General features: G+C 67.2%; 51 protein-coding genes and 1 pseudogene (2 of these 52 cut by a window edge). 30 read left to right on the top strand and 22 right to left on the bottom strand.

The window, feature by feature from the left end; translation table 11 throughout:
• The 7 genes in view from BN4252_RS09405 to BN4252_RS09375 are tightly spaced (at most 53 nt apart) and all read left to right on the top strand, a layout consistent with a single transcriptional unit that may run on beyond the window.
• Window positions 1–122, top strand: partial view of a DUF3253 domain-containing protein gene (locus tag BN4252_RS09405; protein ID WP_222859816.1) — the 3' end only. The gene continues 154 nt to the left of window position 1, outside the view; the window shows 122 of its 276 coding nt (coding positions 155–276); its start codon lies off the left edge, out of view; its stop codon occupies window positions 120–122.
• A gap of 53 nt (window positions 123–175) precedes the next feature.
• The gene (locus BN4252_RS09400; protein WP_066529908.1) at window positions 176–3,097 is read left to right on the top strand and encodes a PD-(D/E)XK nuclease family protein; all 2,922 of its coding nucleotides are present in this window, start codon (window positions 176–178) and stop codon (window positions 3,095–3,097) included.
• The gene (locus BN4252_RS09395; RefSeq protein ID WP_066529905.1) at window positions 3,094–6,687 is read left to right on the top strand and encodes a UvrD-helicase domain-containing protein; all 3,594 of its coding nucleotides are present in this window, start codon (window positions 3,094–3,096) and stop codon (window positions 6,685–6,687) included. Before BN4252_RS09400 ends, BN4252_RS09395 begins: the two co-directional genes overlap by 4 nt.
• A gap of 28 nt (window positions 6,688–6,715) precedes the next feature.
• Entirely contained in the window at window positions 6,716–8,197 is a 1,482-nt protein-coding gene (locus BN4252_RS09390; RefSeq protein WP_066529902.1) for an acyl-CoA carboxylase subunit beta, read from the top strand.
• Window positions 8,198–8,211: 14 nt separating this feature from the next.
• The gene (locus BN4252_RS09385; protein ID WP_230208622.1) at window positions 8,212–8,436 is read left to right on the top strand and encodes an acyl-CoA carboxylase subunit epsilon; all 225 of its coding nucleotides are present in this window, start codon (window positions 8,212–8,214) and stop codon (window positions 8,434–8,436) included.
• A gap of 3 nt (window positions 8,437–8,439) precedes the next feature.
• Window positions 8,440–9,033, top strand: coding sequence for a Maf family protein (locus BN4252_RS09380; RefSeq protein ID WP_066529901.1), 594 nt, complete (start codon window positions 8,440–8,442; stop codon window positions 9,031–9,033).
• Between the two features lie 44 nt (window positions 9,034–9,077).
• Window positions 9,078–9,488, top strand: a complete 411-nt coding sequence (locus BN4252_RS09375) for a DUF3151 domain-containing protein (RefSeq protein ID WP_066529900.1) — start codon at window positions 9,078–9,080, stop codon at window positions 9,486–9,488.
• Between the two features lie 34 nt (window positions 9,489–9,522).
• On the opposite strand, the gene BN4252_RS11560 is transcribed toward BN4252_RS09375, so the two are convergent.
• Both BN4252_RS11560 and BN4252_RS09365 read right to left on the bottom strand, forming a co-directional pair.
• Entirely contained in the window at window positions 9,523–10,317 is a 795-nt protein-coding gene (locus BN4252_RS11560; RefSeq protein ID WP_066529899.1) for a DUF4282 domain-containing protein, read from the bottom strand.
• A gap of 335 nt (window positions 10,318–10,652) precedes the next feature.
• Entirely contained in the window at window positions 10,653–11,714 is a 1,062-nt protein-coding gene (locus BN4252_RS09365; protein ID WP_066529898.1) for a Cj0069 family protein, read from the bottom strand.
• A gap of 253 nt (window positions 11,715–11,967) precedes the next feature.
• On the opposite strand from BN4252_RS09365, the gene BN4252_RS09360 reads away from it, so the two are divergent.
• Window positions 11,968–12,855, top strand: coding sequence for a sulfurtransferase (locus tag BN4252_RS09360; protein WP_066529893.1), 888 nt, complete (start codon window positions 11,968–11,970; stop codon window positions 12,853–12,855).
• A 101-nt stretch (window positions 12,856–12,956) separates the two neighbouring features.
• On the top strand, window positions 12,957–14,762 hold the full coding sequence (locus BN4252_RS09355) for an acetyl/propionyl/methylcrotonyl-CoA carboxylase subunit alpha (RefSeq protein ID WP_230208621.1): 1,806 nt from the start codon (window positions 12,957–12,959) through the stop codon (window positions 14,760–14,762).
• Window positions 14,763–14,765: 3 nt separating this feature from the next.
• Here BN4252_RS09355 and BN4252_RS09350 read toward each other — a convergent pair whose 3' ends face one another.
• Window positions 14,766–15,680: a chymotrypsin family serine protease gene (locus BN4252_RS09350; RefSeq protein WP_066529884.1), complete on the bottom strand. Its 915-nt coding sequence runs from the start codon at window positions 15,678–15,680 to the stop codon at window positions 14,766–14,768.
• A gap of 34 nt (window positions 15,681–15,714) precedes the next feature.
• Between BN4252_RS09350 and BN4252_RS09345 the strand changes: the two genes are divergently transcribed.
• A complete protein-coding gene (locus BN4252_RS09345) occupies window positions 15,715–16,200 on the top strand; it encodes a GNAT family N-acetyltransferase (RefSeq protein ID WP_066529875.1) in 486 nt (161 codons plus the stop codon).
• Window positions 16,201–16,206: 6 nt separating this feature from the next.
• On the opposite strand, the gene BN4252_RS09340 is transcribed toward BN4252_RS09345, so the two are convergent.
• From BN4252_RS09340 to prpD, 4 genes are all read right to left on the bottom strand, one after another.
• The gene (locus BN4252_RS09340; protein ID WP_230208620.1) at window positions 16,207–19,629 is read right to left on the bottom strand and encodes a pyruvate carboxylase; all 3,423 of its coding nucleotides are present in this window, start codon (window positions 19,627–19,629) and stop codon (window positions 16,207–16,209) included.
• A gap of 325 nt (window positions 19,630–19,954) precedes the next feature.
• A complete protein-coding gene (locus BN4252_RS09330; RefSeq protein WP_066529866.1) occupies window positions 19,955–21,100 on the bottom strand; it encodes a bifunctional 2-methylcitrate synthase/citrate synthase in 1,146 nt (381 codons plus the stop codon).
• A 47-nt stretch (window positions 21,101–21,147) separates the two neighbouring features.
• Window positions 21,148–22,080 (bottom strand): methylisocitrate lyase, encoded by a 933-nt coding sequence (prpB, locus tag BN4252_RS09325; RefSeq protein ID WP_066529858.1) that lies wholly within the window; start codon window positions 22,078–22,080, stop codon window positions 21,148–21,150.
• The gene (gene prpD / locus BN4252_RS09320; RefSeq protein ID WP_066529854.1) at window positions 22,080–23,591 is read right to left on the bottom strand and encodes a 2-methylcitrate dehydratase PrpD; all 1,512 of its coding nucleotides are present in this window, start codon (window positions 23,589–23,591) and stop codon (window positions 22,080–22,082) included. Before prpD ends, prpB begins: the two co-directional genes overlap by 1 nt.
• Window positions 23,592–23,770: 179 nt before the next feature.
• Between prpD and BN4252_RS09315 the strand changes: the two genes are divergently transcribed.
• Entirely contained in the window at window positions 23,771–25,060 is a 1,290-nt protein-coding gene (locus tag BN4252_RS09315; protein ID WP_066529850.1) for a helix-turn-helix domain-containing protein, read from the top strand.
• A gap of 15 nt (window positions 25,061–25,075) precedes the next feature.
• Here the strand turns inward: BN4252_RS09315 and BN4252_RS09310 are convergent, their stop codons facing one another.
• From BN4252_RS09310 to upp, 4 genes are all read right to left on the bottom strand, one after another.
• Window positions 25,076–26,482, bottom strand: a complete 1,407-nt coding sequence (locus BN4252_RS09310; protein ID WP_066529847.1) for an NAD(P)H-quinone dehydrogenase — start codon at window positions 26,480–26,482, stop codon at window positions 25,076–25,078.
• Between the two features lie 101 nt (window positions 26,483–26,583).
• Window positions 26,584–27,777: an amidohydrolase gene (locus tag BN4252_RS09305; protein WP_066529844.1), complete on the bottom strand. Its 1,194-nt coding sequence runs from the start codon at window positions 27,775–27,777 to the stop codon at window positions 26,584–26,586.
• Window positions 27,778–27,889: 112 nt separating this feature from the next.
• Complete coding sequence (locus BN4252_RS09300) at window positions 27,890–28,360, bottom strand: helix-turn-helix transcriptional regulator (RefSeq protein ID WP_066529835.1); 471 nt, start codon at window positions 28,358–28,360, stop codon at window positions 27,890–27,892.
• Between the two features lie 64 nt (window positions 28,361–28,424).
• Window positions 28,425–29,060 carry a uracil phosphoribosyltransferase gene (gene upp / locus BN4252_RS09295; RefSeq protein ID WP_066530859.1) on the bottom strand — a complete coding sequence of 212 codons (636 nt, stop codon included), beginning with the start codon at window positions 29,058–29,060 and terminating at the stop codon, window positions 28,425–28,427.
• Between the two features lie 79 nt (window positions 29,061–29,139).
• Here upp and BN4252_RS09290 point away from each other — a divergent pair, with 79 nt between their 5' ends.
• The 5 genes from BN4252_RS09290 (at window position 29,140) to BN4252_RS09270 (ending at window position 34,023) form a co-directional block, all read left to right on the top strand.
• Complete coding sequence (locus BN4252_RS09290) at window positions 29,140–29,421, top strand: hypothetical protein (RefSeq protein ID WP_066529828.1); 282 nt, start codon at window positions 29,140–29,142, stop codon at window positions 29,419–29,421.
• Window positions 29,418–30,479, top strand: a complete 1,062-nt coding sequence (locus BN4252_RS11350; protein ID WP_230208619.1) for a C40 family peptidase — start codon at window positions 29,418–29,420, stop codon at window positions 30,477–30,479. Before BN4252_RS09290 ends, BN4252_RS11350 begins: the two co-directional genes overlap by 4 nt.
• 37 nt (window positions 30,480–30,516) lie before the next feature.
• Window positions 30,517–31,755, top strand: coding sequence for a hypothetical protein (locus BN4252_RS09280; protein ID WP_066529826.1), 1,239 nt, complete (start codon window positions 30,517–30,519; stop codon window positions 31,753–31,755).
• 67 nt (window positions 31,756–31,822) lie between these two features.
• Window positions 31,823–32,791 carry a trimeric intracellular cation channel family protein gene (locus tag BN4252_RS09275; protein ID WP_066529825.1) on the top strand — a complete coding sequence of 323 codons (969 nt, stop codon included), beginning with the start codon at window positions 31,823–31,825 and terminating at the stop codon, window positions 32,789–32,791.
• Window positions 32,788–34,023 carry a D-alanyl-D-alanine carboxypeptidase family protein gene (locus BN4252_RS09270; RefSeq protein WP_096877796.1) on the top strand — a complete coding sequence of 412 codons (1,236 nt, stop codon included), beginning with the start codon at window positions 32,788–32,790 and terminating at the stop codon, window positions 34,021–34,023. Before BN4252_RS09275 ends, BN4252_RS09270 begins: the two co-directional genes overlap by 4 nt.
• Here BN4252_RS09270 and BN4252_RS09265 read toward each other — a convergent pair.
• On the bottom strand, window positions 33,983–35,068 hold the full coding sequence (locus BN4252_RS09265) for a YhjD/YihY/BrkB family envelope integrity protein (RefSeq protein ID WP_066529824.1): 1,086 nt from the start codon (window positions 35,066–35,068) through the stop codon (window positions 33,983–33,985). The two genes, BN4252_RS09270 and BN4252_RS09265, sit on opposite strands and share 41 nt — an antisense overlap.
• Before the next feature lie 112 nt (window positions 35,069–35,180).
• Entirely contained in the window at window positions 35,181–36,215 is a 1,035-nt protein-coding gene (gene trpS / locus BN4252_RS09260; RefSeq protein WP_066529820.1) for a tryptophan--tRNA ligase, read from the bottom strand.
• A gap of 64 nt (window positions 36,216–36,279) precedes the next feature.
• On the opposite strand from trpS, the gene BN4252_RS09255 reads away from it, so the two are divergent.
• From BN4252_RS09255 to BN4252_RS09240, 4 genes are read left to right on the top strand one after another with little or no spacing between them, the layout of a single operon-like run.
• Window positions 36,280–36,849 carry a CAP domain-containing protein gene (locus tag BN4252_RS09255; RefSeq protein WP_187370947.1) on the top strand — a complete coding sequence of 190 codons (570 nt, stop codon included), beginning with the start codon at window positions 36,280–36,282 and terminating at the stop codon, window positions 36,847–36,849.
• 59 nt (window positions 36,850–36,908) lie between these two features.
• Window positions 36,909–37,262 (top strand): GntR family transcriptional regulator, encoded by a 354-nt coding sequence (locus BN4252_RS09250; protein WP_066529814.1) that lies wholly within the window; start codon window positions 36,909–36,911, stop codon window positions 37,260–37,262.
• On the top strand, window positions 37,259–37,948 hold the full coding sequence (locus tag BN4252_RS09245; protein ID WP_066529812.1) for an ATP-binding cassette domain-containing protein: 690 nt from the start codon (window positions 37,259–37,261) through the stop codon (window positions 37,946–37,948). The genes BN4252_RS09250 and BN4252_RS09245 overlap by 4 nt, the downstream gene beginning before the upstream one ends.
• Window positions 37,945–38,631 carry a hypothetical protein gene (locus BN4252_RS09240; protein WP_066529811.1) on the top strand — a complete coding sequence of 229 codons (687 nt, stop codon included), beginning with the start codon at window positions 37,945–37,947 and terminating at the stop codon, window positions 38,629–38,631. The genes BN4252_RS09245 and BN4252_RS09240 overlap by 4 nt, the downstream gene beginning before the upstream one ends.
• Here BN4252_RS09240 and bsaP read toward each other — a convergent pair whose 3' ends face one another.
• The 3 genes from bsaP to BN4252_RS09225 all read right to left on the bottom strand — a co-directional run bounded on the left by bsaP (window position 38,632) and on the right by BN4252_RS09225 (window position 40,868).
• Window positions 38,632–38,835, bottom strand: coding sequence for a biotin synthase auxiliary protein BsaP (gene bsaP, locus BN4252_RS09235; RefSeq protein ID WP_066529810.1), 204 nt, complete (start codon window positions 38,833–38,835; stop codon window positions 38,632–38,634).
• On the bottom strand, window positions 38,835–39,884 hold the full coding sequence (bioB, locus tag BN4252_RS09230) for a biotin synthase BioB (protein ID WP_078056921.1): 1,050 nt from the start codon (window positions 39,882–39,884) through the stop codon (window positions 38,835–38,837). The genes bsaP and bioB overlap by 1 nt, the downstream gene beginning before the upstream one ends.
• Window positions 39,885–39,953: 69 nt before the next feature.
• On the bottom strand, window positions 39,954–40,868 hold the full coding sequence (locus BN4252_RS09225) for an exodeoxyribonuclease III (protein WP_066529798.1): 915 nt from the start codon (window positions 40,866–40,868) through the stop codon (window positions 39,954–39,956).
• 97 nt (window positions 40,869–40,965) lie between these two features.
• Here BN4252_RS09225 and BN4252_RS09220 point away from each other — a divergent pair, with 97 nt between their 5' ends.
• Complete coding sequence (locus tag BN4252_RS09220; protein WP_066529796.1) at window positions 40,966–43,152, top strand: NADP-dependent isocitrate dehydrogenase; 2,187 nt, start codon at window positions 40,966–40,968, stop codon at window positions 43,150–43,152.
• Between the two features lie 184 nt (window positions 43,153–43,336).
• Here the strand turns inward: BN4252_RS09220 and ccmA are convergent, their stop codons facing one another.
• The 3 genes from ccmA to BN4252_RS09210 all read right to left on the bottom strand — a co-directional run bounded on the left by ccmA (window position 43,337) and on the right by BN4252_RS09210 (window position 46,245).
• Window positions 43,337–43,951, bottom strand: coding sequence for a heme ABC exporter ATP-binding protein CcmA (gene ccmA / locus BN4252_RS09215; RefSeq protein ID WP_078056880.1), 615 nt, complete (start codon window positions 43,949–43,951; stop codon window positions 43,337–43,339).
• Window positions 43,948–45,882, bottom strand: a complete 1,935-nt coding sequence (locus tag BN4252_RS11120) for a hypothetical protein (RefSeq protein WP_143341196.1) — start codon at window positions 45,880–45,882, stop codon at window positions 43,948–43,950. The genes ccmA and BN4252_RS11120 overlap by 4 nt, the downstream gene beginning before the upstream one ends.
• A 69-nt stretch (window positions 45,883–45,951) precedes the next feature.
• Window positions 45,952–46,245, bottom strand: a complete 294-nt coding sequence (locus BN4252_RS09210) for a lactococcin 972 family bacteriocin (protein WP_078056879.1) — start codon at window positions 46,243–46,245, stop codon at window positions 45,952–45,954.
• Between the two features lie 221 nt (window positions 46,246–46,466).
• Between BN4252_RS09210 and BN4252_RS09205 the strand changes: the two are divergent.
• A pseudogene (locus BN4252_RS09205) lies at window positions 46,467–46,817 on the top strand (NADP-dependent isocitrate dehydrogenase); the annotation flags it as partial.
• An 86-nt stretch (window positions 46,818–46,903) separates the two neighbouring features.
• On the opposite strand, the gene BN4252_RS09200 reads toward BN4252_RS09205, so the two are convergent.
• The gene (locus BN4252_RS09200; protein ID WP_066529783.1) at window positions 46,904–47,563 is read right to left on the bottom strand and encodes an HAD family hydrolase; all 660 of its coding nucleotides are present in this window, start codon (window positions 47,561–47,563) and stop codon (window positions 46,904–46,906) included.
• A gap of 187 nt (window positions 47,564–47,750) precedes the next feature.
• Here BN4252_RS09200 and BN4252_RS09195 point away from each other — a divergent pair, with 187 nt between their 5' ends.
• The 6 genes from BN4252_RS09195 to metX all read left to right on the top strand — a co-directional run bounded on the left by BN4252_RS09195 (window position 47,751) and on the right by metX (window position 54,000).
• Window positions 47,751–48,884 (top strand): extracellular solute-binding protein, encoded by a 1,134-nt coding sequence (locus tag BN4252_RS09195; RefSeq protein ID WP_078056877.1) that lies wholly within the window; start codon window positions 47,751–47,753, stop codon window positions 48,882–48,884.
• Window positions 48,884–49,834, top strand: a complete 951-nt coding sequence (locus BN4252_RS09190; protein ID WP_222859815.1) for an ABC transporter permease — start codon at window positions 48,884–48,886, stop codon at window positions 49,832–49,834. The genes BN4252_RS09195 and BN4252_RS09190 overlap by 1 nt, the downstream gene beginning before the upstream one ends.
• A complete protein-coding gene (locus BN4252_RS09185; protein WP_143341195.1) occupies window positions 49,819–50,673 on the top strand; it encodes an ABC transporter permease in 855 nt (284 codons plus the stop codon). The genes BN4252_RS09190 and BN4252_RS09185 overlap by 16 nt, the downstream gene beginning before the upstream one ends.
• Before the next feature lie 2 nt (window positions 50,674–50,675).
• Window positions 50,676–51,827, top strand: a complete 1,152-nt coding sequence (locus BN4252_RS09180; protein WP_066529776.1) for an ABC transporter ATP-binding protein — start codon at window positions 50,676–50,678, stop codon at window positions 51,825–51,827.
• A 28-nt stretch (window positions 51,828–51,855) separates the two neighbouring features.
• A complete protein-coding gene (locus BN4252_RS09175; RefSeq protein WP_078056876.1) occupies window positions 51,856–52,722 on the top strand; it encodes an alkaline phosphatase family protein in 867 nt (288 codons plus the stop codon).
• Window positions 52,723–52,842: 120 nt separating this feature from the next.
• The gene (metX, locus tag BN4252_RS09170; protein ID WP_066529774.1) at window positions 52,843–54,000 is read left to right on the top strand and encodes a homoserine O-acetyltransferase MetX; all 1,158 of its coding nucleotides are present in this window, start codon (window positions 52,843–52,845) and stop codon (window positions 53,998–54,000) included.
• Between the two features lie 146 nt (window positions 54,001–54,146).
• On the opposite strand, the gene BN4252_RS09165 is transcribed toward metX, so the two are convergent.
• Both BN4252_RS09165 and BN4252_RS09160 read right to left on the bottom strand, forming a co-directional pair.
• The gene (locus tag BN4252_RS09165; protein WP_066530847.1) at window positions 54,147–54,461 is read right to left on the bottom strand and encodes a DUF3017 domain-containing protein; all 315 of its coding nucleotides are present in this window, start codon (window positions 54,459–54,461) and stop codon (window positions 54,147–54,149) included.
• 82 nt (window positions 54,462–54,543) lie between these two features.
• The gene (locus BN4252_RS09160; RefSeq protein ID WP_187370946.1) at window positions 54,544–55,401 is read right to left on the bottom strand and encodes a bifunctional methylenetetrahydrofolate dehydrogenase/methenyltetrahydrofolate cyclohydrolase; all 858 of its coding nucleotides are present in this window, start codon (window positions 55,399–55,401) and stop codon (window positions 54,544–54,546) included.
• Between the two features lie 31 nt (window positions 55,402–55,432).
• Here BN4252_RS09160 and BN4252_RS09155 point away from each other — a divergent pair, with 31 nt between their 5' ends.
• The gene (locus BN4252_RS09155; protein ID WP_066529770.1) at window positions 55,433–56,746 is read left to right on the top strand and encodes a M20 metallopeptidase family protein; all 1,314 of its coding nucleotides are present in this window, start codon (window positions 55,433–55,435) and stop codon (window positions 56,744–56,746) included.
• A gap of 11 nt (window positions 56,747–56,757) precedes the next feature.
• Window positions 56,758–56,984 carry the start of a tRNA (cytidine(34)-2'-O)-methyltransferase gene (locus BN4252_RS09150; RefSeq protein WP_096877795.1) on the top strand. Its footprint extends 238 nt past the window's final position, so the window shows 227 of its 465 coding nt (coding positions 1–227); the start codon lies at window positions 56,758–56,760; the stop codon falls past the right edge of the window.

Genomic DNA, 56,984 nt, shown 5'->3' with positions numbered 1-56,984 from the left:
CGGCGGCCGCCGGGCTCGCCCGGCGGGGCGAGGTGCGCATCACGCAGGGCGACAGCGAGGTGGACATCGAGACGGTGAGGGGCCCGGTCCGCATCCGCCGCGGGCCGGGGTTCACCTCCTAACTCCCCCGTTTTCGCCCCGCGCCGGCCCCGCCACCCAGGTACCTTTGGTCAGCATGACCACTGCAGCAGGCACATCGCGCGGCGAGGACGGCTATGGCGAGCGGATCCGGGAGGCCGTGCGCCAGGCGCAGGCAGGAAACCCGCTGGCCCCGGTGACGGTGCTGTGCGGCACCGGCGCGATGGACGACGTGCTCGTCGCGCTCACGGAGCCGGGCGAGCCCCTGCTCAACGTCGAGGTGGCCACGCTGCCGCTGTTCGTCACCACCGCCGCGCGCACGCTGGGGCGCAAGCCGCTGCAGCGCGCCGACGTGTCCCGGGAGGTGGGGCTTTTGCTTGCCGACGCCGCCTCCCCAACCGTCTTCCACACCAAGCACCTCAACACCTCGCCGGCGACGCACCGCGGCCTGACCGACGCGATCCTCGCCCTCTCCGCGCTGCCCCCGCAGTGGCGCGGGCTTCATGGGGGTGAGGAGCTGCCGGAGGTCGTCGAGAAGCTGGCGCGGACCGTGCTCGAGCGCACGGCCGCAACTTGCTACACCTACCCCGAGGCGGTGGAGGCCGCCGTGCAGGCCGCGGCCCGGCGCGCGGTGGTTGTGGTGGGCGACATCGCGCTGGACGCCCTGTCTGAGTGGACGATTGGGCAGCTGGGGGATATCGCGCGCGTGGACGGCGGGCAGTTCACGGCCGAGATCGAGCGCGCGACGTTCGTGGCGGAGCGCGACGAAGCGAAGTACGTGGCCTCCGCCATCGCCGACGCCGTGGGCGCCGGCGCGCGGCTGGCGGAGCTGGCCGTGGGGTGCTGCGACGAGACGCAGATCGCCGCAGTATCGCGGGCGCTCGAGGAGGCCGGCATCCCGCACCGCGCGCCGAGCTCGGCCACGTGGGCGCAGAACGCCTACTTCCGGGCGCTGGCCGGCCTGGTCAGGCTCGACCCGGAGGAGATGAACCGCCGCGACCTCGCGGGATTGCTGGGCACGGGTGCGGTCGACGGCGCCCCGTGGCTGAACGCGTTCGACCAGATCACGCGCGACGACCGCCTGCAGTTGTACGCCGGCGCGGACTGGGACCGTCAGCCGCAGGGCTTGAGCCCGGACCGGGCGGCCCAGGCCGCGGAGGTGCTCGCCTGGGTGCGCGGGCTGCGCGCGGAGCTGCGCCAGCTGTGGTCCAGCCCGTCCTGGCCGGCCGCCGCGGCTCAGCTGCGCCAGCTCGCGGCAGGCCGCCTGCGGGAGCCCTGGGGCATCGAGGCCGCTTACCTGGACGCGGTGTGCGAGGCGCTCGCCGGCCTCCACGGCGCGGTGGAGCGCGGCCGCGCCGTGGACGCGCTGCTGCCGCTCTACGACAACCCGCAGCCGGCCGCTGCCGGCGGGCTGGTGGCCGTGGGCCCGCTCGAATCGCTGGCGGGCCGCAACCTGCACACCGCCTTCATCGTCGGCGCGCTGGATGACACGCTGCCGGGCTCCATCACGCCGAGCCCGACCATCACCGCCGCCCAGTCCCACACCTCCGCGGAGGAGTTCCTCGGCCGCCGCCGGCGCGCCGTGCAGGCGGCGCTGCGCTCGGCGCCGCGGGTGGTGATCACCAATCCCCGTTCCCACCAGAACGGCTCCGGCACCACCCAGCCCTCGCAGTGGGTCTCCGCGCGCGGGCTGCGCGCCCTCGGCGCGGACGTGGAGGAGCTCGGAGTGCAGGACTTCCCGCAGGCGGAGGTCATGCTCGCCAACGGCACCCTCGCCGCGCTCAGCGACGCAGACCAGCTCATCGTCGACGCCGCGGCCGGCAACCCCGGCGAGGACGCGCTTCGCTACCGCTCTATCATGCGCTACCGCGACGCGGGCGCTAGCGGCGGCGAGGAGGGCGCGGAATTCAACGGTTTCGCAGGCGCCGCCGGCGGCGACGTGGGTCGGGCGTTCTTTGGCAACGACATTTCCAATTCCGCGCTGGAGTCCTTTACCACCTCGCCCCTGCTGTTCTTCATCGACCACATCCTGAAGTCCTACGCGCTGCCGGACGACGTGCACACGCTCGCCGTGGACCCGCGCGAGGGCGGCTCGCTCTTCCACGCAATCATCGAGGCCTGGACCAACGAGGTGCTGCTGGACCCGGCGAGCCCGCCGAACTACGGCAGCGATGACTGGTGGGCCGGCGCGAAGCTGCGCCTGGACGCGATTGTGGCGCGCGAGCTCGAGCGGGCGGGCAGCGGCCGGGTGAACGAGGCCGTGTGGTTCAGCTTCGAGGACGCCACGCGCCGCGACGTGGAGCGCTGGTTCGCTGTGGAGAAGGCAGAACTCGAGTTCGGTTGGCGCCCGATCGCCGCCGAGTTGGCGTTCGGCACCAACCGCTTCGACGGCACCGAGTTCCCGTCCCCCTACATCGACGTGCCGGGCGCCGGCGGCGCGACGGAGCGCATCACCTTTAACGGCAAGATCGACCGCGTCGACTACCTGAGCCTCCCCGGCCAGCCCACCACGCTGCGGATCACCGATTACAAGACCGGCAAGCAGTACAGCACGGTGAAGGCCCTGCTCGCCGCGGGACCGACCGGCGAGGCCGAGAAGAACGACTACCGCTTCCAGCTCGCGCTCTACGGCGGGTTGGTGCACCGCCGGTTCGTCGAGGACGCGTCGGGGGACGTGCTGGCGTGGTTCCCGGAGATCGCCGACGCCCTCGCGGGCCTGCCCCCGGTGGGTGCCGTGGAGGCGCGCTACTGGTACGTGCAGGAAAAGGCGGGCCCGGAGGACGCCGATCCCGCCGGCGTGGTGTCCATCACCATCGACGACGCCGTCCTCGCCGCGCTGGAGACCAACCTTGAGCGCATCCACGGCTACATCACCGCGGGCGTCTTCCCGCCCCACGCACTGAACGCCAGCTGGGTTGAGCAGCGCGAGGTGCGCGTGGGTCGGGCCCAGTACGAGGCCGTCACCGACGCGCTCGCCGAGCGCTCCCTGATCCCGCTTTCCATCGAGGAGCCACGATGACCGAGACCACCCCCTACCTCACCGCCGCGGACATCGTCGCCGACGGGGACGCGCTGCAGACCGACCTGAACGGCCGCAATTACATCCAGTGGACCACGGACACGAACGTCTTTGTGCAGGCCGGCGCCGGCTCGGGCAAGACCACTACTCTGATCCAGCGCCTGCTCACCCTCATCATCGACGACGGCCTGCGCATCGACCAGATCGCCGCCATCACGTTCACGGAGGCGGCCGCCGCCAAGCTCGTGGCCGATTTGCGCAGTGCGCTTGCCGACGTCTCCGTAGCCGGCACCCACACCCCGTTCCCGGACGCGGAAACGACGGTGTTCCGCAAAGTGTCGGCGGACGAGGCGAAGCGGCGCGCGGCGCGGGCTTTGGAGGGCCTGCCGGGGGCGTCGATAGGCACACTGCACTCGTTCTGCCTGAGGCTGCTGAAGCTCTACCCCCTAGAGGCGGGGCTGCCGCCGCAGGTGGACAAGGTGGACGAGCTGCGCCAGCAGATGGATGCGCAGCTGCGCGCGGACTCCGTGGTGGACACCCTGACCCGCCTCGTGGCGGCGGACGAGGGAGCCCTGCGCGAGCTCGCCGAGCTGGCGGAGAAGTACCGGCTCCAGGTGGATCCGGCCGCGGCGGCGGATGACCTGCGCTTCCTGCTCACCAACGGCGCCTCGATGCGCGACTTCGGCGAGCGCGCGCGCTGGATGGACGCCCACTGGGGCGAGCTCGGCCCCACCCTCACCGGGCCGCGCTGGCGCCCCGCCACGGAGGACGAGTTCAAGCGCGAGTGGCTGGACGTCCTCGGTGCGCTGAAGGCCGGCTATGACGCCTCGGGGGCGAAGCCGAGCGACGGCCTGCGCTCGAAGATCGACGTCCTCATGGCGGACGTCGAGGCGCACACCGACCCCACGCGGACCACCACCGGGCGCGAGCCGAAGGCGTACACGAAGCCCGGTAACTCGGGCGGCGCGAAGGACTGGGCCATGGCCGACGTCTCCGCCGCCGAGCGGATGCTCACAAGCCGGGGTGTGGACCACAGCGCGTGGAACAACAAGAAGACCGCTGCGGAGCTGTGCAAGCTGTGCATCGCGGAGATGGAAGGCCGCGAGACAATCCACCTCACGCGGGCGGTGGACACCGTCACGCCGGTGCTCGCGGCGCTGGTGGTGCGGGACAAGGACCGCCGCGTGCGCCGGGGCACCCTGGAGTACCACGACATGGTCTACCTGGCCCAGGAGCTGGTGGAGAATCCGGAGAACGGCGGCATCCTGGCGCGCCTGCACGAGCAGTTCCGCGTCATCGTCGTCGACGAGTTCCAGGACACCGACCCGGCGCAGTACACCATCGTGCGCGCTATCGCGGCCGGCTCGCTCACCGGGGTGCCCACCCCGGGCAGCCTGTTTGTGGTGGGCGACCCGAAGCAGTCCATCTACCGGTTCCGCAACGCGGACATTGACAACTACAACCTGGTGCGCCAGTCCTACAGCCTCGACGGCGCGGGCGAGGGTGTGCTGTTGAACCTGTCGCAGAATTTCCGCTCCTCCAGCAACGTCATCGCTGCGGTGAACGCGATCTTCGGCGAGGTGTTCTCGGACGAGGCACCCGCCGGCGCCGGGCCCGCCCAGGCGGCGTACACCGACATGCTGGCGCAGGCGGTGCAGGAGGGCATCGGCCCGGACGGCGCCGCCACCCCGCTGCCCGGCACGGTGATCCTGCTGCGCGACGAGGCGGGCGCGGCCGAGAACCCGCACGCAGCCGAGGAGGCGGACATCGTCGCCCTGATCCGCGCCGCCACCCGCGGGGACGACCCGGCGTTCTACTACCACCAAACCGAGGCGCGCAAGGACGCGGACGGCAACCGGATCGAGGGCCCGGGTACGGCGCGCCCGCTGACGTACTCGGACATCGCCGTGCTGGTGCCCACCAACCGGGATTCGCGGCGCATCCTGGCCGCCCTGGCCAAGGCCGGGATCCCGTACGTCTCCGAGGGCTCGACCCGCCTGTTCCGGGTGCCGGAACTGGGCGACCTGCTCACCGTGCTGCGCGCGGTGGGGGACCCGGCGGACCCGTACGCGCAGGTCGCCGCGCTGCGCACCGCCCTTCTGGGCTGCTCGGACGCGGAACTGGCGGCGGAGCGGGCGGGCCAGCCGGCGCCGCGCGTGGAGAAGGCGCGCAAGTGGCTGCGGGACACCGCGAAGCGAGCACGCGGCGAGGACGCGGGTGCCGTGGTGCGCGGCATTGTCCAGGACAAGCACCTACGCCAGGCGTTCATGAGTGCCTCGCGCGCGGGCGCGGTGGGCAGCTTGGACCACTTCGAGGCGCTGGCGGAGCAGTTCGGCCAGGCCACGGGCCTGGGTATCCGCGAGTTCGTGCGCTGGGCCGATGAGCAGAGCGAGGACAACAACGGTGCCTCCGACCCGGTGCTGGACAACCGCGCGGAGGGGGTGCGCGTGATGACCATCCACAAATCCAAGGGCCTCGAGTTTCCCATGGTCATCGCCGCCGGCCTGAGCGCGAAGGGCGGCAACCGCAGGTTCTCCGGCGGGATCTCGCGCACCGAGCCGAAGGTGGCCCACATCAAGCTCGGCGCCGCCCAGAGCCCCGGCTACGCAGCCCTGAACACCTTCGACGCCGAGGCGGACAAGAACGAGCTGAAGCGCCGCCTCTACGTGGCGCTCACCCGCGCCGAGTCGGTGCTCGCCGTGCCGCTGCAGATCCCGCTGACCAAGCAGGGCACCTACTCCTCCCGGCCGGGCACCCCGCTGCTCAACGCCCTGGACGGGGTGCCCGAGGACGCGGGCCTCGCCCTGCGCACCCGCGAGAGCCTCGGCGCCCCCGAGGAGCCGCTCGCGCCGCTCGGTTCGGGCCTGCCCGTCCCCGATCTGGGGGCCATTGCTTCTCGACGCTCCCGCCTGCGCTCCTCCCTCGCCAAAGCCGCGGCGGTCGCGCCGCGCATCGGCGTGACCGCCATCGCCCACGCGTCCGAGCGCGGCGCGGTCGGGGATGGCGCTGGGGAGTATGCGTCGATAAGCACAGGCTCCAACGTGCGCGACCACCTCACCGAGGCAGGCTGGGTGCCCCAAGGCGAGTTCGGCAACGTGGACGCGAACACCGAGCGCGCGGCCCTGGGCACGGGCTTCGGCTCCGCGGTGCACGAGGTGATGGAGCGGTTGCCGGATGCCGGCGACGCCACGATTGCCCAGCTGGCGCGCATCGCCGCCGCGGTCAACGACGTGCCCGAGGACCGGGTGGCCGACGTGGAGCAGGTCGCCGCCGCCTTCGCCGCGTCGGAGCCGTACCGCAACGCGGTCGCCGCGGAGCAGCACTTCCGCGAGCTGCCGGTGGCGGGCAAGGTGGGCGCTACCGCCGTGAACGGCTACATCGACCTGTTGTACAAGGAGGGCGAGCACTGGGTCATCGCGGACTACAAGACGGACGTCTACGCGCACCGCAGCCGCGTGGAGAGCTACTTCACGCAGCTCGAGCTCTACGCGCGCCTGCTCGGCGACGCCCTGGGCGGCCCCGTAGCCAGGCTGGAGCTCATCTTTTCCGACGGCGACGGCGCCCAGGTGGTCACGCACCTGCGTGGTTAATCTGGCCCGGGCGTTAAACTTGGGCGCTATGACTTCCAAACCCGACTTGACCACCACGGCCGGACGCATCGAGGACCTGCGCGGCCGCCTCGCGGAGGCGCAGGCGCCGGCCGGTCAGGCCGAGATCGACGCCGTCCACGCGCGGGGCGAGGCAACCGCCCGCGAACGCATCGAGCAACTGCTGGACGCGGGCACGTTCGTGGAGACGGACGCGCTGGCCCGCCACCGCGTCGAGGCGTACAAGATGTACCGCACCAAGCCGGCCACCGACGGCGTGGTAACGGGCTACGGGCTTGTCGACGGCCGCCGGGTCTGCGTTTTCTCCCAGGACGGCTCGCTGTTCGACGGCGCCGTGGGCGAGGTCTACGCCGAGAAGGTGCTGAAGATCTACGACCTGGCCACCAAGACCGGCGTGCCGGTGGTGGGCATCTACGACTCGGCCGGGCCGCGCTGGCAGGAGGGCATCGTCACCGCCCACATGCAGGCGCAGATCCTGCACGCGGCGACCCGCGCCTCCGGGCTGGTGCCGCAGATCGCCGTGGTGGCGGGCGAGACCGCCTCGCTCGCGGCCACCACAGTCCCGCTCGCCGACGTCACCGTGATAGTGGACGGCGCGTCGCTGCGCCTGACGGACGCGGATGCCGTTCGCGCCGCAACCGGCGCCGAGGCGCACACCGCTTCCACGGGCGTGGCGCAGCTGCGCGCCGCCACCGACGTTGACGCGCTCGCACAGGTGCGCACCCTGCTGGGCTTTTTACCGCTGAACAACCAGGCCACTCCCCCGCTTGGCACCGAGGCGCAGGGCAGCGACACCGATCTGGATACCTTCATGCCGGACGACGACGCGCAGCCCTACAACGTCACCGAGATCCTCGCCGCCGTGGCGGACGGGGACTTCACCGAGCTCTCCGCCGCCTACGCGGACAACGTGGTCACCGGCTTCGCCCACATCGGCGGGCGCGCGGTGGGCATCGTGGCCAACCAGCCGGCCTCGCTCGCGGGGGCGCTCACCCGCGACGGCGCCCGCAAGGCCGCCCGCTTCATCCGCACCTGCGACGCGTTCAACCTCCCCGTGGTGCAGTTCGTGGACTGCCCCGGCTTCCACCCCACCGAGGAGGAGGAGCGCGGCGGCGTCGTGGCCGCCGCGGCCTCCCTCGCCTACGCCTTCGCGGAGGCGCAGGTGGGCACCATCACCGTGATCACCCGCAAGGCGCTGGGCACCGCCTACACGCTGCTCGGCTCCAAGGGCTTGGGCGCGGACTTGGTCTTCGCGTGGCCCACGGCGCAGATCGCGCTCGCGGACGCGCCGACGGCAGCCACCGCCCTTGGCGTGGATGCCGCGGAGTACGAGGCCGAGAACCTGAACCCGTACGTGGCCACCGAACGCGGCCTAGTGGACGCGGTAATCGAGCCCGCGCACACCCGCGCGCAGGTGCTCGAGGGCCTGCGCCTGCTCGAGCGCAAGGTGGTCTACCCGCCGCAGAAGAAGCACGGCAACCAGCCGCTGTAAGGAGGACCGAACACGTGGCAGACAACCAGCAGATCCCCCAGCAGTTCACCGTGGTGAAGGGCAACCCCACCGCGGACGAGGTCGCGGCGATCGCCCAGGTCCTCGCCCAGCTCAAGGCGGAGGCGCAGGCGCAGGCGAGCCCCGCGGACCGCAACGGGTGGGGCCTTGCCCGCCCGGCGCACCACCGGGCCGCCGCCCTGTTCAACCCGCACGCCTTCGGGTCAACGGTGTACTTCTAGCGTATGGCCAGGTTGGTGCTGGCGTCGCAGTCGACGTCGAGAAGCATGCTCCTGCAGCAGGGCGGGGTGGCGCCCGTGCTCCGCCCCGCGGACCTCGACGAGGACGCGCTCATCGCCTCGCTTCACGACGCACCTCCGGCCACCATCGTCGCCACCCTCGCCCGCGCAAAAACGGAGACGGCCATCGCTGAATTTCCCGATGACGTGGTCGTGGGCTGCGACTCCATGCTGCTCCTCGACGGCGAACTGCTGGGCAAGCCGCACACCGTGGACGAGACCGTGCGCCGGTGGAAAGCGCAGCGCGGCAAGGTCGCGCAGCTGCTCACCGGGCACGCGGTGTGGTTCGGCGGCGAGTGGGTGGTAGACACCGTCGCCACCAGCATCCGCTTCGGCGATGTCTCGGACGCCGACATCGAGGCCTACGCCCGCTCCGGCCAGCCGCTCGAGTGCGCCGGCGCGTTCACGCTGGAGGCGCTCGGCAGCTGGTTCATCGACGCCATCGACGGCGACCCCACCAGCGTCATCGGTCTGTCCATGCCGCTGCTGCGGCGCTGCCTGTACCGCTTCGGGCTCGACGCCTCGGACTTCTGGGCATAGCGGACTGCGTATGGCGGATGCAATCGGCGGGTAGCCTGGCGCGCATGGAAATCAACGACATGCTCGCCCCCAAGCCCACCGAGCTGCCCGCCGACCCGGCCGCCGGCGAGGACCTCCTTGCCGACGCCACCGCGCTCGCCCACCCCGACTCCCCCGCCGTGTGGGCCGCCCGCGCCGAACGCGAGCTGTCGGACGGCGACCAGCTCGTCGCCTACGCCTACGCCCGCACGGGCTACCACCGCTCCCTCGACCGGCTGCGCGCCAACGGCTGGAAGGGCTGGGGCCCGGTGCCGGCCTCGCACGAGCCGAACCAGGGCGTGCTCAAGGCCATCGCGATGCTGGCGCTCGCCTCGAAGGCGATCGGCGACCAGGCGGAATACGACCGCTGCCGCCAGATGCTTTCCGACGCCGACCCGCAGTCGGTGGAAACGCTCCTGGCGGCAGCGGACGAGTAGCGCTGCGCTGCGCTAATAGTTCTGCGCTGCGCTTTTAGCGCTGCGTTGTGCTGCGCTGTGCGCTCTCCTCAAGCTCAACCAGCTTCGAGGTGTTCTGCGCCGTCTTCACCAGCGAGACGTAGAACTCCAGCGTGATGCGCGTAACCACCACCGCGATGAACGCGGCGAGGGTGCCGAAGATGAGGAACCCCACGAGCATCAGCATGCCCTCGCCGAAGCTGTCGCCGAAGCCAGCGAAGGAGAACAGCAGGCCAGCCACCCATGCGAGGGCGATGAGGCCGAGCGAGATCGCGTAGATCACGCGCATGAAGTCGACGGTGATGTAGCGGCTGAAGGACAGGTCGAACAGCGCGTTGAAGAAGCCGTTGCCCTTGCCCGACTTCGCGGGCTTGCCGTAGCCGTACTGCGACTGGTCGTACTGCTGGGTGCCGGCCTGGGGGAACTGCCCGTACTGGGCCTGCTGACCGTACTGGCCCTGCCCGTACTGCGGCTGGGTGTAACTCTGCTGGCTGTACTGGGTCTGGCCGTACTGGGCCTGGGAGTACTGGCCCTGCTGCCCGTACTGGTTCTCGCCGTACTGGTTCTCGCCGTGCTGTGGCTGCACCGACGGGTACTGGCCATAGCTCGGGTAGCTGCTCTGGCTCTCAGCTTGGTCGGAGTGGGCGCCGAAGCTGCCGGTCTCGTTGGTGGAGCTGGTGGCGCTGGTATCGCCGGTGGAGCTGGTCTCGCTGTCGCTGGTGGCGCTGGTATCGCCGGTGAGGTCGCTGGAGGTGCCGGTCTGGTCGTCGTCCGGGTCCGGAGTGTGGTTCGGGTTGTAGGGCGTGGACATGGGAGCTCCTTGCGTCTTTGGGGTTGAACACAATAACCATAGACCGGCGACGGTGCGCCTGCTGGGGCAAGCCGGGTAGTAAGAGTACGCAAAACACCCGGTCGGCACCGACGGGAACGCGGGTGTTGTCAACTGTTACGGGCAGGGGCGCGGCGTGGAGGCCGGGTTTTGTAAAAATCAACAGCGGGGACGCCTTCACGCGGGGTGCCGACCTGGGCTTTTGTCGGTGGGGTTGTGGATTTTTACAAGCCCCACCGCCAAAGCACCACCGCCCCGGTCCAACGTGGGAGGGACCGGGGCGGTGGTGGCTTGAGACGTCGATAAGCAAGAAGTGCTTAGGCGTTCTTCTCCTCAACGCGCTTGATGGCCTCCTGGGCCACGAGCTCCTGGATGCCCATGTCCAGCTCGGAGGTGAAGCCCACGCAGGAGCAGTTGATCTCGCCGAGCACGTAGGTGTCCTCGCCGGTCTCGTCGTCGTCCGCGAGCATGAAGTCGGCCGTCCAGATCAGCGGAATGTTGTCGCCGCCGAGGTTCTCGGCGATGACCGGGCGGGCCTCGGCGAACATGTCGACGAGCTCCTGCCACTCCTCCGGCTTCTGGTAGGTGTACTTCGCGCCGGAGAACAGGGTCGCGGAGAACGCGTCGCCGCCCTCGGCCGGCTTCTTGTGCACCACAAACACCGGGTGCGGGCCGACGAGGAGGATGCGGATCTCGCCCTCGACGATGCGCGGCATGAAGCGCATGTCAACGAGCATGCCGTTGTCGCCCACGATGTACTGGTCGCAGAAGTCCATGAACTCGCCGAGCTCGCGCTCCTCGGTGTGGTTGTCCACGGCCTCGGTGCACTTGAGCTTGGTGTCCAGCGGCAGGGCGGTGCCCGGCTCGACGGACTCGGCCAGGGACTCGTCGGCGAGGCGCACGCGCCAGATGCCGGAGCCGGTGGAGCCGCGGTTCTGCTTCAGCACGCGCTCGCCGTAGGACAGGGAGGTGGGGAAGGTGTTGTGGAAGTCCTCCACGTCGTAGTACGCGGCGGTGTCCTCCGGCACCAGGTCCGTCTTGTTCAGCTTCACCAGGGCGTCCTTCGCGCCGTAGGAGATCATCTCCTCCGGGGTGGACATGCCCACCAGGCCGGCCTCGGACAGGCGGGTCAACAGGTCGAAGTAGCCCTTCTCGCCGCCCGGGATGTTGCCCGGGTTCACGCGCGAGATGTAGGCGTCAAAGTTCTCGGAGACGTAGGTGAACAGGTCCTCCGACCACTCGGGGCGGAAGTAGACAACCTCGGAGTGCCAGCCCTTCTCCTTGATGGCGTTGACGATGGGCATGGTGTCCTTGCGGTGGCCGTCGAAAGACTTGTCGGAACCGCCCTCGACCTCGAAGACGACAATTGCCTTGTGCACGGGAATCCCTTTCGGTGTAAATCGGGTGCGAAGTCGCCGCGAAACACGCGACCTTACGCATACAAATGTATGCCGGATCCTGTGCGCTCACCCGCTGGCGGGAATATTAGTGTGCAAGCTCACACGGGGCGGACGAGCTGCGCGTACCGGGCGGATTGCCCGGCGGGAAAGGAGCAAGCTCTCACGAAAGAAGCTCGCCTGCGCTCCCCGCCCCGTATCGTGATGATGGACTACGCCGGAAGGAAGCAACGCAGTGGGAATCGAGCAGGAGAACAACCCCCAATTCGCGCAGTTCGCGCACCCGGAGAAGTTCGTCTCCGCGGCGTGGCTGTCCGCCCGCCTCGGCACCCCGGGCCTGAAGGTGGTCGAGAGCGACGAGGACGCCTACCTCTACGACATCGGCCATATCCCCGGCGCGGTGCGCATCGACTGGACGCGGGACCTGAATGACCCGGTGATCCGCGACCTGATCGACGGCGAGGCGTTCGCCGCGCTGATGCGGGACCGGGGTATCTCCCGCGACGACACGGTGGTGGTCTACGGCGACCACGCCAACTGGTGGGCCGCCTACACCGCCTGGGTCTTCGAACTCTTCGGACATCCGGACGTGCGGCTTCTCGACGGCGGGCGGGACGCGTGGATGGGCGAGGAGCGCGACACCTCCTACGCGGTGCCGGACTACCCCGCCACCGAGTACCCCGTGGTGGAGCGCCAGGATGCGCCGCTGCGCACCTTTGCCAAGGAGCTGGTGGACCGGGATGGCATCCAGCTCATCGACGCCCGCACTCCGGAGCTTTACGCTGGCGAGCAGCCCGCCCCGGCTACCGAGCCGGCCACGGGCAAGCCGCCGGTGGCCACCCTGCGCGCCGGCCACATCCCGGGCGCCGTGAACGTTCCGTGGGGCCGCTCCGTGTTCCCGAACGCCCTGTTCAAAGGCGTCGCGGACATCGCCGAGATCTACCAGCAGTTCGACCCCGAGGCGCGCACGGTGGTCTACTGCCAGATGGGCGAGAGCTCGGCGCACACGTGGTTCGTGCTCAACCACATTCTGGGCTTCAAGAACGCATCGCTTTACGACGGCTCCTGGGTGGAATGGGGAAACCTGGTGCGGGCCCCCATCGAGACCGGCTCCGGCGAGTAGGAACCGCCCGGCGGGGCCGCCCATTTCCGCGCTGTAATATGGTGCGACGAAGTCGCTATATTTCAGTGGACCTAATGCCAACGGAAAGACGGGGTTTCTTCGTGCCCACTTCGCAAGCTCAACCCGCACAGCCGGGCGCCGCCTCGGCGCTGTCGAAGGTGCTCGTTGCCAACCGCGGCGAGATCGCCGTGCGCGTGATCCGCGCGGCGAAGGATGCCGGCCTGTCCTCAGTTGCGGTGTACGCGGAGCCCGACTCCGACGCGCCGTTTGTGTCCATGGCGGACGAAGCATTCGCCCTCGGCGGAACCACCGCCGCCGAGTCCTACCTGGACATGGAGAAGGTCCTGCGGGCGGCGGCGGACTCCGGGGCGGACGCGATCCACCCCGGCTACGGCTTCCTTTCCGAGAACGCGGAGTTTGCCCAGAAGGTGATCGACGCCGGGTTGACCTGGATCGGTCCCTCCCCCGAGGCCATCGCTGCCTTGGGCGACAAGGTCACCGCCCGCCGCATCGCCGAGCGCGCCGACGCCCCGATGGCGCCCGGCACCAAGGAGCCGGTGGCGGATGCCGGCGAGGTGCTCGCCTTCGCCGACGAGCACGGCCTGCCCGTGGCCATCAAGGCCGCGTTCGGCGGCGGCGGCCGCGGCATGAAGGTGGCCCACACTCGCGAGGAGATCCCGGAGCTGTTCGAGTCCGCCACCCGCGAGGCCACCGCGGCCTTCGGGCGCGGCGAGTGCTTCGTGGAGCGCTACCTAGACAAGGCCCGCCACGTGGAGGCGCAGGTGCTGGCGGACAAGCACGGCAACGTGATTGTCGCCGGCACGCGCGACTGCTCGCTGCAGCGCCGCTTTCAGAAGCTGGTGGAGGAGGCGCCCGCGCCCTACCTCACCGACGAGCAGCGCGAGCGTATCCACGCCTCCGCCAAGGCGATCTGCCGCGAGGCGGGCTACTCGGGCGCGGGCACCGTAGAGTACCTCGTTGGCGCGGACGGCCTGATCTCCTTCCTGGAGGTCAACACCCGCCTGCAGGTGGAGCACCCCGTCACCGAGGTCACCGCCGGCATCGACCTGGTGCGCGAGCAGTTCCGCATCGCCCAGGGCGAGCCGCTGCGCTTCACCGAGGATCCGCAGCCGCGCGGCCACGCCATCGAGTTCCGCATCAACGGCGAGGATCCGCGCGCGAACTTCATGCCCGCGCCCGGCACCATCACCGCCTACAGCGAGCCCGCGGGCCCGGGGGTGCGCGTCGATTCCGGTGTGCGCGCCGGCACCGTGGTGGGCGGCCAGTTTGACTCCATGCTGGCCAAGCTCATCGTTTTGGGCGAGACCCGCGAGGAGGCCATCGAGCGGGCGCGGCGCGCCCTGGACGAGTACGCCGTGGCCGGCCTGCCTACCGTGATCCCGTTCCACCGCGCGGTGTTGGATGACCCAGCCTTTATCGGCGACGCGGACGGCTTCGGCGTGTACACCCGCTGGATCGAGGAGGATTGGGCGGGGCTGCCGGCAGCCGACGGCACTGACGACGCCGATACTGCGGGTGACAGCACCGAAGGGGCGGAGGACCGACGCACCTACGCCGTGGAGGTCAACGGCCGCCGCGTGGAGGTCGCCCTGCCCGCTTCCCTCGTCTTCGGCGGGTTGCCGCGGAGGAAGGCGAAGCTGCGCCGTGCGGCGCAGTCGAAGGCGGCCGCGTCCGGGGATGCGGTGGCCTCCCCCATGCAAGGCACCGTGGTAAAGGTCAACGTGGCCGAGGGCGACGAGGTTGCCGAGGGCGACGTGCTGCTGGTGCTGGAGGCCATGAAGATGGAAAACCCGGTCAAGGCGCACAAGGCCGGCACCGTCACCGGGCTCGCCGCCGAGGCCGGCGCCCAGGTGAACAAGGCCGCCGTGCTGATGGAGCTGAAGTAGCGTCTAGCCGTTTATGGCGCGCACGGTCTCGACGATCTGGGCCAGCGCCGGGGCTGCCGCCACGATCACGCCGAGCACGATGGCGAGGATGACGCCGAGCGTGGTTCCCTCCAGCGGCTTGCGCGAGGTTTCATCCGCGGGTGTGGCGGTGACCACGCGCGCCTGCGGGGCGTCCCCGCCGCCGTCGCGCGGCACCACAACCGGCACCGTGGCCACGTGGCCCGTCGGGTGGTGCTCCTGGTAGTAGCGGGTGATGAGCTGGATTTCATCGTTCGCCGTCAGCGGTGCGGAGTCGACGGGCATCGCCGCGCGCATCACGGTCCACTCGGAGGTCCGCGTGGTCACCGTGCTGTAGCCGGAGAACACGCCGAGCAGGCCGGGGCGCCCGTCGATCCACACCACGCCGCCGGAGTCCCCCGGCTGGGCGCCGGTGTTCTCCCAGTACACGTTGCCGCCGACGGTGCCGATGTAGCGCCCGCAGCGGCGCTCCTGCGTAGCGGCGCCGGCGAGGCAGATCCGGTCCCCCTCCCGCAGCTCGGAGGCGGCCACCTCGGTGTCCCCGGTGTAGGGGTTGCCGCCGAGAGCGACGCCGCTGTAGAAGCGGATCAGCCCCCAGTCGTTGGCGGTGGCGCCGTCTTTGTACTTGCCGGAGGGGTAGAACGTGCCCACCGGGATGGTCGCGCCGTTGGCGCGGGTGTATACCGTGTCGCCCGTCTTGCCGCAGTGGGCGGAGGTGTAACCGGCGGGGGTGCGGCTGCGGGAGGTGTCCACGAACGTTAGGGTGCACAGCGAGCTGCTGCCCACCTTGATCACGTCGCCCTGGCTCAGCGTCGCCGCGCCTGCGGCGGGTGCCGGCACTTGGATGGCCGCAGCCGTCACCGCCGCCGCGAGCGCCGCGGATACCCCGAATTTGCGCATGGGCTGATCCTATAACGCCGGTACCCTGAAAAGCATGTCTGCATTTACGTTCCGACGCGCCACCGAATCCGACCGAACCTACCTCCAGCGCCTGAACTACCTCGCGGACGTGTTCGGCGACGAGTCCGCGGAGCTGGGTGAGGACGCGCGCGCGGGCGTCGCCCCCTACGTCGACGACTGGTCCCCCGAGCGCGACGGCGGCGTCATCGCCTTCGACGAGCACCGCACCCCCGCCGGCGGCGTGTGGCTGCGCTACTGGGAGAGTGCGGGCGACGGCCACGCCTTCATCGGGCCGGACGTGCCCGAGATCGCCATCGCGGTGGAGAACCGCTTTGCCGGCAATCAGCTCGCCGTCAAACTCCTCCACGAGGCGGCCGAGCTCGCCCGGGAGCAGGGCGCCCCGCAGCTGGCGCTGTGGGTGGACCCGGACAACGAAAGAGCCCGCCACCGGTACGAGTCCTTCGGCTTCTCCAGCGTGGAAGGCGAGGACGACGTGATGGTGTACGGGCTCCGGGGCTGACGCGCGCTAGCTGATCACCACTACCAGGTCGCCGCCCTCAACCTTGGTGGCGTGCGGCAGGGCGACGCGCTCGACGGTGCCGTCCTTGGTGGCGGAGATGGACGCCTCCATCTTCATCGCCTCAATGGTGGCCACCTGGTCGCCGGCCTTGACCTCGTCGCCCGCCTTCACCGTCACCGTGACCACGCCCGCGAACGGCGCCGCCACGTGGCCCGGGTTAGAGGAGTCGGCCTTCTCCACCTCGGCCACGGTGGACTCGGCGTTCTGGTCGCGCACCGTCATCGGGCGGACCTGGCCGTTGACGGTGAGGATCACCTGGCGCATGCCCTTCTCGTCCGGCTCGCCCACCGCGTCGAGGCGCACCACCAGCGGCGGGATGTTCGCCCCAATCTCGCCGTAGTAGATCATCGTCTCGTGGCCCTCGTCGAGGCCGTAGAAGAACGTCTTGTCGCCCAGCTGGTCGGTCACGCCGTAGTTGCGGCGGTGCTCCAGGAACTCGTTGTACTGCTTCGGGAAGAGGAGCTTATCCAGGGCCACGCGGCGCACCTCGTGGTCGTCGCTCTCCAGGTCGGGGGCGAGGTCGGCGGGCACCTCAACGGTGTGGTCGACCGGGCCGCGGTCCTCCAGCGCCTTCTCGCGCAGCAGCGGCCAGCCGCCCGGAGGGGTGCCCAGCTCGCCCTGGAGGAAGCCGATGACGGACTCGGGGATGTCGTACTTGCGCGGGTTCTCGGCGAACTCGTACGGGTCCACGCCGGCGCCCACGAGGTGCAGCGCGAGGTCGCCCACCACCTTGGAGGACGGGGTGACCTTGGTCGGGCGGCCCAGGATGTCGTTCACCGCGGCGTAGTAGTCCTCGATGAGCTCGAAGCGGTCGCCGAGGCCCAGCGCCTTGGCCTGGGTGCGCAGGTTGGACAGCTGGCCGCCCGGGATTTCGTGCTTGTACACGCGGCCGGTCGGGCCGGGGATGCCGGACTCGAACGGGGCGTACACCTGGCGCACGGCCTCCCAGTAGGGCTCCAGGTCGGAGACGGCCTGGAGGGACAGGCCCGTGTCGCGCTCGGTGTCGGCGAAGGCGGCCACCAGCGCGGACATGGACGGCTGGGAGGTGGTGCCCGCCAGCGGCGCAGAGGCCACGTCCACCACGTCGGCGCCGGCGTTCGCGGCGGCCAGGTAGGTGGCTAGCTGGCCGCCTGCGGTGTCGTGGGTGTGCACGTGCACCGGCAGGTCGAAGCGCTCGCGCAGCGCGGTGACCAGCTTGGCGGCCGCGGCGGGGCGCAGCAGGCCGGCCATGTCCTTGATGGCCAGCACGTGCGCGCCGGCGTCCACGATCTCCTCCGCCAAGTGCAGGTAGTAGTCCAGCGTGTAGAGGTCCTCGGCCGGGTCGAGGAGGTTACCGGAGTACGCCATGGCCACCTCGGCCACGGTGGTGTTTGTCTCCAGCACGGCGTCGATGGCGGGGCGCATCTGGGAAACGTCGTTCAGCGCGTCGAAGATGCGGAAAATGTCGATGCCGGAGGTTGCCGCCTCCTGCACGAAGGCGCGGGTGACGGAGTCCGGGTACGGGGTGTAGCCCACGGTGTTGCGGCCGCGCAGGAGCATCTGGATGTTCACGTTCGGCATCGCCTCGCGCAGCTCGTCCAGGCGCATCCAGGGGGACTCGTGGAGGAAGCGCATGCCAACGTCGAAGGTGGCGCCGCCCCACGCCTCCACGGAGGTCAGCTGCGGGGTGAGGTAGCCAACGTGCTTCGCCGCCGCCACGAGGGTGTTGGTGCGCACGCGGGTGGCCAGCAGGGACTGGTGCGCGTCGCGGAATGTGGTCTCGGTGACGCCGAGCGCGGTCTGGTTGCGCAGCTTCTCCGCCCACTTCACCGGGCCCAGTTCGAGGAGGTCGTCGCGGGAGCCGCGCGGCAGCTCGCCGTACTCGGCCTTCGGCAGCTTCTTCGAGGGCTGGATGGTGCTCGGCCGGGGGCCATTTGGCTTGTTGACGGTCACTTCAGCCAGGTAGTTGAGGATCTTGCCCGCATCGTCCTTGGCCGCCGGCGCCTCGAGCAGCGCGGGGTGGTCGGCAATGAAGCCGGTGTTGATGCGCTCGTGGCGGAAGTCGTCCTCGGAGAGCAGAGCGCGCAGGAAGCCGATGTTGGTGGACACGCCGTCCACGGTGAACTCGTTGAGGGCGCGCAGGGCGCGGTCCACGGCCACCTGGAAGTTGCGGCCGCGGCAGGTCATCTTCACCAGCAGCGAGTCGAAGTTCGGGGTGATGGTGGTGCCCACGGCCACGGAGCCGTCGAGGCGCACGCCGGCGCCGCCCGGCGAGCGGTAGCCGGTGATGGTGCCGGAGTCGGGGCGGAAGCCGTTGTTCGGGTCCTCGGTGGTGATGCGGCACTGCAGGGCCGCGCCGGTGATCTCGATGAGGTCCTGGGTCAGGTGCACGTCCTCCAGCTTGGCGCCGGCGGCGATGTACATCTGGTTCTTCACAATGTCCACGCCGGTGACCTCCTCGGTCACCGTGTGCTCCACCTGCACGCGCGGGTTCATCTCGATGAAGACGTGGTTGCCGTTTTCGTCCACGAGGAACTCGACGGTGCCGGCGCCCTCGTAGTTGATCTCCTTGCAGAAGTTCACCGCGTCCTGGCAGATGCGTTGGCGCTGCTCCTCGGTGATGTGCTGCGCGGGGGCGATCTCCACCACCTTCTGGTGGCGGCGCTGCACCGAGCAGTCGCGCTCGAAGAGGTGGACCACGTTGCCGTAGCTGTCCGCCATGATCTGCACCTCGATGTGCTGGGGCTTGATCACGGCGCGCTCGATGTAGACGGACGGGTCGCCGAACGCGGCTTCGGCCTCGCGGGAGGCCTCGGTGGCCAGGCGCTCGACGTCCTCGAGCTTCTCAATGAAGCGCATGCCGCGCCCGCCGCCGCCGGCCACGGCTTTGACAAACACCGGGAACTCGAAGTCCTTGGCGTACTCCGCCAGCTGCTTCGGGTCGGAGGACGGCTCGGAGTCCTTCAGGGTGGGCAGCCCGGCGCGCTCGGCGGCCTGGACTGCCGCGGCCTTGTCGCCGGTCAGCTCGAGGGTTTCGGCGGAGGGGCCGATGAACTTAATGCCCTCCTCCTTGCAGCGGCGGGCCAGCTCGGCGCGCTCGGAGAGGAAGCCGTAGCCCGGGTACACGGCGTCCGCGCCCGTCTGCTTGGCGGCGCGGATGATCTCCTCGATGTCCAGGTACGCCTTGACGGGCTGGCCCTCGACGCCGATCTGCACGGCCTCGTCGGCGAACGGGCGGTGGAAGGAGTTGCGGTCCTCGCGCGGGTACACGGCCACGGTCTTCGCGCCGGTCTCGAACGCGGCGCGGAACGCGCGCACGGCGATCTCGCCGCGGTTGGCAACGAGGATCTTCTTGAATGCGGGGAGGTCGTTCAGGGGGAGGTTTTCCACGTGGGTTTCCACTCGGGTGTCCTTTCGCGAGGCGCCTGTGTGGGCGCTAGCTGCACGGCTGTCGCGAGCCAGTCTACCCCCGGCGAAACTTGGTAGTACCACTTTCGGCGCTCTTTTGCCCCTCCCCCAAAAAAATGTGGCGGGCAGGCCAAACCCCCCCCCCCCCCCCCCGGGGGGGGGGGGGGCGCCCCCCCCCCCCCCCCCTCCGGGGGGGGCCCGGGGGGGGCCGGAGGGGGACACACAACCACTTCCGCGGGGGGGCGGGCGCCGGGCCGCCCGGGGGGGCGCCGGGGGTAAGGGGGCGTCGAGAAGCATAGGCCCCGAACTACCGCTCCACGTGGCGCTCGGCGGGGCCGTTGTAGGCGGACAGCGGGCGGATGAGCGAGTTGTTCTCGTACTGCTCGATGATGTGCGCGGTCCAGCCGGTGATGCGGCTCATCACGAACAGCGGGGTGAAGAACTCGATATCGAAGCCGAGGATGTAGTACGCCGGCCCGGACGGGAAGTCCAGGTTGGGGCGGATGTTGATGGATGTGTTCTCGTACATGGTCTTGGCCATGATGTCGTACATCTCCACCCACTTCTGGGCGTCCCTCTCCGGGTGCTCGGCGGCGAGCTTCTTAAACGCCGCCTCCATGGTGGGCACGCGCGAGTCGCCCTTCTTGTACACGCGGTGGCCGAAGCCCATCACAAGCTCCTTGTTCTTCAGCTTGTTCAGGCACCACTCCTCGGCCTTTGCCGGGTCGCCGATCTCTTCCATGTGGTGCATGACAAACTCGTTGGCGCCGCCGTGCAGCGGGCCCTTGAGCGCGCCGATCGCGCCGGTGATGGCGGACCACGCGTCCGCCTGCGTGGAGGTGATGGTGCGGGCGGTGAACGTGGAGGCGTTGAAGGAGTGCTCGGCGTAGAGGATCATCGTCTTCTCAAACGCCTCGATGTCGCTGGGGATCGTGGCGGGCGAGCCCTCGCCGTCGCCGAAGACCATCCAGAGGAAGTTCTCGGAGAAGCCCTTCTCCTTGCTCGGCGCGATGTACTCCTGCCCGTTCCGGCGGCGGATGTCGGTGGCCACGATGGTGGGCAGCTTGGCCAGCAGCTGGCGGCCGATGGAGCGCAGGTGGTCAGCGTCCGGGGTGAACTTGTACTCGTCCTGCGTGCCCAGGAAGGACACCGCGGTGCGCAGGACGTCCATCGGGTGGCAGTCCTTGGGCATGAAGTTGATCACCTGGATCAGCTCCTCGCTGATGTCTCGGTTGGCCATGCAGCCGCCGCGGAACTCGGCCATCTGCTCCTCGTTGGGCAGCTCGCCGTTCCACAGCAGGTACGCCACCTCCTCAAACGTGCAGTGCTCGGCCAGCTCTTGGACGGGGTAGCCGCGGTAGAGCAGCGAGTTCGTCTCGGGATTGACCTTGGACACTGCGGTGTAGTCGGCGACGACGCCGTTGAGGCCCTTGCGGATTTCCTGCTCGGTCATGGTGTGCTCCTTATCTCTGGTTGGTGGGGGCTTTTGCTTGTCGACGCCTACCGGCCGCCGCCCTCAAACGTGGTGCTGTAGGTGTCCTTGGAGTAGGTGAAGACGGACTGGTCGAACTGGTTGTAGTCCTCGTAGCGCACCAGCTCGTAAAGGCGGGAGCGGTGCTGCATCTTGTCCAGCCAGGGCTCCTGGGTGCCGGTGGCCGCGATGTCGCGAAGCATGGCCTCGGTCTGCCCCATTGCGATGCGGAAGGTGGTCACCGGCCAGATCACCGCGTTGTAGCCGAGGTCCTGCAGCGTGGAGGCGGACAGCAGCTCGGTTTTGCCGAACTCGGTCATGTTGGCCAGAAGCGGCACGTCCACCGCGGCGCGGAACTTGGCAAAGTCGGATTCCGAGTACAGCGCCTCGGTGAAGATGAGGTCCGCGCCGGCGTCCGCGTACGCTTTGGCTCGCTCGATGGCCTCGTCGATGCCCTCGATGCCGGCGGCGTCGGTGCGGGCGCAGATGACAAAGGCATCGTCGGAGCGCTCGCGCACGGCGGCGGTGATGCGCCGCAGCATCAGCTCGCGCGGCACTACCTCCTTGCCGTCCAGGTGGCCGCAGCGCTTGGGGTTGACCTGGTCCTCCAGGTGCAGCGCCGCCAGCCCGGCGGCCTCGAACTCGGCCACGGTGCGGGCGGCGGACATGGGCTCGCCAAACCCGGTGTCCGCGTCGATAAGCACCGGCAAGTTGGTGGCGCGCGCGATCTGGCGGCCCCGGTGCGCCACCTCGGTGAGCGTGGTCAGGCCGATGTCCGGCAGGCCCAGGTCGTTGGCCACGACCGCGCCGGAGACGTAGACGCCCTCGAAGGCGCCGATGTCCTCGATCAGCCGGGCGGTGAGCGGGTTGAACGCGCCCGGCAGCTTGGTGATGGTCTCGGACGCGAGCGAATCGCGCAACGCTTGCCGACGCTCGCGCGGCGTCCTTTCCGGCGCAAACATTAGAAGATACCTCCCGGGATCTCGGGCGCGGCGGCACGTGCCGCCTCGCCGACGACGATGTTGAGCTCGCCCAAGTCCGCGAGGTTGTCCAAATCCTGCACCGCGGCGAGGAAGCGCTCCTGCTCCGCCTCGTCCACCACGCCGGCGGCCAGGGTGCGGAACTTGGCGATGTAGTTCTCACGGCCGAACGGGCGCGCACCGAACGGGTGGGCGTCCGCCACGGCCATCTCGTCCTCAATGACCGTGCCGTCGGTGAACGTGATCACCGCGCGGGCGCCAAACGCCTTCTCGTTCGGGTCCGTGGAGTGGTAGCGGCGCGTCCACTCAGGGTCCTCCACCGTGGAGATCTTGTGCCACAGCGCCACCGTCTCCGGGCGGCCGGCGCGCTCGGGCGTGTAGGAGTCCACGTGGTGCCACGCGCCGTCCTCCAGCGCGACGGCGAACATGTACATGATGGAGTGGTCGAGCGTCTCGCGCGACGCGGTCGGGTCCATCTTCTGCGGGTCGTTCGCGCCGGTGCCGATGACGTAGTGGGTGTGGTGCGAGGTGTGCAACACGATCGAGGCGATCTCGTCGGTGGTCTTGCCGGCGTCCGCGATCGCCTGCTTCATGCGCCGCGCCAGGTCGATCGGGGCCTGCGCCTGGTACTCGGCGGAGTGCTCCTTCGTGTACGTCTCCAAAATGGCGCGCTTGGCCTCCCCCGGCGCCGGCAGGGGCACGGTGTAGGTGCGCTCCGGCGAGTGCAGCATCCAGGCGATCACGCCGTCCTCGCCCTCCCAGATCGGGGCGGGCGCGCCCTCGCCGCGCATGCAGCGGTCGACCGCTTCGATGGCCATCTTGCCCGCGAAGGCCGGGGCCGACGCCTTCCAGGATGAGATCAGGCCCTTGCGGGACTGCCGCGTGGCGGTGGTGGTGTGCAGCGCCTGGCCAACCGCCTGGTAAATCGTGTCCACGTCGAGGCCAAGCATGGTGCCGATGCCGGCCGCCGCAGACGGGCCGAGGTGCGCGACGTGGTCAATCTTGAACTCGTGCAGCGAGATGCCCTTGACCAGGTTCACCTGAATCTCGTAGCCGGTGGCGATGCCGCGGATCAGCGCCTTGCCGTCGAGGCCCTTGTGCTGCGCTACCGCCAAGATCGGGGGGATGTTGTCGCCCGGGTGGGAGTACTCGGCGGCCAGGAAGGTGTCGTGGTAATCCAGTTCGCGGACGGCGGTGCCATTGGCAAACGCCACCCACTCCGCCGAGTAGGTGCCGTCCACGCCGAAGATCCGCGCCCCGCCGTCCGTCACCGGGTGGGCCTGCGCCATGACGCGGGCGGTGGTCACCGGGCGCCGCGCGTAGGACGCGACTGCTACCGACGCGTTGTCGATGATGCGGTTGATGATCATCTCCTTGGTGTCCTCCGGCACCTCCACCGGATCGGCAGCCACCTGGGCGATCTTGTACGCCAAGTGCTCCTCAATCGGGAACTCCTCGGCAGACTTTCTGGTGCGTACCTCGTGCTCGATCATGAACTCTCCTCGCGTCTCGGGGCCGTCCGGCCTCATCTGCCGGATGTTGCAGCTCATACTAAAGCCGTAACTGTGTCCTAGGTCATGTCTAAGTTTGCGAATGGTTGTGGCATGCTTAGGTGCACTTTGCAAAGGTTGTAAACCAGCAGGTAGCGGCTGGTTGGTGGAGGAGAACAGCGATGACACGACACTACGCGGGGGCACAGATCCACACGCTTCGCACCGGCCAGGGCCTCACGCAGGGCGAGATGGCGCGCAAACTCGGCATTTCGACGAGCTACCTCAACCAGCTGGAGAACGACCAGCGCCCGCTGACCGTCACGGTGCTGCTCCAGCTCACGCGCGTCTTCGGCGTGGACGCGTCCTTCTTTTCCCCCGACGCCCAGCACCGCACGGTGCGGGAGCTCGCCGATCTGTTGCCCGGCATCGATGATGCTGAGCTGACAGACTTCGCGGTGCGGTTTCCGGACGTCGCCAAGCATGTGCTCGAAATACCCACGCTTATAGACGCCTCCTTTGCCAACCCCCACATCACCATCCGCGACCTCTTCCAAGCCCACGGCAACTACTTCGACGACCTAGATACTGCGGCCGAGCGCTTCGCGTCGCACGCCCCCTCGCGCCAGCTCCGGCTGACCAAACTGGCGGCGGTGGTTGACCGCGAGCGCGGTTTTCACGTCCGCTTCAACCAGTACGACACAGGCCCGCGCTCTACCGTGGACCTCAAGGCGCGCGAGATTCGGTTGCGCAGCGGGCTCACCGAGGCCCAGCAATGCTTCGAACTGTCTTACCACTACGGATTGATCGCCCACGGCGCGGAGATCGACGGCCACCTTGCGGGCCTGGGCAGCGGGGGCGACCAGCGTGCGCGGGAGCTCGGGCGGCACGGGCTGGCCCAGTACTTCGCGGCAGCGGCGACAATGCCCTACCGCGACATCCTCGCGGCCGCGGAGGAAACCCGCTACGACATCGACGTCATCGCCGCGCGCTTCGGCACCGGCTTCGAATCCACCTGCCAGCGTCTTGGCACCCTGCAACGCCCCGGCGAGCGCGCCGCGCCGTTCTTCTTCGTGCGCACGGACCGCGCCGGCAACATTTCCAAACGCCAGACGTCGACTAGCTTTCACTTCGCGCAGCGCGGCGGGACCTGCCCGCTGTGGGTGGTGCACCGCGCGTTTGAGACCCCAAACCGCGTCACCCGGCAGGTCTCGGTCATGCCGGACGGGCGCGCCTACCTGTGGGTCGCGCGCATGGTACAGGGGCCTGCGGTGGGATTCGGCGCACCACGCCAAGAGCACGCGGTGGCGCTGGGGTGCGACATCGCCCACGCGGACAGGCTCATCTACGCGGACGGGCTCGACCTCTCCCCGCAGTCAGCCACCCCCATCGGGCCGGGGTGCGAGACCTGCCCGCGCACGGCGTGCCCTCAGCGGGCCTTCCCCGCGGCGAGCCCGACCCACCCGGGGTAACACCCGGTAGGTGCGCTAGTCCAAGTCGGAGTGCGCGATCAACCGGCGCGCCGCCTCGGTGATAGAGCCGGACAGGGACGGGTACACCGCCATGGAATCGGCCAGCTGGCGCACCGTGAGGTTGTTGGTCACCGCGATGGTGATGGAGTGGATCAGCTCGGACGCGGTCGGCGCGACCACCACGCCGCCGATGACCTGGCCCGAGCCCTTGCGCGCGAAAATCTTGACAAAGCCGTGCTTGAGCGAGCGCATCTTCGCGCGCGCGTTGGTGGCCAAGGGCAGCTTGTAGATGTCCGCCTCCACCTCGCCGTCGCGGATCTGCTGCTCCGTCACGCCCACCGCCGCGATCTCCGGGCGGGTGAACACGGCATTGCCCACCGTCTTCAGGCGGATCGGGGCCACGCCCTCGCCGAGCGCGTGGTCCACCGCGATGCGCCCCTGCTGCGCCGCAACCGACGCCAGTGGCATGAGGTCCGTGCAGTCGCCCGCCGCGTAGATGCCCGCGACGTTGGTGCGCGAGACGCGGTCCACGTGGATGTGGCCCGACGGCGTGGTCTCCACACCCGCCGCCTCAAGGTTCAGGTCCGCCGTGTTGGGGACGGAGCCGATGGACATCATCACGTGCGAACCCCGGATCTCGCGGCCGTCGGTGGTGCGCACCACCACGCCGTCGCCCGTGTTCTCCACCGACTCCACGCGCGCGTCCTTCTCCAGGTGCACACCCAAGCCGCCGAGCACCGTCTCCAGCACGTCGGCCGCGTCCGCGTCGTCGTGCGGCAGAATGCGGTTGCGCGAGGCCACCATGGTCACCTCCACGCCCAGCTCGGCGTAGGCGGAGACGAACTCGGCACCAGTCACGCCCGAGCCGACCACGATCAGGTGCGTGGGCATCTCGATCAGGTCGTACATCTGGCGCCAGTTCAGGATGCGCTGCCCATCCGGCTCCGCACCCTTGAGCACGCGCGGGCTCGCGCCGGTGCACACCAGCACCATGTCGCAGTCGATGCGCTCCTCTTGGCCGTCCGGCGTGGTGGCCACCACGCGGTGGGTGGTGTGGCCGCTCTGGTCGCTGGAGAAGCGGGCGCGGCCGTTGATCACCCGAACGCCCGCGCGCTTGAGCTGCGAGTGGATGTCGCGGGACTGCTCGGAGGCCAGCGCCACCACGCGGTTGTTCAGCGCGGTCAGGGCCAGCGTGGCGTTGCCCAGGCTGTGGTTGAGGCCCATGTCGTCCGCGCGGCGCAGGTCGGTCTTGATGTTCGCGCCCGCAATAAAGCTTTTCGACGGCACGACGTCCTTGCGAATCGCCGACCCGCCCGCACCCTGGTCCTCGATCAGGGTGATGTCCGCGCCGTACTTCGACGCCATCAGCGCGGCCTCGTAGCCGCCGGGGCCGCCGCCCATGATGACAATGTTCTTGGTCACGTGAGACAACTCCTTCGCCCGCGGACGCGCCCGCCGCGGTCTTGTTGGGCTTATTGTGCGGGAAATACGCGGGCCAGTTTACAGGCTCACCCAGGTCCCGCTCAGGCAGGAAGGTCCGCGCCGGCCGCCGCCGCGTAGAAGTGCTCCGCAATCGAGCCGAACAGCCGCACGCCCACGGCGATGGCGCGCTCGTCGATGACCAGGTTGCCCTGGTGCAGGTCGGGTTTCGGCCCTTTGCCGTCCCACGCGCCGAGGCGGACCATCGCGCCCGGCACGCGCTCCAGGTACCACGAGAAGTCCTCGCCTCCGGAGGACTGCGGGGCGGTGACCACGGCGTGCGGGTCGATGGCGCGGCCGGCGTCGATGGCTAGGGCCGTCGCCGCGTCGTCGTTGAGCACCGGCGGCACGCCCCGCACGTAGTCCAGCTGGTAGGTGCAGCCGGTGGGTGCGACGATTGCGTCGATAAGCTCGCGCAGCAGGCCCTCGATCCCGCGCCACGTGGCGATGTCCGCGGTGCGCACCGTGCCGTCGAGCACGCCGGACTTGGGTATCGCGTTTGCAGCGTCCCCCGCCTCAACGCGGCCGAACACCAGCACCGTGCCCGTGCGCGGGTCCACCCGGCGCGACAACAGGGCCGGCAGCTGGGTCGCAAGGGCGCCGAGCGCGTAGACCACGTCCGCGGTGAGCTGCGGGCGCGACGTGTGCCCGCCCGGGCCCTCGACGCGCAGCTTGATCACGTCCGCGGCCGAGGTGATCGCCCCGGCGCGCACGCCGACCTGGCCCACGCGGAGCTTCGGCTCGACGTGCAGCGCGTAGATGGCCGAGACCCCGGTGAGCCCGCCCCACTCGATCACGTCGAGCGCGCCGCCGCCCATGACCTCCTCCGCGGGCTGGAAGATGCACCTGACGCCGTACTGCAACGGCGCCGTGGACAAAGCGCACGCGAGCGCGAGCACCACTGCGGCGTGCACGTCGTGGCCGCAGGCGTGGGAGACGCCCGGTACCACCGAGGCGTAGTCGAGCCCGGTCTGTTCCGGCACCCTCAGCGCGTCGATGTCCGCGCGGAAGGCGAGGCGCTCGCCGGTATCCGGGCCGATGTCCACGTACGCGCCGGTGCCGGGGAAGCGCACCGCCTCCAGCCCGTGCTCGGCCAGCACGCCGCAGATGAAATCGGTGGTGTCGCGCTCCTCGTTGGACAGCTCCGGGTGGGAGTGGATGTGGCGGCGCCAGCCGATGACGGTGTCGAGGTGATTCCCCAACCATTCGTCCACGTGCGCGGAAATGCCGCCTGCCACAACGCCTCCTTATACTTTTTGCCCGTTTTTGTAGGCCTTTGTTAGGCCTTCTAAGCCTATGTAGGCCCGGTTCCGCCGAAACTTTACTCCAGGCGTCGGGCGGCTCCGCCCGCTACTGGCCCACAGCCGCCTGATCGAAGAGGCTGGGCTGGAACGCTGGCACCTGCGGGGGCGCGCCGCACTGCAGGTAGGCGGCATCGAAGGGGGCAGTGTCGCGCGGGCTGCGGGGCCACTGCACCACCGCCACCCCAAGGGCGGCCTCGGGCGCCACCTCGCCGCCGAGGCGGCCAAGTTCCGGGCCGGAGTACGGCCCCGCCACCTGCTCCCCCACCCCGGGCAGGAGTGTCGCCGGCGGCACCTGTAGCGCGCTGGCCAGGCGATACACGGTGGACACGGTCGGGTCCGCCGCTCTCGAACCGTTGTAGTCGTTGCGCTCCAAATTGGACACCAGGCTGCGCGAGACTCCGGCAAGCTCTGCGAGCCTGGCCTGCGTCAGGCCGCGCATGTTCCTGGTGATGCGCACCCGGTTCCCCAACCCCAGCGCGTAGCTGGCCCAGTGCGATTGCGGCAGTACGTCCTTCATTGCTTCCCCCCGGCACGTCCCCAACGTGAACGAGGAGGAGGTTACCGCAGCCGCGCCGCGCCCGCTACAGATCGATGTTGCGCGGACCGTAGAGCCTGTCGCCGGCGTCGCCCAAGCCAGGCACGATGTAGGCGTTCTCGTTCAGATCGGGGTCGATCGTGGCGGTTACCAGCCGGATCGGCCCTCCGTGGGCTTGTAGCTTTTCGACGCCCGGCTGCGCGCTCACCATGCACACGCACGTGATGTCGTCCGCGCCGCGCTCCACCAAAAGGTCGATGGCGTGGATGAGCGACCCGCCCGTGGCCAGCATCGGGTCGACCAAGAAGACGGGCTGACCGGCGAGATCTGACGGCAGCGCTTCGAGGTACGGCACCGGCTCATGCGTCACCTCGTCCCTGGCCAGGCCGATGAACCCGACCTGGGCGTCCGGGATCATGGACAGCGACGGGTCGATCATGCCCAGCCCGGCGCGGATGATCGGCACGATAATGGGGGGCTTGCGCAGCCGCACGCCCTGCGCAGTGCCGACCGGGGTCTGCGTGTCGAAGGTCTCCACCGGCAGCTCCCTCGACGCCTCGTAGATCAGCATCGCGCCGAGGTCGCGCAGCGCGGCCCGGAACGTGGCGTTGTCGCTGCGGGCGTCGCGCATGATGGTCAGGCGCGACGCGGCGAGCGGGTGGTTGACAACCGTTATATCCATGCGCCCCATGGTAGGGCAGGGGCGCGGGGAATTTGCGCCCGCAATGGAACCGCTGCGCCGAAACGCGCGTCTAATACCCATGAACGTTTACGCGATTGACCCGGCCGCCGTGGCAGCGCACACCGCCTCCTTGCGCGGCGACGCGGCAGCCCTCCGCCCGCTCCACCCGCCCTGCGTCCCGGATGCCGGTCCCGCTGCCGGCTTTGGAGCCGCCGCCCGCGCCGCGCTGGATGCGGCTAACCAGCGCGCGGCGGATCTGAGCGCGGAGGCCCTCAGGCTCGCCGAGGCCATGGACTTAGCCGCCCACGCCACCGAGGCCGTGGACAGCGCCCCCTGCCACTGCCTCGGGGGCATGCTGTGACGGCAGCGTGGGCCGGCCTGGCGCGGGAGGCCGGACGGGCGGCGCTGCCATCCACCGCTGATCTTCTGCTCAACCCAGCGCTCACCGCGGCGCGCATCCTCGCCGAGACGCCCGAGGCCATCCCTACCCTGCCGTCGTTCCGCATCCCCGAGTTCGCCGACCTAGAGCCGCTGGCCCGTGCCGTGGGTGCGGATCCGCAGGCGCACCTCGCCGCCGTGCAGGGGCTGGCTACCCACCGCGCGGACATCAGCGACGCCTTCGCGGCCGCCGGCATCTTCGCCGCGGCGGCGGCCGCGGAGCTCGCCAACATCGTGGGCAGCTTGATCGCCGCGGTGCCCGGGGCGTTCGCCGCGGCCGCACCGCTCGGTCCGGGGGCGCAGATCGCCGCGGTCGCCGCGCTCACCGGCAAGGCCCTGGCCGATGCCGCGGGCACCCTGAACAACCTCGAGGAGGAGTTGAACCGGGTGGCGCAGCGGCTTGCGGCCTCCACCGCCGCGGCCCTGGCGGTGCCGTTGCCGGGTGGGTCCGCCTCCGGGCAGCTGGCCACCGAGGCGCTCGCGGGGCTGGCGCGCACCGCCCAGCCCTACGCCGCGGCGGCCGGCATTCAGCTGCCGCCGGCGCCGGTCCCGGCCACGGTGCCCGCCGCCGTGCACCGGGCCCCGGCGGCCCCGGTTGCGCCGCCGCCTCAGGTCGCACCAGCGCCGGCCGCGGGTTCGTCCGCCGGGGCGGCGGCGGTGGCGGCCGCCAAGTCGCAGCTCGGCACCCCGTACGTGTGGGGCGGCAGCCAACCCGGCGGATTCGATTGCTCCGGGCTCACGTCCTGGGCGTACCGGCAGGCGGGCGTGGAGCTGCCGCGCACGGCGGCGAGCCAGGCGGTGGGGCGGCAGGTCTCCTACGCGGAGCTGCAGCCGGGGGACCTGGTGCTGTGGGAAGGCCACGCGGCGATGTACGCGGGCGACGGCATGATGATCGAGGCCGGGGACCCGGTCCAGCTCAACCCGGTGCGCACCTCGAACCTCGGCATGGCCTTCCTCGGCTTCTGGCGCCCCACCGGGTAGGCGGACACGGCGCGCGCGTTGAGTACACTCATCGCCCATGAGCACGCGCGCGATCCTCCCCGTCAAACTGTCGCTGACGCAGGGCGACTTCTACACCCTCTGGGCCCCGACCTGGAAGGAGAACGGCGCCGAGTGGCAGGCCTTCTTGGGCGACGACGAATCGGTGCTGGCGTTTAACTCCCCCGCGGAGATGCTGGCGTTCCTGCGCACCACCCCGCGCCATGACCTCGCCTCCCACCCCAAGTGGGCGGACTTCCAGGCGCAGGGTCCCGCGCGGGTGGTGCCGGGCGCGAAGCAGGAGTACGACATCATCGGCGCGCCCGAGTTCCTCGCCGGCCGCCCGAGCCACGAGAACGTGGCGAACCTCTCCCGCGTGTTCCAGCTCTCGCGCTCGCTGGCCGAGGTGGGCAGCGCCGAGACGGCGCAGATCTTCTTCGCCTCCCACTCGGTGTTGGGCAACGTCTCGCGCGGCTCGGACCACTACGCGGGCGAGAACGGCCTGGACGAGTGGTCCGGCGTGGGCCGCGTGGTCCTGGCCAACTGGAAGTCTGTGGTGGAGTCCCTCGACGGTGCCGTGCGCGTGGTGGAGCGCGGCGAGCTGGACGGTGCCGCGGTGCAGGATGCGGAGGCCGCCATCGCCGAGGCGGAGGACGAGCGTACCCGCACCGCTGAGGCCGAACGCGAACAGGCGGCCGCGGCCGCCGCGGCGCAGGACCCGTACGACGCGTCCGCGTGGGCCCGCGCGGGCATCGACCCGGTGAAGATCTCGATCCAGGGCAAAAGCGTCTACACGCTGCGCACCTACCTGGGTACCTCGCCGGTGTTTCTGGGCAAGTACGGGGAGATCTTCACCTTCCCCTCCGCCAAGCACCTGAGCCGCTGGATCCTGGAGAACGACGACCACGATCTCGCTGGCGTGTCCACCTGGCCCGAGCTGATGAACGCCGCGAACGCCGGCGAGCTGCAGGTGGAGGTGCACCCGGACAACGCGTACTCTTTCAACGGCCTCGCGGCGGACATCCGCAAGGGCGTGGACGCGGTGGACGCGAAGCAGATGGCTAAGGCGTACGAGCTGCTGGCGGACGCCGCCGACTGGGCCGGCGACGACTCGCTGAACTCCCTCCTCCTGGCCAACCCGCGGATGCAGGACTACCTCGCCTACATGCTCGGCTCCACCGAGGCCGCCGGCTACGTGCCCACCGCGCCGTTCACCGACAAGGCCGAGGCGTGGACCGAGATGGAGGAGCAGCTGATCAAGCGCTTCTCCAAGTTCTAGCGCGCCCACTCGGCCCGCCCGGGCCCGGCGCGGTGGCGTTCCGCACCACGCCATACAATGCCCACCTATGAGCGTGGACCAGGTCGACCCCCTCATCGGCAGCATCTACCGCTGGCTCGACGTCTCGGGCGTGTTGATGATGGGCATCATCGGCGGGACCATTGCCAGGCAGCGGGGCTACGATATCGTCGGCTTCTTCTTCATCGCCATGCTCTCCGCGCTCGGCGGCGGCATGTTGCGTGACGTCCTGATCAACCAGGGCACCGTCGCCGCGATGCACGAGCCCGAGTACCTCATCCTGGCGTTCACGGGTGCCATCATCGCCCGCTTCACCTACTTCAAGGGCAAGACGTGGGAGTTCGTGCAGTCGCACGGCGACGCGGTGGTGTCCGCCATGTGGGCCGCCACGGGCGCGACGAAGGCCATCGCCTACAACCTGCCGTTTCTTCCGTGCATCATGATGGGTGTGTTCACCGCCACCGGCGGGGGCATGATCCGGGACGTGGTCACGGGCCGTGAGCCTACGGTGTTCGGCGGCAACACCCCCACGGTGATCCCGGCGGTGGCGTGCGCGGCGGCGGTGCTTGTGGGGGATGCCACCGGCCACCTCCCAGCCGCGATGATCATCGGGCCGCTGCTCAGTTTCGGGCTGTTCCTGGTGGGCTATTACGGCGAGTGGCGGATTTCCACCAACCAGGATTTCGCGCCGGTGAACCACACCGCGGCGCACATCGGGCACCTGGCCAAGAGGGCGGAGGGCCGCTCGCGGGCGGTGGCGCGGGGCATCGAGCCGAAGCGGCTGCGTTCCTGGCGGCACCGCCAGATGGAGAAGGCGCTGGAGCGCAAGATCGCGTCCGAGGTGCGCCGTGGCAAGCGCCGCCAGGCCGCCGTGATCGAGGCGGAGGAGATCAGGGAGGAGCTTGGTGTGCAGGATGCGTCGACAAGCGAAATGCTCGATATGATTTTGCGCGATGACACGCTCGCCGACGAGCTGATTGACCGGCTCTACGAGCAGAAAGAGGAGGATCGCCAGTGAAGGTAGCAGCCGCGGCGCTCGCAGTAGCCCTTGCTCAGGGGCCTTTGCTTACCGACGCCCCCGTCACGCCAACCACCGGCTACACCGACGACAACGGCGCCTGGGTGCCGCCGAGCCGCGACCGCGCCCCCGACACCGACGCGTGCCCCCGCTCGCTGACGCCGCCGGAGCCCGTCTCCACCTCGGGGCGCGACGCCCCCGGCGACACGCCCCCACCCCTGCCGCAGCGCTACGACGGCCCGTGCGGCGTGAGCGCCCCGGCCGGCTTCCACGTGGACCCGGGCGTGGTGGCTTCCGCCTGGGCCGTGGTGGACATCGACTCCGGCGAGGTGGTGGCCATGAAGGACCCGCACGGGCGCTACCGGCCCGCCTCCCTGATCAAGGTACTGCTCGCCATGGTGGTCATCGAGGAGCTGGACATGGACGCGCCGGTGCCAGTCTCCGCGGAGTCGGCCGGGCAGGAGGGCTCCGCCGCCGGTATCGGCCCCGGCGGCGCCTACACCGTGCGCGACCTGCTGCACGGGCTGCTGCTGGCCTCCGGAAACGACTGCGCCCACGCGCTGGCCCAGGCCCTGGGCGGCGACAACATCGCGCTGTTGAAGGTCAACCAGCTGGCGCAAAACCTGGGCATGCATGACACGCGGGTGACCACGTACTCCGGCCTCGACTCGCCGGGCATGACCACCTCCGCGTGGGACATGGCGCTGGCGTACCGCGCGGCGTTCCAAAACCCCGTCTTCGCGGACGCCGTGGACACGGAGCACTACCCCTTCCCCGGCTTCGACGACCTCCCCGGCTTCGAGCTGTGGAACGACAACAAGCTGTACCTCAACGACCCGGAGGGCATCGGGGGCAAAACCGGCTACACCGACGACGCGAACCACACCTTCGCCGGGGCCGTCAACCACGGCGGGCGGCGCCTACTCGCCGTGGTGCTGGACACCACCGCCTGGGACCTGCGCCCGTGGGAGCAGGCGCAGCGGCTGCTGCAGGCGGCGTACCCCATCCCGCCCGGGGGTGGCGTGGGCAACTTGGGGGATGGGGAAAAGGGGGCGTCGACAAGCGAGGCCCCGATCCCCACCCCCACCGCGGTACCTGAAAATGACAGCGCGCCCGCGGGTGGGCGGGCGCGCTGGGTGGGCATCGGCGCGGTGGCTGCGGTGGCGGTGGCGGCCGCCGCGGGCACCGCGATCAGTCTCGCGTCACCAACGAGGCGATCCCGGCGCCGATAGCGCCGAGCGCGGCCCCGACACCCGCGGCCGCGCCGGTGTTGTGCTGCTTGCCGGCCGCGCCCGCGCGCACGTTGATCACGGCGGGCGGCGGCACCTCGGCCGGTGCCTGCTTCAGAGATTCCTCGGTCGTGGCCGTCCAGGCCGAAACGTAGAGCACCACGCGCCACACCAGGTAGAGCACCACCATCAGCGCGATGATCGGGCCGAAGATCGCGCCCGCCGGGTTGCCGGTGGCGGAGCTGATGATCAACGTGGCGAACTGCTTGAGCAGCTCGAACACCACGGCACCCAGCAGCGCGCCCTTCAGGCCGGATTTCACCGGCACCTTCGTGCGCGGCATGTACATGACCATCCACACCATCACAATGAAATTGGCCAGGATGCCCACGGTGATGCCCACCAGCCAGACCAAGAAGCTGGCGCCGGGGAAATCGCCCACGCCGAAGTACTCCATCACATCGCGCGTGTAGCCGGAGGAGCCGATCGCGGTCACGCCGAATGCCACGATGAACAGCAGGATCAACACGATCAGGCCGACTAGGTCGCGCAACTTCTTCACCACGAAGTTGCCGCCCTCGTTCGCGTCGAGGCCCCACATTTGCGAGATGCCCGTGCGCAGCTGGTTCATCCAGTTCAGGCCGGACCACAGGGTGGTCAACAGGCCCACGCCGGCAACGGCGCCGCGCTGGGCGATTGCCGCCTCCAGCACCCTGTTCACCAGATCCCCCAGCTCACCGTCCATGTTCTGGGTGATCTGGTCCTGGATTTCGTGCATCAGGTCCGGGCGGGCGTTGAGGAAGAAACCGGCGCCTGCGAACAGCAGCATCAGCAGGGGAAACAGCGCCAGCACCGAGAAGTAGGTGATGCCGGCGGCGGACTGGTTGCCGCCCTCGGCCCCGAAGCGGTTCTGCATCCGCATCAGGTGGCCCACCTCGGGCACCTTCTGCTCGATCTGGTCGACGGCGCCCTGCTTCTGCTGCTTGGTGGCCCGCTCGATCCCTAGATCGTCGGTGTACGCCTTGCGCGGCGATGTCGATGTTGCCATCGGCGTCCCTTCCCTCTGATGTTCCCTCTGCTGTTCTGCGTAAGTGGTGTGCACCCCGCCCCGGGTTCAGGGCGGGGCGTGCCAGCAATACATCGTAGAGGAGCGCCGCGGGTTAGCGCTTGGGGGCCAAAAAACCGATCTTGTCGTACACGCCGGCGAGTAACGGCTCCGCCACCTCGCGGGCGCGCTCGGCGCCGCGGGCGAGGATGGACTCGAGCTCGCCGCGGTCCGCCATCAGCTCGTCGTAGCGGGCGCGCAGCGGGGTGGTGAACGCCTCGAGCGCGTCGGCCGTGTCCACTTTCAGTGCGCCGTAGCCCTGGCCCTCGTAGCCGGCCACGATCTCCTCAACCGGGCGGCCGGTGAGCGCCGACTGGATCACCAGCAGGTTGGACACGCCCGGCTTGTTCTCTTTGTCGTACGCGATCACCCCGTCCGCGTCGGTGACAGCAGAGCGGATGCGCTTGGCGGAGGTCTTCGGCTCATCCAGCAGGTTGATGATGCCCTTCGGGTTCGCGCCCGACTTGCTCATCTTCGACGTCGGCTCCTGCAGGTCGTAGATCTTGGCCGCGCCCTCCGGGATGAAGCCCTCCGGCACCACGAAGGTCTCACCGTACTTCGCGTTGAAGCGCTCCGCCAAGTTGCGGGTGAGCTCCAGGTGCTGGCGTTGGTCCTCGCCCACCGGCACGAGCTGCGGCGAGTAGAGCAGGATGTCCGCGGCCATAAGCATGGGGTAGGTGAACAGGCCCACGGAGGTGCGGTCCTGGCCCTGCTTCGCGCTTTTGTCCTTGAACTGGGTCATGCGGCTGGCCTCGCCGAAGCCGGTGAGGCACTGCAGAATCCAGGTCAGCTCCGCGTGTGCCGGCAGGTGGGACTGCACAAACAGCGTGGACTTGTCCGGGTCGATGCCCAGCGCGATCAGCTGCGCGCAGCCAGCAACGGTGCGCTCGCGCAGTTCCTCCGGGTTCTGCTCCACGGTGATGGCGTGCAGGTCCGGGATGAAGTAGAACGCCTCGTAGCTGTCCTGCAGGTCAATCCACTGCTTCAGCGCACCGAGGTAGTTTCCCAGGTGGTAGGAATCGGCGGTGGGCTGGATGCCGGAAAGCACGCGCTGCTTACCAGCGGGAGTTTGGGGGGTGGTTGCAGACATGTGCCTTAGCTTATCGGGTGCGCACCGCGCGGGACCGCGGGGCGACGCGATATTCTTGCTGCCTATGAAGCACCGTTTGCTGCCCGCCGCCCTCGCCGCCGCCGTGACCTGCGCCGTGCCCGCGCCCGCGGAGGCACTCCAGATCGCCCTGCCGGCCATGCCGGCCCTGCCGAACCCGCAGGTCCTCATCGACCAGTACGCGCGCTACACCCAGCAGCTTTCGAGCCAGGTGGCGCTGCCGGGGATCGCGCCCGCGGCGTCCCCGGCCGTGGATCAGCAATCGCTTGTCGACGCAACCAACCGCTACCGCGCCGCCCACGGACTGCGTCCCGTGCAGGCCATGCCCCAGCTCAACAGCGTCGCCCAGAGCTGGGCCGATACCCTCGCGCGCGAGGGGCAGCCGCGCCACCGCCCCGACATCCCCGCGGTGTACCCGGCGGGGTGGCGCTCCGCCAAGGAGAACGTGATCGCCACCAGCCCCGCCAAAAGCGCGGACGAGCTGGTGGCAACGTGGGCGGCCTCGCCGGGCCACAACGCGAACCTGCTGGACCCGAACGTCACCCACATCGGCGTAGGCATCGCCGTGGCGCCCAACGGCACCCAGTACGCGGTGGAGAACTTCGCCGCGTACTAGCGAGGCATTTTCAGCGCTGCCCTTGACGGCAGCGCTTTTCTAGTTCTATGGTTACCCACATGAGTGGTAAACCAATATACCAGGCGATTGCGGACGAGCTCCGCGACATGATCGGTTCCGGCGCTCTCGCCCCCGGCGACCGGGTGCCGTCCACCAATGAGCTCTCCGCCTACCACTCCGTCAACCCGACCACCTCAGCCAAGGCGCTCACCGAACTCTTCAACGAAGGGCTTCTGGAAAAGCGGCGCGGCCTCGGCATGTTTGTGCTGGATACGGCTCGCGAGCAGGTGCTTTCCACCCGTCGTGAAGCGTTTGCCCGCGACTTCGTCGAGCCCTTCGTCCACGCAGCCGACCAGCTCGGCTTCACCACCGCAGAACTGACTGACATGATCACCAAGGAGCGCAACCGATGAATTTGGAACCCGGTTTCTACGCCCTCGTCGGGCCGAACGCGGCGGGCAAGACGCATTACCTCCACTCGATGATGGGCCCGGGCGCGGCCCTGGTGCCCGCTGGCCCAGACGCGAACTTCGCGGGCACCACGGTCGCCGACCACCTCCGCGCCGTCCGCACCGCACGGCCGCTACAGGAGCTGGATATCGCCGATGCCCGCCTGAAGAACCTCTCCGTCGGGCAGCGAAGACTGCTGACCCTCGAGGTCGCGCTCGCCACCGCAGCGCCGCTACTGCTTCTCGACGAACCCCTTGACGGCATCGACGTTGCCACCCGCAAACAGGCCCGCCAGCGTCTCATCGACTACATCGCTGAGGATCCGGAGCGCACCGTGGTGATGGCGTCGCACCGGCCCGAGGATTTCGCCGGCCTAGCCACCCACGTCATCCAGGTGTTCGACCGCGAAGTATCCCGCCCCGTCGCGCTCGACGACGCGCGCCTGTGCTTTCCGACGGTCACCGGCCCCGCCGCCGAGATCGCAGAACTGGCCGCACGCTTCCCCGTCGCGGAAACCGCGAGCCTCGGGCCGACGACCCGTGCGACGTTCGCCGAACCCATCAGCGATGGGGAGTGTCATCTGCCCGTCTCCTACCCCACCGACGCGGAACTTATCGACCTGCTCGCCACCGAAAGGATCGCACGATGAAACTCTTCCTTAGCCCCTTCAAACCCGCTGTGTACCTGGGCGGCTTCCTCTTGCTGTGCATCGCCATACCCCTGGGCCGTTTCGAATTCGGCGACGGCGGTCTGTGGACCATGCTGGGCGCCGCCGTCCTCGCCATTTTCTTTGCAGTTGGCGGCAAGAACTGGGCGGCGATGAACCAGTTGGGCACCAGTTTCAACCGGTGGATGAATTCTGCCGCGCTCACCGCACTCGTCTCCTCAACAGTGGTGGCTCCGCTGACCGCAGCGTCGGCAGTGTTTCACCAGTCGCGCAGTCCGTACTACTGGTGGTACGACCCGTTCCTGGTCACCAATGGCGAGCCGATGCCCTGGATCGACGGCAACGGCGATCCCTACCTCATTGATGGCGCCGCGCAGGATGCTTCCTCAATGGCATTGACCGTTCTACTGCACTTCGCGGTGTTTTTCACTATGGCGTTCATCGGCCTGGCGATCGGTCTCGCGCAGGGCACCCGCATGATCTGGCTCATGGTTGGTGCTGTGTTCGCTGGCAGTTTCCTCGGCGGCGTTACTGCCGCCCTTACTGAGGATCCACTCAATCCGTTCCGCCCAAACGTTTACGTCGTCGCGATTGCCGTTGCCGCGATCTTCACCCTCGCGGCATGCTCGGTGGTCTTCACCCGCACGCGAAAGTTCGTGCGCTAGCTACCGTTCCAGCCACTCCGAGCGCAGGATTCCGTGGCGCGAGCACGCGGCTTCCCACGCCATGGGGCTAATTTTCACCACCATGCGACGCTGGCAGATCGGGCAGATACGCGGCGCGTCGTACGGCCGCTCGGGGTTGAGCGGCCACTTGATCTCCCCGGAGAGGACCGCGTCCGCCAACTCCGTAGAATCTGGGATCTTCACTACAGCGACTTCAGCGTGTCGTAGAGAGCGCCGTGGCCGGAGTTCTGCTTCTGGCCCACCGGGGTGATGGAGAGGTTCAAGTTGGCGTCCATCACGCGGTCGACCGCGTCACGGTCCTTCTCCATCGGGCGGCCGAAGGTGGTCAGGTAGTTGCCGCCGATGATGGCGTTGGCGCCGCCGAGCAGGCCCTGCTCCGTGCCGTCGTCGCCAAGCGCGAGCTCGGTGCCGCCGGCGAACCGCAGCTGGGTGGACGGCATGGCCAAGCGGAACGCCGCCACTGCGCGCAGCGCCTCGCCCTGCGGCACCAGCGGTCGGTCCGCGAACGGGGTGCCCGGGCGCGGGTCAAGGAAGTTCATCGGCACCTCGTGCGGGGTGATCTCGGCGAGCTGGGCCGCAAACTCCGCGCGCTGCTCGAGCGTCTCGCCCAGGCCGATGATGCCGCCGCAGCAGGTCTCCATACCCTCCGCCAGCACGTTCTCCAGGGTGTCTTTGCGCTCCTGCCAGGTGTGGGTGGTCACCACGTTGGGGAAGAAGGACTTGGCCGTCTCGAAGTTGTGGTTGTAGCGCGTCACGCCCATTTCGGCGAGGCGGTGCGCCTGCTCGCGGGTGAGGATGCCCAGGGAGGCGGAGATGGAGATGTCCACCTCGTCCTGGATCGCGGTGACTGCCTCTGCAACCTGGTCGAGCAGCGCGTCGGTCGGACCCTTCACGGCGGCGACGATGCAGAACTCGCTCGCGCCCATCTTCTCGGATTGCTTGGCTGCCTCAACCAGCTCGCTGATGTCCAGCGTCACGGCGCGCACCGGCGATTCGAAGAGGCCGGACTGGGAGCAGAAGCTGCAGTCCTCGGGGCAGCCGCCGGTCTTCAGCGAGATAATGCCCTCCAGCGAGACGTCCACGCCGCAGTGCTTGATGCGCACCTGGTGCGCGAGGTCGAGCAGTTCCTGGAGGCGGTCGTCTTCGATCTGCAGGACCTGCAGAATTTCGTCCTGGTTCAAGCCTTCGCCACGCTCGAGGCACTTCTCGCGGGCGATGTCGAGGATGTCAATAGTCGCGGTCATGCGAGAGAGTGTAGCGGGGAACTTGAACGGCGTTCAGGAAAACGGCTGACGATTTCCCTAGCGGTACTCCACCACTACCGGCGAGTGATCCGACCAGCGCGTTTCCACCGACGGCGCCCGGTCCACCCACACCCGCTCGGCGCGCTCGAGCATGTTCGCGGTGGCCGCCTGCAGGTCGATGCGCCAGCCGGCGTCGTTGTTGAACGCCTGCCCGCGGAACGTCCACCAGGTGTAGCCCGCGGTTTCCGGCTCGAGGCGCCGGTGCACGTCGAACCATTTCGGAGCTTCAGTTGCTTGCCGACGCCCCGTTTCCGCGTACTCCACCGCCCCAGCCCAGCCAGGCTCACCCTTCAACTCCGCATCCTGCGGCTGCGCATCCGGGAAGGAGCCGAAGACGGCGTCCATGAACGCCCGCTCCTGCGGCAGGAAGCCGGCCTTCTTGTGGTTGCCCCGCCAGTTCTTCAGGTCCTCGCGGCGGTGGCAAATGTTCCAGTCCCCGCCGATGACCATGTCCGGGTACTCCTCGGCCCACTGCGCTATCAGGGGCTCGAACTGGTCCAGGAAGCGGTACTTCTCGTCCTGTTTCGGTGTGCCGGCCGAGCCGGAGGGCAGGTAGAGGGACGCGACGCGGGTGCCGTCGACAAGCGATGCGGCGATGAAGCGTCCACTGTCTTCGAAGGAGGGGATGCCTATGGAGACGTCGTGAAGCGGGGTGCGCGAGAGGATGCCAACCCCGGCCCGGCCCTTCGCGCCCGGTGCCTCCGCGGGGGCGACCGCGAGCTGCCACCCGCGCTCCAGCGCCGGGGCCAGGGCCGCGCGCGCCTGCTGCTCGCTCGCCCGGACCTCCTGCATCAGCACCACGTCCGCGGGCGTTTCCGCGAGCCAGGCAAGCATGCCCATGTTGTCCTCGTTGCGCACCTTGGTGGCGGCGCGGATGCCGTTGACGTTGACCGACGCGATGGTGAGTGTCATGCGCCCCGACCTTACAGGTGCCCTAAAACCGAACGCCCGGTATGTAATGCCGGTACGCTAGAGGGTTGAAATCGCAGACCGTATATAGAGGAGCACCATGTCTAAGATCATTTGGACCCGCACCGACGAGGCGCCGCTGCTGGCGACGTACTCCCTCAAGCCGATCGTGGAGGCGTTCGCCTCCCGCGCCGGCATCGACGTGGACACCGCGGACATCTCCCTGGCGGGCCGCATCCTGGCCCAGTTCCCGGACCGCCTCGGCGACAAGCAGGTGGACGACGCGCTGGCGCAGCTCGGCGAGCTGGCCAAGACGCCGGACGCGAACATCATCAAGCTGCCCAACATCTCCGCCTCCCTGGTGCAGCTGAAGAAGGCGATCGCCGAGCTGCAGGCCGCCGGCTTCGACATCCCGGATTACGAGGACGCGCAGGAGAAGTACGACGCGGTGAAGGGCTCCGCCGTCAACCCGGTCCTGCGCGAGGGCAACTCCGACCGCCGCGCGCCGGAGGCCGTGAAGAACTACACCAAGAAGCACCCGCACCGCATGGGCGCTTGGTCCGCCGATTCCAAGACCAACGTAGCCACCATGGACGCCGGCGACTTCCGCCACAACGAGAAGTCCGTGATCATGCCCGCCGCGGACACCCTGACCATCAAGCTGGTCGGCGCCGACGGCTCCGAGCAGGTGCTCAAGGACGGCCTGAAGGTGGAGGCCGGCGAGGTCATCGACGCAACCTACATGTCCGCCAGGGCACTGGATGCGTTCCTGGCCGGCGCCGTCGAGCGCGCCAAGGAAGAGGGCGTGCTCTTCTCCGCGCACCTGAAGGCCACCATGATGAAGGTTTCCGACCCGATCATCTTCGGCCACGTGGTGCGCGCCTACTTCAAGGACGTCTACGACAAATACGGCGAGGAGCTCCTCGCCGCCGGCCTCGACGGCGAGAACGGCCTCGGCGCGATCTACGACGGCCTGTCCTCCCTAGAGGACGGCGCCGAGATCAAGGCCGCGTTTGAGCAGGTGCTTGCCGACGGCCCCTCGCTGGCCATGGTCAACTCGGACAAGGGCATCACCAACCTGCACGTGCCCTCCGACGTGATCATCGACGCCTCGATGCCGGCCATGATCCGCACCTCCGGCCACATGTGGAACGCGGCCGGCGAGGAGCAGGACACCCTGGCCGTCATCCCGGACTCCTCCTACGCCGGCGTGTACCAGGCCGTGATCGACGACTGCCGCGAACACGGCGCCTTCGACCCCACCACCATGGGCACCGTGCCGAACGTGGGCCTGATGGCCAAGAAGGCCGAGGAGTACGGCTCCCACGACAAGACCTTCAAGATCCCGGCAGACGGCACCGTGCAGGTTGTCAACGCCGCCGGCGATGTGCTGCTTGAGCACCAGGTGGAGGCCGGCGACATTTGGCGCGCCTGCCAGACCAAGGACGCCCCGATCCAGGACTGGGTCAAGCTGGCCGTCAACCGCGCCCGCCTCTCCGGCATGAAGACCATCTTCTGGCTGGATGAGGAGCGCGCGCACGACCGCAACCTGATCCAGCTGGTGGAGAAGTACCTGGCAGATCACGACACCGAGGGCCTGGACATCTCCATCGCCTCCCCCGTCGAGGCCACCAAGACCTCCGTGGAGCGCATCCGCCGCGGCGAGGACACCATCTCCGTGACCGGCAACGTCCTGCGTGACTACAACACGGACCTGTTCCCGATCCTCGAGCTGGGCACCTCTGCGAAGATGCTCTCCGTGGTCCCGCTCATGGCCGGCGGTGGCCTGTTCGAGACCGGTGCCGGCGGCTCCGCCCCGAAGCACGTCCAGCAGGTTGAGGAGGAGAACCACCTGCGCTGGGACTCCCTCGGCGAGTACCTCGCCCTGGCCGAGTCCTTCCGCCACGAGAAGAACACGAACGGCAACGCCCGCGCCGGTGTGCTTGCCGACGCCCTGGACAAGGCCACCGAGAAGCTGCTCGACGAGGGCAAGTCCCCGTCCCGCAAGGTCGGCGAGATCGACGACCGCGGCTCGCACTTCTGGCTCACCCTCTTCTGGGCCGAGGCGCTGGCCGCCCAGACCGAGGACGCCGAGCTGGCTTCCGAGTTCCAGCCGATCGCAGCGAAGCTTCGCGAGAACGCCGAGCAGATCAACGCCGAGCTACTTGACGCCCAGGGCCAGCCCGCCGACCTCGGCGGCTACTACTGGCCGGACGAGGAGAAGACCACCGCGGTCATGCGCCCGTCCGAGACCTTCAACAAGATCATCGACGCACTGGAGAAGTAATCCACTAGGTTGATTATCCGGGCCACTGGTTCGGGCTGTCGATACTGTTTAGCCGGCTGGCCCGGGGTGCACACCCCGGGCCAGCCGGTTTCGGTCCATCCGAAGCAATCTCGCAAAGCTGCCGTTATGTTGTAATCCGCCCCAATAAAAAGGCATGGCTTCCCAGCTATATTCTTCCGCCACATTAGAGCTCAACCACCGCATCCGAACTATTCGCAATATATGCAGAATGTGTGGCTACGACGACCACTGCACCACCCCGAGCAAATTGGCGTAGATGCTTGAGAACAAGTTGCGCGTTTACTTCATCGAGGGCCCCGGTTGGTTCATCAGCTAACACAATCTTCGGCTGCGCAAGAATGAGTCTTACCAAAGCAATGCGTTGTTGTTCACCACCAGAAAGCTCGCTCACCGTTCGCTTTTCAGTCCCTCCAAGCCCGACTTCAGTCAGCGCCTCTGCCATCGTCTCGCGGGTGACGCGAGGAACCGCAATCTTGATATTCTCCATCACAGAGAGATCGGGTACCAAGCCGCAGTCTTGGAATAGGTACCCAACGTTAGCTCGCCGAAATTTGCGACGCGCGCCCGAACGCATGGATGCGATGTCGAGCCCCTCAAACTCGATCGTCCCCGAATCCGGCGTAGTCAGCCCACCTAACATATTGAGCAAGGTCGTTTTGCCGCTGCCGGAGGGCCCCGTAAGCGCCGTGATTTGACCAGCCTTAAAGGTGGCCGTAAAAGTTTGCAAAACCGTCCGCTCGCCAAATGCGCAGGATACTTCGCTCACCTGAATTGTCATTGCGGTTCCGCATCCCCTCTAGCATCCCACTGCGACGCAGCTTTGTGCATCAACCCCACAGAAACCACGAACCATACTGCGCCGAAACCTACTACTGCGAAAATGGTGGATGGTGTCCATTGATTTTCAAACCCGATACTCCAAGTTGACGGTACGCGGCTCTCGGCTTGAATCCAATGATCGCGAACCTTATAGAGCAGCCAACCAATCATGGCTAGGAAAAATGCAACTTCGAAACCTACTGCTTCTTTTGCAACCCACCAAGGGCTTCGCCCACAAACATAGGCAACGTGAATTTTGCGCCGGTAAGTAACACGAAAAGTCAGGATAGTGGCTCCGACCAGGACCGTCACAAGCAGGACTGATGCAAAACCATTTAGCCCCCACAGAGCCACATTCTGCTCGGCGGTGCGAATGCTCGCCTGCCATGAGTCTTCACGCGGCCTAGAAAAAGCAAGTGTGTTCCCGGTGGCACCCTTCAAAATTTGCGAAGGCACATCAGGGGAGGCAGTGAGAAGGACTTGCTGGGATACCTTTGACATCAAGTTGTGGTCCCCCAACGGAGCGAGGCCACGCGGGAGGATGACGAGAATCGGGTTATCTACTTGCGGGCGGTAATTTACATCGTAAGTGAATACCGAGCCCAAGCTACAGCTTTCGCGCCACTCTATCTCGGGTGCTGGTTCTTTGGTGTAGCCAGCCTCAAACTCGAGCGAATCCTCGATCACGTTTCTCGAGTGTTCAGACAGCACTTGCGGTGAGCAGACCGTCACAACAGCACCCTCCAACATCGACACTCCCGCCTGTAGCGCGAATTCCTGGTTCACCAATAGAACTGGTGCCTCTAATTCCACGGGCCATGTAATCCAATAAGGATCAGCGAGGAGCACGTCTCCCGCCTCGTCAGCAACCCGGAACGGCACTGCAGTCTCTGTATCTGACCAATCTTCGAAGGCGGTGTTGACATTCAACGCCAACTCTTGCGGCCCACGGTGCGCATCCCACGCCCCCTGCAAGCGGTGACGCGCCTCAAGTTCCGCAGAAAACCCAACCAAGGTTGCAACCACGCTGAGCGCAGCAACCAGGGTCACGCCGCGGACGACGGTCAGGGAATAGAGAATTGGCTGCGCGTGGATCTTGCCCTTGATGGATTGAGGTATCGATGTCCTGCGAACCAGAAACTGCCCACTCAGGTAACCAACGAGCAAACACACAGACAGAATCACGCTGATCGTGAAATAAATTCTCCAAAACACCCAGCTCTCCGCCCACCCGTTGTAGGCATAAAGAAGGCCAGCAACAAGCAGTGGGACTCCGAGGTAGACGATCGTAAGCGCAAATCTTTGGCGCTGAATTTCAATACAGGTCGTTTCTGCGACGCTGAGCCCAAGCAGTCGATGAACACCGACCTCCCGCGAGCGGGCAAGGACATGGCCCGCGCCTAGTACCAGACACAGGAGCACAGATAAGATCAGCAGAATGGGAATTGTCGAGGATGCAAAGATTTCGGAGAAGTAACTGGTAAGAGGCACCCCGTCGAGCCCCTGTTCGGCTAACCACCGCAGCAAGTGCTGCTCGTCCGTCGCAGACCCTTTGATATGGAGAGGTTGCCTCGGATCAGAGTATGGAAAGTCTTCCAGCGGATAAAATATGTCAACTTCCCCGCGTTCAAAGCGCGGCCGTTCCATCCGACCGCTGTCAGGCGGAAGCGAGGATGAGTAGACTCGCTGCTCACCACCAGAGACAGCGAGCGACGAGTAGTTGATCGCGATATCGAAGTCATTACTTCGCGCAAAATCGGCCAGCTCGGAATAGAAACTCGCGCGCTCCGAAGCGGTGCGATCTGATTCCAGATCTGATTCCACCTGTACCCCGTACTCACCCAGGTGACCATCGATCGTTGAGTAGAGCCTCGCGCCGAGGAAAGCCACGGTAGTGGCCAGAATAGCCGTGGCGAATATCCCCACGGCTAATAGGCCTGATTTCAGAAGAGACATGCTCTAGCAATGGCGGTAGAAGGACTCGTTGCCCAGTCCCTTGCGCGGAGCAGTGGCGTGTGACCACACGTTCTTGTTCACACAGCCGCTATCTGACCGAAACTTCCCAACAGCTGTGGAGCCATGCCGGACGCCGTTGTGAAAGTAGTGGGACCACACTGTGGAAGAATCACTGCCGTAATCCCAGGTTCCACCGTCAATGCTGACAATCGTCGCCCCAGCAACACCCGTGCCGGCAAGGGTCAACGCACCCGCCAAAACTGCACCACTGATGCGGTTTCGATTTTGAATTTTCATGGTTCCTCCCTTCGGTAGGTATTCAGAAGCGGAGGGGCTTCCGCCGTGATCCAATTATCAAATTCGGATTTGTGTAATACAAGTAGGAAAACCTACCTTTGTGATTTGCAACACTACCCAATCTCTACATCTTGCCAAGTTTGAGGTCCCAGACACGGTGCAGCGACGGCTGCTCACGCATCTGTACCGCTTCGACGAGCCTTCATCTACCTGAGCACGTCGGCGCCCTCACGGCTGCGCTGGACAAGGCCACCGAGAAGCTTCTCGACGAAGGCAAGTCCCCGTCCCGCAAGGTGGGCGGAATCGACGACCGCGGTTCCCACTTCTGGCTCTCCCTGTTCTGGGCAGAGGCGCTGGCGGCCCAGACCGAGGACGCTGAGCTGGCTTCCGAGTTCCAGCCGATTGCAGCGAAGCTTCGCGAGAACGCCGAGCAGATCGACCGCGAGCTACTCGACGCGCAGGGTGAGCCCGCCGACCTCGGCGGCTACTACTGGCCGGACGAGGCGAAGACCACCGCGGTCATGCGCCCGTCCGAGACCTTCAACGCCATCATCGACGGCATGAAGAACTAGTCGAGCACGCACTGGGCGGCCGGCTGCGGGGGATTGCCCCGCCGCCGGCCGCGCGCGGTTTCGCGAGCAACCTTGGCTAATCCGTACTAGTGCGTATATGCCTGGGCAGCGTGATCCATGGTCTCGAAATGCGCAAGCAACCCGTCCTCATTTCGCAGATGGGGCCCGATACCCACCGCTTGGATGCCGGCGGCGCGAAGCGCTTCGACGCCCGCTCGAGAGTCTTCGAAACCGACGATCTTTTCTAGCTCCACTCCGATCTTGCGTGCCCCAAGGAGAAAACCCTCCGGGTCCGGCTTTCCGGCCTTTACGTCTTCAATTGCGACGCTTCGATTCCCGAGCTCGGACAGCCCCGCAGCATCTAGACCACGCTGCATCAATTGGCGGAACGTCCCCGTCACTATCGCCAATTCTTTGCCCTCGAAACGCAAACGTTGGACAAACTGCACCGTTAGGGATGAGATCGTGGGGCGCTGTTCGATAGCACTCGCGTATGCGGAGCTCAGACGTTGAATCATCTCATCGATGTCTCTCGAACCCCGCTCCAAAAGAATGCGCTCAGCAATGTCCGGATCAGAAAGACCCACCAAACTGTCGTACTCACCCGGTGCGAGTCCTTCAAGCCCCATGTCGACGAGCGCGGTTCCGTAGGCTTCCTCCAAAATCCGCTCGTCGTCGCTGAGCGTGCCGTTGTAGTCGAAAAGTATCCCCTCCGCCCGACGCAGTTCCTGAATAAATAGATCCATTTCCCACCTTCTTCACGTGAGCCTTAGCAACCCGCCCATTTAACCTGCGTTTTGGTCGTGGCACCTAAAGAAAAGGAACTGTTCCCCGCGGTGTCACGTCTTTGACACCGAAATTTAACTATCAAGTGCGACTTTTAACGAGCTGGCTAACCCCTGCCAGGTGTCCCACCTTCCGGAAAGGTTCCCCATGCTGTTCAACAAGAATTCCCGGTCTGTCAAGATTTTTGCAGCCGGCGTCGCAGTCGCATCCTCGCTCTCCCTCGCAGCCTGTGGCGACAGCTCCAACACCGCTTCTTCTGCAAACGTCGGCACCACCACCGAGGATATCGCGAAGCTGGCTGCTGAAGAGGGCGAGGTGCGTCTGATCGCCTACCCGGAGTCCTGGGCCAACTACAAGGGCCACTTCGAGGAGTTCTCCAAGAAGTACAACGTGAAGGTTACCGTTGACTCCCCGGATGCATCCTCCGCGGAGGAGCTCCAAGCCGTACAGAACCTGAAGGGCCAAAGCACCCAGCCGGACGTCCTAGATATCGGTTACTCTTTCACCTCCCCGGCAGAGCAGCAGGGTCTGGTCGAGGCCTTCAAGCCGTCCAACTGGGACGAGATTCCTGACCAGTTCAAGGATCCTGAGGGCAAGTGGGTTTCCGCCTACTACGGCGTTATCGAGTTCGGTGTTAACACCAACAAGGTGAAGGACGTTCCGACCTCCTTCAAAGACCTGCTAGACCCGAAGTACAAGGGCCAGATCGCACTCTCCGGCGACCCGCGTCAGGGCGCTTCTTCCATCGCAGGTGTCTTCGCTGCGTCCCTCGCAAATGGCGGCTCCCTCGACGACATCGAGCCGGGCGTTGCCTTCTTCGAGGAGCTTTCCAACTCCGGAAACCTCGTCTCTATCTCCGACCCGGCCGGCGCGCTGACTACCGGGGAGGCTGCAATCGTTCTGGACTGGAACTACAACTGGGCCGGCCGTGAGGAGCAGCTGGAGCGCGATGGCGTGAAGCTGGAGCGCGTCGTTCCCGCCGACGGCGTTTTCGGTAACTTCTACGCTCAGCCGTTGACCATCAACCCGCAGCACCCGAACGCGGGCCGCCTGTGGATCGAGTGGCTCAACTCCGATGAGGGTGCCGAGCAGTACGCACGCGGCGCCGCAATTCCGACCCGCTTCACTCAGCTGGCGAAGGACGGCAAGCTGTCCCAGGAAGCTCTGGACAAGCTGCCGGACCCGTCCATCCTCGAGAAAGTCCAGGTTCCGAACGTGGAGCAGGGTGACAAGGCCAACCAGGTCATCGCAACTCAGTGGGCACAGCGGGTGCGCAACTAATGTCCAGCGCCATTCCCTCTACTGAGCGCGCGGTTGAGCCGCAGTCTGCTCCCAGGGTTGATGTGGATGGCAAAACGGAAGAAAAGGAACGCAAGTCGCGCGGAGGACGCGGGTTTAACCTCGCCGCGCTCGGCGCGCTGCCCTACTTCCTCTTCGTGTTCGTCTTCCTCATCCTCCCGATTTTGGCAAACACGCTGCGTTCGTTCCAAGACCCGCAGGGGAACTTCTCGTTCTCAACGATGGCCGAAGCCATCGGCCCGAACTATCGCGGGGCGTTCGTCCTGACGTTCAACTTGTCGTTGTTCACGGCTGTGGTTGGCGGGTTCTTCGGTGTCATCCTCGCGTGGGCTCTCACCCACCAACAGCGCCCGAAGAAGTTCGCCGGACTCATCAACAGCTTCTCCGCCCTTGCAGCCCAGTCGGGTGGTGTTGGTCTGGCGTACGCCTTCATCGCGTTGCTCGGTACCGAAGGTTTGCTTACCGTTGCGATTTCCCAGGGTTGGCCGGGCTTCCGGAATAGCTTCTCCCTCACCAACTTCTGGGGCGTGTCTTTGGTGTACCTGTATTTCCAGATCCCTCTGATGGCGACGTTGATGCTGCCCGCGATGCAGGGCGTGCGCAAGGAGTGGTACGACGCAGCTTCTTCGCTAGGCGCGACACGCAGCCAGTACATCAAGGACGTTGTCATTCCCGTTCTTTGGCCGGCGATGCTCGGTGCCCTGCTTCTCCTCTTCGCCAATGCGTTTGCCGCCTACGCCACGGCGTACGCCTTGGCTGGCGGCTCCCTCAACCTGGTGCCGATCCTCATCGGCTTCTTCATCAGCGGCAACGTGCTACTCAACCCCGGACTCGCCGCGGCTTTGGTGACGTGGATGATGATCATCATCATCGCCGCCATGCTGCTCCGCGTCGCTCTCACCCGAAGGAGTGAACAGTGGCTCAGCCAGTAACTGTCGCGCCGGCCGAGGAGGTTATGGACCCGGCCGCAACTAAGCCGAAGCGCCGGGAAAACGCGAACAAGACCTCCGGTGCCTCGCTGGCTATCCTCATCGTCGCAGCCGTCTACTTTGCCCTCCCTTGGGTGGCGGCAGCGATCTTCGGCTTCACCCGCCCCGGTACCGGGTTCACCACAGACCCGCTCGCCGAGACGCTCACCCACCCCCGCGCAGGCGGGGCAATCACAAACACACTTCTTCTGACAGTTGCTACCACCGTGCTGATGCTGGTTCTGCTTGTTCCTACAATCATCTTCCTGAACCTCAAGGCTCCGAGGATGGCCAAGTGGGCGGAATTCCTCTCAGTTCTTCCGCTGGTCGTGCCTGCAGTCGCGCTCGTCAACGGCGTTTCTGTGTTCTTCCGACCGTTCGCTCCGGGCGTACTGACCTCGATGTGGATCCTGGTTCCGCTTTACGTGATCAACGCGCTGCCGTTGTGCTACCGCGCAATTGATGCGGGTGTGAAGGCTCTTGATCTACGCACGATGTTCTCCGCATCATCGTCACTCGGCGCAACCACTTGGCAGACGCTAACCGGCGTGGTACTCCCGAACCTTCGCGTTGCAATGCTCTCCGCTTCGCTGCTCTGCATCGCGATGGTTATTTCGGAGTACGCGATCGCATCCCTCCTCCTCCACTACACCTTCCCCGTGTACATGGTGGAGATCTCGCGGACGAACCCGCGTGGCATCGCTGCACTCTCCATGTTCGTGATGATCGTCACCTGGCTGCTGCTCAGCGCGATTTCGGCGGCATCCAACATCTCTCTGAAGAAGAATAGGAAGACCGTTTAATTATGTCTGAGCCTTTTGTGATCCTTCGGGATCTTGTGAAGTCGTACGGTGACAAAACAGTTCTGCGTAACTTCAACTTGTCCATCGGCCAGGGAGAAATGGTTGCTCTGCTCGGCCCTTCTGGCTGCGGTAAGTCGACGTCTCTGAAAATTTTGGCTGGCCTAGAACAGGCTGACAGCGGCGAGGTCATCATTAACGGCCGCGAAGTATCCGACCTCCCGACGCGCAAGCGCAACTTGGGCATCGTGTTTCAGGCATACTCGCTCTTCCCCCACATGGACGCCGTGGACAATGTGGCCTATGGCCTGAAGATCCGCGGTGTGGATGCCGGTGCTCGTCGTAAGCGTGCGGAGGAGCTCATCGAGCTTGTAGGCCTCCACGAACACGCTGCGAAGTACCCGGGCCAGATGTCGGGCGGCCAGCAGCAGCGTGTCGCGTTGGCTCGTGCGCTCGCGGTCGAGCCGGAAGTGCTGCTTCTCGACGAGCCGCTATCAGCCCTCGATGCAAAGGTGCGTGTCCAACTCCGCGACGAAATTCGTCGTATCCAGCTGCAGGAGGGCATTGCCACGTTGATGGTTACCCACGATCAGGAAGAGGCACTGGTCATGGCCGACCGAATCGGTGTTATGAATCAGGGCGTAATTGCTCAGATTGGCACTCCGACTGAGATCTACCGCCACCCGAACTCCCCGTTCATCTCCTCTTTCGTCGGTATCACCAACCGCGTCCCTGGCATCGTTCACAACGGCAAAGTGAATGTGATGGATGTCGAGATCGAGATCTCGAACAAGGACATGCCGGTCGCCGAAGGCGAAACTGTCATGGCGCTGCTCCGTCCGGAGGAAATCAACCTTCGAACCGACATCCCGGGCAACTTCACGGTGATGGACGTTCAGCTGCGCGGCATTTTCTCCGCAGTCATGCTGCAACACGATGCCTACCCAGAACTGCTGCGCGTTGACGTTCCCACGCAGCTGGCTGACAACATCCGCCAAGGTCAGCGCACCGCCATTGAGTTGACCAACCGCGAGACGGTCATCGATACGCCGACCCCGAATGAAGCCGGAGTCGCAGAGACGCTGTATACGGACCGCCCGCTCGGTACCGCACCGACGCTTCGCGCAGGTGAAACTCGCGCAGCGGAACAGCCATAGAACAACCTGAGTGAAAGGACACGCCTGAATGCTGATCCCGTCTAACGAACCGACCACCCAATCTCCTGCGGAAAGGGGGGGCCCGCGTCCGATTCTGATTGTCGGGCTTGATGGCACTCGTTGGGACCGTGTCACACGCGAGGATGTCGGCAAGACACTTCCTCGGCTGGCCGAGGAAGGCGCGTTCTCCCTAATGACAATGGAAGTGCCCACGATTTCCGCTCCTGGGTGGGCTTCCATCCTGACGGGCGCATCTCACGCGGAGCACGGCATCGTGGACAATTCCATGGTGGGCAGCAACCACTGGCGCTACCCGGATGTCCTGTCTCAGGCGTTCTACCGCGACACCACAACGAGAACCTTCGTGGCGGCTGGGTGGCCGGTGCTGGCGGACCCGGCTGGCCTCGGTCCAATCGTCCACTTCCGAGAGGAGCAGATTAAGGCCGGGTTGCATCGGGTGGTGGCGCGCGACGGCGAGACACACGGCTATATCTCTGCAGATGCGGAGTGCGTGGACTACGCCCACGCAGCTCTACGCGGCCCCGGTTTTGACGCTGGGTTTGTTTATTGCTGCGACGTGGACGACGCGGGTCACATCTATGGTGCCCTTTCGGACGAGTACAGCGCCGCCATCCGCCGCGTTGACGGACATGTCAGCACTCTTGTCGAGGACGTGAAGTTCCGCTACGAAACTTTTGACGAAGATTGGCTCATCATCATCACTACCGATCACGGGCACGTTGACGAGGGTGGACACGGGGGCGATTCCCCAGAGGAGCGAGCGTCCTGGGTCATTGCCTGGGCTCCAAGCGGGAACGTTCCTGTTTGGGGTGAGAGTATTGAGCCAGTCGAGCTCACTCCACTGATTCTGAAGGAGCGTTACGGCAGCGCTTAGCGCGCTAGATCAATGCAAAGAGACGGCCACCTTAACGGTGGCCGTCTTCTTCTCATCATTGGAGGAATTTTATATAGACAGCTTTGTTCGGAGGTGAGCCCGTTGCCTACCATTGACCCCATGTCTACACCCACGTTGCAGACCCTCCCCGACGGCGGAAGCCCGATTGCGATACCTATCGGCGATATCACCACCGAGGCCGGCGTCACCATCGGCGGCGTGGAAATCGCTGCGCAGCGCTGGGGCGAATTTCGGGGCGACCCGGACGGAACGAACAACATCCTGCTCGTGGAGCACGCGCTGACCGGCGACTCCAACGCCGCCGAGTGGTGGTGCGAGGCGGTCGGGCCGGGCAAGGCCCTCGACACCGACGAGTGGTGCGTGATCTGCACCAACGTGCTCGGGTCCTGCTACGGCTCCACCGGGCCCGCCTCGGAGCACCCCGACGGCGGGGCGTGGGGATCGCGCTTCCCCGCCATCTCCATCCGCGACATGGTCGCAGCCGAGCGGGCGATGCTGGGCGCGCTGGGCATCGGGCGGGTGCACGCCATCATCGGCGGCTCCATGGGCGGCGCACGCACCCTGGAGTGGACCCTGCTGCACCCGGAGCAGGTGGATTACGCGCTGGTGCTGGCGGTCTCCGCGCGCGCCAGCGCCTGGCAGATCGGCATCCAGACCGCGCAGATCACGTCCATCACCCAGGACCCGGCGTGGCGCGGCGGCAACTACCACGCCACCGGCGAGCGCCCCGACGCCGGCCTGGCGGCCGCGCGCCGGCTGGCGCACCTGACCTACCGCGGCGAGCTGGAGATCGACGAGCGCTTCGGCACCGCCGCCCAGTCCGGCGAGAACCCCCTCGGCGCCTTCCGCGAGGACGGGCAGCGCTTCGCCGTGCAGTCCTACCTGGAACACCAGGGCCGCAAGCTAACCGAGCGCTTCGACGCCGCCTGCTACGTCACCCTCACCGAGGCGCTCAACCGTCACGACGTGGGGCGGGGCCGCGGCGGGTTGAACAAGGCGCTCGCCTCCTCGACAGTGCCGACCATGATCGTTGGCGTGGACACAGACATCCTGTACCCCTACCACCAACAGGAGCACCTGTCCCGCAACCTAGGCAACCTGATGGCCATGTCCAAGCTCTCCTCCCCCGTCGGCCACGACGCGTTCTTGGTCGAGGCTCGCCAGATGGACCGGATCCTGCGCAACTTCATCGCGCTGACGCGCGAGACCCCCTCTGCCCGGGACGCAGCCGTGGCCCGCGGCGCCTACAACATCTAGACGCCCCCTGGGTGTGGCTCTCGCCCCTGTGGGGCCCGGGTCAAAGTCTTGTCCCGGGACGTCCATGAATATTTCATAATCCGTGGCGCCTGAGCCTAAAACCCCAGGAAGGTGAAAGATTTATCTAAATTCATGGCCAGGCCGGCTTACGAACCCAGCGAGTCAACCGACCAAGACAGCCACATCATGGCAGCGCCGAGCGCCACGCAGAAGCAGGCGTCGAAGCGGCGAGAGCGCACCGCTAGCAGCCCGATCACCTTGGAGTCGCAGGTCAGGCGCATGACCGCCAGCCAGAACATCGCCGCGCCGAGGGTGAAGGTGGCGCGCCGCCAGTGCTCCGTGGCGGAGAAAACCGCGGACGCCGCGAAACCCGCGCAGAAAACGGCGATCATCGCCCGCTGGGCCCACCGGGGCAGCGGCGACGGGCGGTTTGCGATGTCGTGAGGGTTGTCCAGCGTCAGCCCAGACGACAGCCCGGGCGACAACCCGGACGGCAGACCGCGCGACAGCCCCGCTGACCGGCCCAACGGCGGCCCGGGCGTGCTAGGCAATCCCCGCCTCGCGCTCGGCGCGCTCCACAATGTTGCGCGCCAAGAACGTGCGCGTCATCGGCCCGACGCCGCCCGGGTTGGGCGAAACCCAGCCGGCCTTCTCCCACACGTCGGGGTGCAGGTCGCCGACGGTTTTGCCGTCGACGCGGGAAACGCCGACGTCGAGAAGCGCGGCGCCTTCCTTGATCATGTCCGCGGTGATCATGTGCGGCTTGCCTGCTGCCGCGATGATCACGTCGGCACGGCGGGTCTCGGCGGCGAGGTCCTTCGTACCGGTGTGGCACAGCACGGTGGTGGCGTTCACGTCGCGCGAGGTGAGCATCAGCGAAATGGGCCGCCCCACGGTCACGCCGCGGCCGATGACGCACACCACCGCGCCGTCGAGCTCCACGCCGAAGCGCTCGAGCAGCTTAATGGAGCCGTTCGGGGTGCACGGCAGCGGCGCAGGCTCGTTCAGCACGAGCTTGCCCAGGTTAACGGGGTGGAGGCCGTCGGCGTCCTTATCCGGGTCGATCAACCCGAGCACGCGGTTCTCGTCGAGGTGCTTCGGCAGCGGCAGCTGCACGATGTAGCCGGTCACGGCGTCGTCGGCGTTGAGCTCGGCAATCACCTGTTCGAGCTCCTCTTGGGTGACGTCGGCAGGCAGCTCCTTTTGAATCGACGCAATGCCCAACTCCTCGCAGTCCTTGTGCTTCATGCGCACGTAGTTCTGGCTGGCGGGGTCCTCGCCCACGAGCACGGTGGCCAGGCCCGGGGTGATGCCGCGCTCCTTCAGCGCCGCCACGCGCTGGGTGAGGTCCGCGAAAATCTCCTCGCGGTAGAGTTTTCCGTCAAGTTTGATCGCAGTCACGCGCCTCAGTTTAGGCAATACGATGGGGCCCATGACGAACTCCTTGCTTGACACCTTGCACAATGAGATCGATTCCGCCGCCCGCGCCGTCGCCGAGGATGTGACGGCCTGGCGCCACCACCTGCACCGCAACCCCGAGCTGCCGAACCGCGAGGAGGAAACCGCGGCGTTCATTGCCCAGCGGCTGGACGAGTTCGGCATCACCGACATCACCACGGGCATCGCAGGCCACGGCGTGGTGGCCAGGATCCGCGGCGCGGGCGCGGAGAGCGAGCGCACTGTCTTGCTGCGCGCCGACATCGACGCACTCCCGGTCAAGGAGGATTCCGGAGAGGACTTCGCCTCCGACAAGGTGGATACCGAGTACCCGGGTGGGCCGTTCCCTGTCGCCCACGCCTGCGGCCACGACGCGCACACGGCGATGCTGCTCGGCGCGGCAAAGGTTCTCCACACCCTGCGCGACCAGTTCGGCGGCGAGATCGTCCTCGTGTTCCAGCCGGCCGAGGAGGGCGCACCCCAGGGCGAGGAGGGCGGCGCCTCGCGGATGGTCGAGGAGATGGAGCAGCGCGGAATGTTTACCCCAGAACCTTCGATGGCGTTCGGCATTCACGTCGCGCCGCTGCCGGTGGGGGCGATGGCGTACGCGCGCGGGATCCAGAATGCGGCATCGGAAACGGTGAAGATCACCATCACCGGCAAGCAGGTGCACGGCTCCGCCCCGTGGCAGGGCATCGACCCGATGCCGGCGGTGGGCGATGTGCTGAGCAACATCGGCCAGATCTATCGGCAGGTGGATCCCGAGGAGCGCTTTTCCATTTCCTTCGGCCACGTTGTGGACCAGGGCCGGTTCAACATCATCGGTAACCAGGTCGAGCTCTGGGGCACGGTGCGTTCGCTGCGCGCGGAGGTTGTGGCGGATATCAACGCGCGCATCGAGCGCTACGTCGAGCACCTTGCCGCCGCGCACGGGTGCACGGGTTCGGTGGAGTTCTTCGACGAAGTGCCTCCCGTGGTCAACGAGCCGGCGTGGGTCGATGCCATCCTGCCGGTGTACCAGCGGGTGGTGGGAGACAAGCCGGTGATCGAGGTCCCGTCGTCAATGGGGTACGACGACGTCTCCGAGTTCATCTCCCGCTTCGGCGGCGTGTACGCGCTGCTCGGCGGCCAAAACTTCACGTTTACGGCTGAGGGCGGCATCGAGCCTGCCGAGGGCGATGACCGCGGGTTCGTCCCCAACCACAGCCCGCAGTTCTACGTCAACGACGATGCGCTTGCCTACGGGGTGCGCCTCCACGCCCACGTTGCGGTGGACCACTTGCTGGGTGCGCTCAGCGCCGGGGAATAAACTGCTCTGCCGTGCTGCACATCATCTTCGATAACCCCGTCATCCCCGGCAACACGGGCAACGCGATCCGCTTGACCGCGAATACGGGGGCGGTGCTGCACCTAGTCGAGCCGCTCGGTTTCAATTTCGATGACAAGCACCTCAAGCGCGCGGGGTTGGACTACCACGACCTCGCGGATGTGCAGATCCACCCGGATTTGAGCACTTGCTTGTCGACGCTCCCTTCCAGCCGCGTCTT

The sequence above is a fragment of the Corynebacterium bouchesdurhonense genome (genome assembly GCF_900078305.2).
Taxonomy (GTDB): Bacteria; Actinomycetota; Actinomycetes; order Mycobacteriales; family Mycobacteriaceae; genus Corynebacterium; species Corynebacterium bouchesdurhonense.
Note: the sequence above shows the minus strand (reverse complement) of the source record. Positions and strands in the feature narration are given on the sequence as shown.

What these genes read in the sequence shown, in the direction of transcription:
- BN4252_RS09400 (WP_066529908.1), top strand. Translation starts at nt 176, where the DNA reads ATGACCACTGCAGCAGGCACATCGCGCGGCGAGGACGGCTATGGCGAG.
- BN4252_RS09395 (WP_066529905.1), top strand. Translation starts at nt 3,094, where the DNA reads ATGACCGAGACCACCCCCTACCTCACCGCCGCGGACATCGTCGCCGAC.
- BN4252_RS09390 (WP_066529902.1), top strand. Translation starts at nt 6,716, where the DNA reads ATGACTTCCAAACCCGACTTGACCACCACGGCCGGACGCATCGAGGAC.
- BN4252_RS09380 (WP_066529901.1), top strand. Translation starts at nt 8,440, where the DNA reads ATGGCCAGGTTGGTGCTGGCGTCGCAGTCGACGTCGAGAAGCATGCTC.
- BN4252_RS09375 (WP_066529900.1), top strand. Translation starts at nt 9,078, where the DNA reads ATGGAAATCAACGACATGCTCGCCCCCAAGCCCACCGAGCTGCCCGCC.
- BN4252_RS11560 (WP_066529899.1), bottom strand. Translation starts at nt 10,317, where the DNA reads ATGTCCACGCCCTACAACCCGAACCACACTCCGGACCCGGACGACGAC.
- BN4252_RS09350 (WP_066529884.1), bottom strand. Translation starts at nt 15,680, where the DNA reads ATGCGCAAATTCGGGGTATCCGCGGCGCTCGCGGCGGCGGTGACGGCT.
- BN4252_RS09345 (WP_066529875.1), top strand. Translation starts at nt 15,715, where the DNA reads ATGTCTGCATTTACGTTCCGACGCGCCACCGAATCCGACCGAACCTAC.
- BN4252_RS09330 (WP_066529866.1), bottom strand. Translation starts at nt 21,100, where the DNA reads ATGACCGAGCAGGAAATCCGCAAGGGCCTCAACGGCGTCGTCGCCGAC.
- prpB (WP_066529858.1), bottom strand. Translation starts at nt 22,080, where the DNA reads ATGTTTGCGCCGGAAAGGACGCCGCGCGAGCGTCGGCAAGCGTTGCGC.
- prpD (WP_066529854.1), bottom strand. Translation starts at nt 23,591, where the DNA reads ATGATCGAGCACGAGGTACGCACCAGAAAGTCTGCCGAGGAGTTCCCG.
- BN4252_RS09315 (WP_066529850.1), top strand. Translation starts at nt 23,771, where the DNA reads ATGACACGACACTACGCGGGGGCACAGATCCACACGCTTCGCACCGGC.
- BN4252_RS09300 (WP_066529835.1), bottom strand. Translation starts at nt 28,360, where the DNA reads ATGAAGGACGTACTGCCGCAATCGCACTGGGCCAGCTACGCGCTGGGG.
- upp (WP_066530859.1), bottom strand. Translation starts at nt 29,060, where the DNA reads ATGGATATAACGGTTGTCAACCACCCGCTCGCCGCGTCGCGCCTGACC.
- BN4252_RS09290 (WP_066529828.1), top strand. Translation starts at nt 29,140, where the DNA reads ATGAACGTTTACGCGATTGACCCGGCCGCCGTGGCAGCGCACACCGCC.
- BN4252_RS09280 (WP_066529826.1), top strand. Translation starts at nt 30,517, where the DNA reads ATGAGCACGCGCGCGATCCTCCCCGTCAAACTGTCGCTGACGCAGGGC.
- BN4252_RS09275 (WP_066529825.1), top strand. Translation starts at nt 31,823, where the DNA reads ATGAGCGTGGACCAGGTCGACCCCCTCATCGGCAGCATCTACCGCTGG.
- BN4252_RS09265 (WP_066529824.1), bottom strand. Translation starts at nt 35,068, where the DNA reads ATGGCAACATCGACATCGCCGCGCAAGGCGTACACCGACGATCTAGGG.
- trpS (WP_066529820.1), bottom strand. Translation starts at nt 36,215, where the DNA reads ATGTCTGCAACCACCCCCCAAACTCCCGCTGGTAAGCAGCGCGTGCTT.
- BN4252_RS09255 (WP_187370947.1), top strand. Translation starts at nt 36,280, where the DNA reads ATGAAGCACCGTTTGCTGCCCGCCGCCCTCGCCGCCGCCGTGACCTGC.
- BN4252_RS09250 (WP_066529814.1), top strand. Translation starts at nt 36,909, where the DNA reads ATGAGTGGTAAACCAATATACCAGGCGATTGCGGACGAGCTCCGCGAC.
- BN4252_RS09245 (WP_066529812.1), top strand. Translation starts at nt 37,259, where the DNA reads ATGAATTTGGAACCCGGTTTCTACGCCCTCGTCGGGCCGAACGCGGCG.
- BN4252_RS09240 (WP_066529811.1), top strand. Translation starts at nt 37,945, where the DNA reads ATGAAACTCTTCCTTAGCCCCTTCAAACCCGCTGTGTACCTGGGCGGC.
- BN4252_RS09225 (WP_066529798.1), bottom strand. Translation starts at nt 40,868, where the DNA reads ATGACACTCACCATCGCGTCGGTCAACGTCAACGGCATCCGCGCCGCC.
- BN4252_RS09220 (WP_066529796.1), top strand. Translation starts at nt 40,966, where the DNA reads ATGTCTAAGATCATTTGGACCCGCACCGACGAGGCGCCGCTGCTGGCG.
- ccmA (WP_078056880.1), bottom strand. Translation starts at nt 43,951, where the DNA reads ATGACAATTCAGGTGAGCGAAGTATCCTGCGCATTTGGCGAGCGGACG.
- BN4252_RS09210 (WP_078056879.1), bottom strand. Translation starts at nt 46,245, where the DNA reads ATGAAAATTCAAAATCGAAACCGCATCAGTGGTGCAGTTTTGGCGGGT.
- BN4252_RS09200 (WP_066529783.1), bottom strand. Translation starts at nt 47,563, where the DNA reads ATGGATCTATTTATTCAGGAACTGCGTCGGGCGGAGGGGATACTTTTC.
- BN4252_RS09195 (WP_078056877.1), top strand. Translation starts at nt 47,751, where the DNA reads ATGCTGTTCAACAAGAATTCCCGGTCTGTCAAGATTTTTGCAGCCGGC.
- BN4252_RS09190 (WP_222859815.1), top strand. Translation starts at nt 48,884, where the DNA reads ATGTCCAGCGCCATTCCCTCTACTGAGCGCGCGGTTGAGCCGCAGTCT.
- BN4252_RS09180 (WP_066529776.1), top strand. Translation starts at nt 50,676, where the DNA reads ATGTCTGAGCCTTTTGTGATCCTTCGGGATCTTGTGAAGTCGTACGGT.
- BN4252_RS09175 (WP_078056876.1), top strand. Translation starts at nt 51,856, where the DNA reads ATGCTGATCCCGTCTAACGAACCGACCACCCAATCTCCTGCGGAAAGG.
- metX (WP_066529774.1), top strand. Translation starts at nt 52,843, where the DNA reads ATGTCTACACCCACGTTGCAGACCCTCCCCGACGGCGGAAGCCCGATT.
- BN4252_RS09155 (WP_066529770.1), top strand. Translation starts at nt 55,433, where the DNA reads ATGACGAACTCCTTGCTTGACACCTTGCACAATGAGATCGATTCCGCC.